This window comes from Paraburkholderia sp. NMBU_R16 (genome assembly GCF_013282575.1).
GTDB lineage: Bacteria > Pseudomonadota > Gammaproteobacteria > Burkholderiales > Burkholderiaceae > Trinickia.
The window spans coordinates 1-57,671 of sequence record NZ_JAAAYE010000008.1; the positions used below are offsets into that span (position 1 = coordinate 1).

51 protein-coding genes and 1 pseudogene are annotated in these 57,671 nt (G+C 62.2%); 34 read left to right on the forward strand and 18 right to left on the reverse strand.

Going from position 1 to position 57,671, the window contains the following annotated elements; translation table 11 throughout:
* Nucleotides 1-318: 318 nt before the first annotated feature.
* Together GWC77_RS05550 and GWC77_RS05555 are read right to left on the reverse strand one after the other, a co-directional pair.
* On the reverse strand, nt 319-1,728 hold the full coding sequence (locus tag GWC77_RS05550) for a four-carbon acid sugar kinase family protein (protein WP_173255877.1): 1,410 nt from the start codon (nt 1,726-1,728) through the stop codon (nt 319-321).
* A gap of 6 nt (nt 1,729-1,734) precedes the next feature.
* Nucleotides 1,735-3,012: a ribulose-bisphosphate carboxylase large subunit family protein gene (locus GWC77_RS05555; RefSeq protein ID WP_173255878.1), complete on the reverse strand. Its 1,278-nt coding sequence runs from the start codon at nt 3,010-3,012 to the stop codon at nt 1,735-1,737.
* A gap of 215 nt (nt 3,013-3,227) precedes the next feature.
* On the opposite strand from GWC77_RS05555, the gene GWC77_RS05560 reads away from it, so the two are divergent.
* Together GWC77_RS05560 and GWC77_RS05565 are read left to right on the forward strand one after the other, a co-directional pair.
* Nucleotides 3,228-4,091 carry a LysR substrate-binding domain-containing protein gene (locus tag GWC77_RS05560; protein WP_217283175.1) on the forward strand — a complete coding sequence of 288 codons (864 nt, stop codon included), beginning with the start codon at nt 3,228-3,230 and terminating at the stop codon, nt 4,089-4,091.
* A 209-nt stretch (nt 4,092-4,300) separates the two neighbouring features.
* Nucleotides 4,301-5,080 carry an SDR family oxidoreductase gene (locus tag GWC77_RS05565; RefSeq protein ID WP_173255879.1) on the forward strand — a complete coding sequence of 260 codons (780 nt, stop codon included), beginning with the start codon at nt 4,301-4,303 and terminating at the stop codon, nt 5,078-5,080.
* 49 nt (nt 5,081-5,129) lie between these two features.
* On the opposite strand, the gene vapC is transcribed toward GWC77_RS05565, so the two are convergent.
* From vapC to GWC77_RS05580, 3 genes are all read right to left on the reverse strand, one after another.
* Nucleotides 5,130-5,540: a tRNA(fMet)-specific endonuclease VapC gene (gene vapC, locus GWC77_RS05570; protein WP_173255880.1), complete on the reverse strand. Its 411-nt coding sequence runs from the start codon at nt 5,538-5,540 to the stop codon at nt 5,130-5,132.
* Complete coding sequence (gene vapB / locus GWC77_RS05575; protein WP_173255881.1) at nt 5,540-5,770, reverse strand: antitoxin; 231 nt, start codon at nt 5,768-5,770, stop codon at nt 5,540-5,542. Before vapB ends, vapC begins: the two co-directional genes overlap by 1 nt.
* A 190-nt stretch (nt 5,771-5,960) precedes the next feature.
* Nucleotides 5,961-6,893, reverse strand: a complete 933-nt coding sequence (locus tag GWC77_RS05580; protein ID WP_173255882.1) for a LysR family transcriptional regulator — start codon at nt 6,891-6,893, stop codon at nt 5,961-5,963.
* A gap of 133 nt (nt 6,894-7,026) precedes the next feature.
* On the opposite strand from GWC77_RS05580, the gene GWC77_RS05585 reads away from it, so the two are divergent.
* From GWC77_RS05585 to GWC77_RS30080, 3 genes are read left to right on the forward strand one after another with little or no spacing between them, the layout of a single operon-like run.
* The gene (locus tag GWC77_RS05585; protein ID WP_173255883.1) at nt 7,027-7,800 is read left to right on the forward strand and encodes an SDR family NAD(P)-dependent oxidoreductase; all 774 of its coding nucleotides are present in this window, start codon (nt 7,027-7,029) and stop codon (nt 7,798-7,800) included.
* Between the two features lie 13 nt (nt 7,801-7,813).
* Nucleotides 7,814-8,800, forward strand: coding sequence for an aldo/keto reductase (locus GWC77_RS05590; RefSeq protein ID WP_173255884.1), 987 nt, complete (start codon nt 7,814-7,816; stop codon nt 8,798-8,800).
* A 20-nt stretch (nt 8,801-8,820) separates the two neighbouring features.
* The gene (locus tag GWC77_RS30080) at nt 8,821-9,192 is read left to right on the forward strand and encodes a DUF3592 domain-containing protein (protein WP_173255885.1); all 372 of its coding nucleotides are present in this window, start codon (nt 8,821-8,823) and stop codon (nt 9,190-9,192) included.
* 8 nt (nt 9,193-9,200) lie between these two features.
* Here GWC77_RS30080 and tssF read toward each other — a convergent pair whose 3' ends face one another.
* On the reverse strand, nt 9,201-11,069 hold the full coding sequence (tssF, locus tag GWC77_RS05600) for a type VI secretion system baseplate subunit TssF (protein ID WP_173255886.1): 1,869 nt from the start codon (nt 11,067-11,069) through the stop codon (nt 9,201-9,203).
* Nucleotides 11,070-11,226: 157 nt separating this feature from the next.
* Here tssF and GWC77_RS05605 point away from each other — a divergent pair, with 157 nt between their 5' ends.
* From GWC77_RS05605 to GWC77_RS05640, 7 genes are all read left to right on the forward strand, one after another.
* A complete protein-coding gene (locus tag GWC77_RS05605) occupies nt 11,227-13,338 on the forward strand; it encodes a type VI secretion system Vgr family protein (RefSeq protein WP_173255887.1) in 2,112 nt (703 codons plus the stop codon).
* A gap of 9 nt (nt 13,339-13,347) precedes the next feature.
* The gene (locus GWC77_RS05610) at nt 13,348-14,766 is read left to right on the forward strand and encodes a DUF2169 domain-containing protein (protein ID WP_173255888.1); all 1,419 of its coding nucleotides are present in this window, start codon (nt 13,348-13,350) and stop codon (nt 14,764-14,766) included.
* Nucleotides 14,759-16,324, forward strand: coding sequence for a DUF4150 domain-containing protein (locus GWC77_RS05615; protein WP_173255889.1), 1,566 nt, complete (start codon nt 14,759-14,761; stop codon nt 16,322-16,324). Before GWC77_RS05610 ends, GWC77_RS05615 begins: the two co-directional genes overlap by 8 nt.
* Nucleotides 16,325-16,348: 24 nt before the next feature.
* Complete coding sequence (locus GWC77_RS05620; protein WP_173255890.1) at nt 16,349-17,308, forward strand: hypothetical protein; 960 nt, start codon at nt 16,349-16,351, stop codon at nt 17,306-17,308.
* Between the two features lie 11 nt (nt 17,309-17,319).
* The gene (locus GWC77_RS05625) at nt 17,320-17,862 is read left to right on the forward strand and encodes a hypothetical protein (RefSeq protein WP_173255891.1); all 543 of its coding nucleotides are present in this window, start codon (nt 17,320-17,322) and stop codon (nt 17,860-17,862) included.
* A gap of 81 nt (nt 17,863-17,943) precedes the next feature.
* Nucleotides 17,944-18,978 carry a hypothetical protein gene (locus GWC77_RS05635; protein WP_254366826.1) on the forward strand — a complete coding sequence of 345 codons (1,035 nt, stop codon included), beginning with the start codon at nt 17,944-17,946 and terminating at the stop codon, nt 18,976-18,978.
* A 182-nt stretch (nt 18,979-19,160) separates the two neighbouring features.
* Nucleotides 19,161-19,610, forward strand: a complete 450-nt coding sequence (locus GWC77_RS05640) for a hypothetical protein (protein WP_173255893.1) — start codon at nt 19,161-19,163, stop codon at nt 19,608-19,610.
* A gap of 143 nt (nt 19,611-19,753) precedes the next feature.
* On the opposite strand, the gene GWC77_RS05645 is transcribed toward GWC77_RS05640, so the two are convergent.
* The 5 genes from GWC77_RS05645 to GWC77_RS05665 all read right to left on the reverse strand — a co-directional run bounded on the left by GWC77_RS05645 (nt 19,754) and on the right by GWC77_RS05665 (nt 25,119).
* Entirely contained in the window at nt 19,754-21,478 is a 1,725-nt protein-coding gene (locus tag GWC77_RS05645) for a carboxylesterase/lipase family protein (protein WP_173255894.1), read from the reverse strand.
* Nucleotides 21,479-21,713: 235 nt separating this feature from the next.
* Entirely contained in the window at nt 21,714-21,905 is a 192-nt protein-coding gene (locus GWC77_RS05650; RefSeq protein WP_173255895.1) for a hypothetical protein, read from the reverse strand.
* A gap of 69 nt (nt 21,906-21,974) precedes the next feature.
* On the reverse strand, nt 21,975-22,784 hold the full coding sequence (locus GWC77_RS05655; RefSeq protein WP_173255896.1) for a sulfotransferase: 810 nt from the start codon (nt 22,782-22,784) through the stop codon (nt 21,975-21,977).
* A complete protein-coding gene (locus GWC77_RS05660; protein WP_173255897.1) occupies nt 22,784-24,955 on the reverse strand; it encodes a peptidase domain-containing ABC transporter in 2,172 nt (723 codons plus the stop codon). The genes GWC77_RS05655 and GWC77_RS05660 overlap by 1 nt, the downstream gene beginning before the upstream one ends.
* Nucleotides 24,952-25,119: a hypothetical protein gene (locus GWC77_RS05665; protein ID WP_173255898.1), complete on the reverse strand. Its 168-nt coding sequence runs from the start codon at nt 25,117-25,119 to the stop codon at nt 24,952-24,954. The genes GWC77_RS05660 and GWC77_RS05665 overlap by 4 nt, the downstream gene beginning before the upstream one ends.
* Before the next feature lie 556 nt (nt 25,120-25,675).
* On the opposite strand from GWC77_RS05665, the gene motA (GWC77_RS05670) reads away from it, so the two are divergent.
* From motA (GWC77_RS05670) to GWC77_RS05725, 12 genes are all read left to right on the forward strand, one after another.
* The gene (gene motA, locus GWC77_RS05670) at nt 25,676-26,551 is read left to right on the forward strand and encodes a flagellar motor stator protein MotA (RefSeq protein ID WP_173255899.1); all 876 of its coding nucleotides are present in this window, start codon (nt 25,676-25,678) and stop codon (nt 26,549-26,551) included.
* Nucleotides 26,552-26,561: 10 nt separating this feature from the next.
* Nucleotides 26,562-27,545, forward strand: a complete 984-nt coding sequence (gene motB / locus GWC77_RS05675) for a flagellar motor protein MotB (RefSeq protein WP_173255900.1) — start codon at nt 26,562-26,564, stop codon at nt 27,543-27,545.
* Between the two features lie 348 nt (nt 27,546-27,893).
* Entirely contained in the window at nt 27,894-29,642 is a 1,749-nt protein-coding gene (locus GWC77_RS05680; RefSeq protein ID WP_173255901.1) for a glycosyltransferase, read from the forward strand.
* A gap of 48 nt (nt 29,643-29,690) precedes the next feature.
* Entirely contained in the window at nt 29,691-30,932 is a 1,242-nt protein-coding gene (locus tag GWC77_RS05685) for a DegT/DnrJ/EryC1/StrS aminotransferase family protein (RefSeq protein WP_254366827.1), read from the forward strand.
* Nucleotides 30,933-30,967: 35 nt separating this feature from the next.
* Nucleotides 30,968-31,720, forward strand: a complete 753-nt coding sequence (locus GWC77_RS05690; protein ID WP_173255902.1) for a class I SAM-dependent methyltransferase — start codon at nt 30,968-30,970, stop codon at nt 31,718-31,720.
* Nucleotides 31,717-32,943, forward strand: a complete 1,227-nt coding sequence (locus GWC77_RS05695) for a DegT/DnrJ/EryC1/StrS aminotransferase family protein (RefSeq protein WP_173255903.1) — start codon at nt 31,717-31,719, stop codon at nt 32,941-32,943. The genes GWC77_RS05690 and GWC77_RS05695 overlap by 4 nt, the downstream gene beginning before the upstream one ends.
* The gene (locus tag GWC77_RS05700; protein WP_173255904.1) at nt 32,940-34,049 is read left to right on the forward strand and encodes a DegT/DnrJ/EryC1/StrS family aminotransferase; all 1,110 of its coding nucleotides are present in this window, start codon (nt 32,940-32,942) and stop codon (nt 34,047-34,049) included. Before GWC77_RS05695 ends, GWC77_RS05700 begins: the two co-directional genes overlap by 4 nt.
* On the forward strand, nt 34,046-34,765 hold the full coding sequence (locus GWC77_RS05705) for a WbqC family protein (RefSeq protein WP_217283179.1): 720 nt from the start codon (nt 34,046-34,048) through the stop codon (nt 34,763-34,765). Before GWC77_RS05700 ends, GWC77_RS05705 begins: the two co-directional genes overlap by 4 nt.
* 39 nt (nt 34,766-34,804) lie before the next feature.
* Nucleotides 34,805-35,488, forward strand: coding sequence for a glycosyltransferase (locus GWC77_RS05710; protein WP_173255905.1), 684 nt, complete (start codon nt 34,805-34,807; stop codon nt 35,486-35,488).
* 4 nt (nt 35,489-35,492) lie between these two features.
* Nucleotides 35,493-37,289, forward strand: a complete 1,797-nt coding sequence (locus GWC77_RS05715; protein WP_173255906.1) for a tetratricopeptide repeat protein — start codon at nt 35,493-35,495, stop codon at nt 37,287-37,289.
* Nucleotides 37,286-39,619, forward strand: a complete 2,334-nt coding sequence (locus GWC77_RS05720) for a glycosyltransferase family 41 protein (protein ID WP_173255907.1) — start codon at nt 37,286-37,288, stop codon at nt 39,617-39,619. Before GWC77_RS05715 ends, GWC77_RS05720 begins: the two co-directional genes overlap by 4 nt.
* Complete coding sequence (locus GWC77_RS05725; protein WP_173255908.1) at nt 39,616-41,628, forward strand: glycosyltransferase family 41 protein; 2,013 nt, start codon at nt 39,616-39,618, stop codon at nt 41,626-41,628. The genes GWC77_RS05720 and GWC77_RS05725 overlap by 4 nt, the downstream gene beginning before the upstream one ends.
* Before the next feature lie 59 nt (nt 41,629-41,687).
* Here GWC77_RS05725 and GWC77_RS05730 read toward each other — a convergent pair whose 3' ends face one another.
* The 4 genes from GWC77_RS05730 to GWC77_RS05745 all read right to left on the reverse strand — a co-directional run bounded on the left by GWC77_RS05730 (nt 41,688) and on the right by GWC77_RS05745 (nt 45,604).
* The gene (locus GWC77_RS05730; protein WP_173255909.1) at nt 41,688-42,548 is read right to left on the reverse strand and encodes a hypothetical protein; all 861 of its coding nucleotides are present in this window, start codon (nt 42,546-42,548) and stop codon (nt 41,688-41,690) included.
* 263 nt (nt 42,549-42,811) lie between these two features.
* Nucleotides 42,812-43,111 (reverse strand): flagellar protein FliT, encoded by a 300-nt coding sequence (locus GWC77_RS05735; RefSeq protein WP_173255910.1) that lies wholly within the window; start codon nt 43,109-43,111, stop codon nt 42,812-42,814.
* Between the two features lie 31 nt (nt 43,112-43,142).
* Nucleotides 43,143-44,561, reverse strand: a complete 1,419-nt coding sequence (gene fliD, locus GWC77_RS05740; RefSeq protein WP_173255911.1) for a flagellar filament capping protein FliD — start codon at nt 44,559-44,561, stop codon at nt 43,143-43,145.
* 224 nt (nt 44,562-44,785) lie between these two features.
* Entirely contained in the window at nt 44,786-45,604 is an 819-nt protein-coding gene (locus tag GWC77_RS05745) for a flagellin domain-containing protein (protein ID WP_173255912.1), read from the reverse strand.
* A gap of 446 nt (nt 45,605-46,050) precedes the next feature.
* On the opposite strand from GWC77_RS05745, the gene rpsU reads away from it, so the two are divergent.
* Nucleotides 46,051-46,263, forward strand: a complete 213-nt coding sequence (rpsU, locus tag GWC77_RS05750; protein WP_173256018.1) for a 30S ribosomal protein S21 — start codon at nt 46,051-46,053, stop codon at nt 46,261-46,263.
* Between the two features lie 192 nt (nt 46,264-46,455).
* Here the strand turns inward: rpsU and GWC77_RS05755 are convergent, their stop codons facing one another.
* Nucleotides 46,456-46,884, reverse strand: a complete 429-nt coding sequence (locus GWC77_RS05755) for a hypothetical protein (protein WP_173255913.1) — start codon at nt 46,882-46,884, stop codon at nt 46,456-46,458.
* 165 nt (nt 46,885-47,049) lie between these two features.
* The gene (locus tag GWC77_RS05760; protein WP_173255914.1) at nt 47,050-47,652 is read right to left on the reverse strand and encodes a DNA-3-methyladenine glycosylase I; all 603 of its coding nucleotides are present in this window, start codon (nt 47,650-47,652) and stop codon (nt 47,050-47,052) included.
* Between the two features lie 190 nt (nt 47,653-47,842).
* Here GWC77_RS05760 and GWC77_RS05765 point away from each other — a divergent pair, with 190 nt between their 5' ends.
* The 3 genes from GWC77_RS05765 to GWC77_RS05775 all read left to right on the forward strand — a co-directional run bounded on the left by GWC77_RS05765 (nt 47,843) and on the right by GWC77_RS05775 (nt 50,063).
* Nucleotides 47,843-48,739, forward strand: a complete 897-nt coding sequence (locus GWC77_RS05765) for a BadF/BadG/BcrA/BcrD ATPase family protein (protein ID WP_173255916.1) — start codon at nt 47,843-47,845, stop codon at nt 48,737-48,739.
* Between the two features lie 36 nt (nt 48,740-48,775).
* Nucleotides 48,776-49,597 carry a Cof-type HAD-IIB family hydrolase gene (locus tag GWC77_RS05770; protein ID WP_173255918.1) on the forward strand — a complete coding sequence of 274 codons (822 nt, stop codon included), beginning with the start codon at nt 48,776-48,778 and terminating at the stop codon, nt 49,595-49,597.
* 166 nt (nt 49,598-49,763) lie between these two features.
* Nucleotides 49,764-50,063, forward strand: a complete 300-nt coding sequence (locus tag GWC77_RS05775; RefSeq protein ID WP_173255920.1) for an H-NS histone family protein — start codon at nt 49,764-49,766, stop codon at nt 50,061-50,063.
* Nucleotides 50,064-50,338: 275 nt separating this feature from the next.
* On the opposite strand, the gene GWC77_RS05780 is transcribed toward GWC77_RS05775, so the two are convergent.
* Complete coding sequence (locus GWC77_RS05780) at nt 50,339-51,406, reverse strand: glycosyltransferase family 4 protein (RefSeq protein ID WP_173255922.1); 1,068 nt, start codon at nt 51,404-51,406, stop codon at nt 50,339-50,341.
* A 551-nt stretch (nt 51,407-51,957) separates the two neighbouring features.
* On the opposite strand from GWC77_RS05780, the gene flhD reads away from it, so the two are divergent.
* From flhD to cheA, 6 genes and pseudogenes are all read left to right on the forward strand, one after another.
* Nucleotides 51,958-52,278, forward strand: coding sequence for a flagellar transcriptional regulator FlhD (gene flhD / locus GWC77_RS29515; protein ID WP_254366837.1), 321 nt, complete (start codon nt 51,958-51,960; stop codon nt 52,276-52,278).
* Nucleotides 52,279-52,283: 5 nt separating this feature from the next.
* Nucleotides 52,284-52,787: pseudogene (gene flhC / locus GWC77_RS29520) on the forward strand (flagellar transcriptional regulator FlhC); the annotation flags it as partial.
* Nucleotides 52,788-53,036: 249 nt separating this feature from the next.
* On the forward strand, nt 53,037-53,897 hold the full coding sequence (gene motA / locus GWC77_RS29525; RefSeq protein WP_173256020.1) for a flagellar motor stator protein MotA: 861 nt from the start codon (nt 53,037-53,039) through the stop codon (nt 53,895-53,897).
* 28 nt (nt 53,898-53,925) lie between these two features.
* Nucleotides 53,926-54,924 carry a flagellar motor protein MotB gene (motB, locus tag GWC77_RS05800; RefSeq protein ID WP_173255924.1) on the forward strand — a complete coding sequence of 333 codons (999 nt, stop codon included), beginning with the start codon at nt 53,926-53,928 and terminating at the stop codon, nt 54,922-54,924.
* 63 nt (nt 54,925-54,987) lie between these two features.
* On the forward strand, nt 54,988-55,353 hold the full coding sequence (locus tag GWC77_RS05805) for a response regulator (RefSeq protein WP_173256021.1): 366 nt from the start codon (nt 54,988-54,990) through the stop codon (nt 55,351-55,353).
* An 80-nt stretch (nt 55,354-55,433) separates the two neighbouring features.
* Nucleotides 55,434-57,662, forward strand: a complete 2,229-nt coding sequence (gene cheA, locus GWC77_RS05810) for a chemotaxis protein CheA (RefSeq protein WP_173255926.1) — start codon at nt 55,434-55,436, stop codon at nt 57,660-57,662.
* Nucleotides 57,663-57,671: the final 9 nt, after the last annotated feature.

Genomic DNA, 57,671 nt, shown 5'->3' on the forward strand with positions numbered 1-57,671 from the left:
ATGGAACCGCTCGGCTATATCCCACCCGCTGAAGCTGAGGCAAACTATTACCGGCAACTCAGCAACGGAGTTGCGATGCCGGCATCAACTTAAACCAACCAGCCTCCACGATTCCCGGGGCGATTCAACGCATGTCCAGCTTTTTCGTTTGGAAACCGCTTCAGGCGATCGTTGGCGACGTTGAAGCATCTGTTCGATAGCGCCGGTCCGTGCCGGGGGACAGGCGCCCCAAGTCAACGTAATTCGATGGTCAACGGCTTCATTAGGAGTGAACGACAGGATCGGGGAGGCGCGAGGCTGCGCGGTGCGACGCGGCGATCATCTCGAGAGGCCATCCCGTGCGACGACAAAGAAGTTCTCATCGCCCATCTGGCCGCCTTTCAGGGCAAGCTGCAGGTTCTGCAAATGCGGCTTATCGGAAAGCACATGGCACAGCGGCGCGCCCGCGGCGAGGCGGCCTTCAATCTCGAGCGCATCGGGACCGAGGACTTGTGTCACCTGACTCGACGTATCGCCGCCCGAGAGAACCAAGCGGCGCACATGAGTGGCCTCGAGGACAGCATTCGCAACCGCGCCAAGCCGTTGGCCCAGCAATCGACCGCCTCGATGCCGAGCGTCGTCCTGGGTCAGTCCTTCGGCGGTGAAGCACTCGAGCATTTCGGCGATGCGCGTATCGCGCGGGCCGCGGGCTGTATGCATGATGACACTGCGCCCTTCGCTGATCAGCGCAATCGTACGCCCGACGATATCTTCAGTTGCTTGCTGCCAAGAGTCTTCCCGTACAAGCGCTTTTGCGTCGATGGCAATCTCTGTGAAGCCTGCTGCGATCGCCGTGTCAATCTGAGCGGAAGAGAGCGGTGACGCACTCCCGGAGATGGCAAGAATTTGGCTGGTGGGCGCAATACGCTCGTAAGATCGCTGCGTATCTGGAAGATTGCCGAGCTCCCGCCACCATTGGGTCAGCGCATATTCGACGCCGGACGAGCCAATGGCGAAGATCGGGCCGGCGGTTTTAGCGTAGCTGTCAAGAATGCGACCGACTTCGGTTAGCTGACGTGGAGTCACTGTATCGAGCAAGATTCCCGCGTCGCCCGTTGAAGTTGCTTCCGACCACGCCCGGTCTACTTCTTTGCGAGCGCCTTCCAGACTGGGCAGGAACATGCCAGAGAGAGGCAAGTCTGTCTGCAGCGCCAGATGACGCAGAAGATCGCCTTCCATCATCGGTGTAACCGGATGGACACTCATAATCGGATGGCGATCGATGCGATAAGTCTTGTGATCGGTCGCGGATCGGGCAAACAAGTTGCCGAAGGCGCAGTAGCGTTTCAATGCTGGCGTACCGGCAACAATCGGAACGGGTGTGCGGGTGATTCGAGCGCGGGCTATCTCCAACGCTTTTCCGATGCTTCCTATCGCCGGCCCACTATCGAAGGTCGAACACACTTTGTAGTGAATGATGGGAGCGTTTAGGGCGCGTAGAGCCCCGAATACCGACGGAAGCGACTCGTCCATTTCGGACGGACTCATCCCTCGACTGTCACCTGCGACACCGATAGCGTCAAATCCGCCGAGTTGCGATAGCCGTTCGGACGAAGGCACTTTCAAGAAAAGGGCGCACCGCAGCCCCGCGAAAGCCAAAACTTCCAGAGCATCAGTCGAGCCGGTAAAGTCGTCGCCATAGAAAGCCAGACGCAATGCCACGTCGGATCGTTCAGCTTTTGCACTCATCTTGGATTACGCCGATTGAAAGTGAGACAGAGCAGCGCGCAGCGCAGGTCGGGACTCCGCGAAGGTTTTCAGATCGACTCCTTCAACTGCTGCTTCCCAACCTTCTCGCATACTGGCCACACCTGCGGCGATTCCGTGCGGATGTCCGATGATTCCGCCGCCGGCCAGATGCATCAGGTCAACGGAGCCCAGCTGAGCGTACAGGTCAGGCGCTTGAGACGCCCATTGGCCCGATGAAAAAACCGGCATCAACGGTTGCACACCCGCGAACGGTGTCAGGCAGGCACGGGCCGAATCGATGACCGATGCATCGGGCTCCCAGAACTTGCTGCGAATGCCGTTGACGTGCAAATGGTCGACTCCAGCAAGTCGCCACAATTTCTGGTACGCGTCAAAGGAGAACCCGAGTTGCGGACAGCGCGTGAACGCACCCCACCCGTTGCGGTGGCCGTGGATAGGCAATTGGGCATGCCTGCGAAGATGCTCGACGCCAGCAAAACCAACCCAATTAATGCAAACCATCACGCACGTACCACCGGCCTTCAGAACCGCATCGTGTCGCTGGAGCATTTCATCGATTGTGCCCGAGATATTGATCGCGTACATCGGCATGCGGCCGATGCGGTCTGCGTGTCGGTGCAAGACGGGCATGACGGCTGCAAGGCGCTCGTCAAAGCGTGCGTATGAGGGGTCGGCGAGCAGCTCGTCATCCTTGATGAAGTCGATGTCTGCGGCGCACAGACTATCGACGATTTCAGCCGTCTGTTCGGGAAGCAAGCCGATACTTGGCTTGATGATCGTCCCGATCATTGGTCTGTCGTAGACCTTAGCGAACTTGCGCGTTCCGCCAATACCGTACTGAGGGCCGGGGAATCGTGCCGCGTATGTTGCCGGTAGATCGATGTCAAGCAGGCGCAGCCCTGTCACTTCCCCTAATTCAAACAGGTTGCCTGCAACAGTGGATAAAAGGGTGGGCAGATTGGGGCCGACGTTGTCCCCCGGAAAGGCGATCTCGATCTCTCCTCGGTAATAGACACTCGGCGAACCCTTGCGTTCGACATGAGCACTGCGCAGCGACGGCTCGAGAACGGGAGGATGCGAATCCACCTTGACCACACGGGCCCGGGCACGGTTTTTTAGGGCATCGGTTTCCCCCGGGAGCGCCAGAAAGGTTCCGCTGGACTGTTCTCCTGCGATGACTTCTGCGGCTTTGGCAATCGGCACTGAGCTTTCGACGAAATAGCGCGCAGTGAATTCCGCTCTTTGATGGGAGATTTCGACCATGTTTGACTCTTCGTCCTAGGTATTCGAGCTGAACCGGGGCGCATGGACTTACCGTGGGAAGCATGCGCTTGAGCCGGGGATGAGGAGAATATAGATTTGACGACTTTCGACATCAAACGATATGATTTCTCGACTCCGAGCGAAAAACTCACAATAGGCCACTTTCATAAGCAGTGGGCCGCGGGCCCATAGGAGCCCATGTGCCTCGCCTCTCATTGAATGCGCTGCGCGCCTTTGAAGCCACAGCTCGCCTGCGCAGCTTCGGTGCCGCCGCCGAAGAGCTCTGCGTGACTCATGGTGCGGTCAGCAGACATATCCGTGCACTCGAAGAGCAGCTGGGCGTTCTACTGTTGTCGCGCAATGCGCATTTGACGGAGCCGACGCCTGAAGGCGCGCGATTGGCCGAAGGCCTGAGCGTGGCGTTCAACCTTATACAAAAGACCGTCGATCAGCTAAAGCCGGGGCCGTTGACGCTCTCATGCTCGGCGTCGATCATGATGTACTGGCTGCTGCCGCGCCTCTCAAAGCTGAAAAATGCGATCCCATCGCTCGAGCTGAGTTTCAACACAGGTCATGGCGAAGTCGACTTCACCCGGGACAAGATAACGGTGGCGATACGGCTTTCGTCCATTCCGGTACCTAAAGGTGTCACGCCGGTTCCGTTGATTGAGGAATGGATCGGCGCAGTATGCTCGCCGGAGTACATGCGCACAAACCGGATCGAAAAGCCGAGCGACCTCGAACGTGTGCGGCTTCTAGCAACGAATACGCGACCGTCCGCGTGGGCCGACTGGTACAGGGCGAGCTCGACCGTGCTCGAAAACCCGCCCGAAATCGCTGAATCGTTCGATCATTTCTATCTTCAGATTCAGGCCGCCAAGTGCGGATTGGGCGTTGCCGCAGTGCCGAGAATGCTCGTGCGAGACGAACTGGACTCAGCCGGTCTTGTCGCGCCGTTCGGCTTTGTCCCAGGCCCTGCGAGCCTCGTGTTGTGGGTTGCTCCTCATGCCGAGAGTCAGCCGAAGACCGTCGCCTTGGTGGAATGGCTGAGGAACGAGTTGCGTGAAATGGAGACATGAAGCATGCGTCTGCTTGCTTGCCCGAATGTGGGATCCATTTCTCCGGTGTGTGACTTTTTCTCACCGTCTTCAGCTTTATTATCCTTTGACCTTGCCAGCTAAGGCTCCAATAATCTGCACACGAGATGGCGCGCACAGTGCCGTCATTTGATCCGCTTCCAGGCATCGCACGCGACGCCGCAGAGCGGTCTTGGATTGAAGGGGACAACGTGGAGCAGACGAAGCAAAACGGCGCAGATCGCCTAGCCGTGGTGACGGGCGGCGCTATGGGCATCGGTGCGGATTCGGCGGAACAGCTTGCAAGACGTGGCTATCATGTCGTTCTCGCCGATATCAATGAGAGCGCGGCGGAAGAAACGGCGTCCGGTTTCCGGCGCGCGGGCCTGTCGGTTTCGGCTACCCAGATGGACGTTTCTAACGCCGAATCGATTGCCGCTGCGTTCGATGCGATCGACAAGGCCTATGGGCGTTGCGACGTGTTGGTGAACGGCGCCGGCATTGCCAAGCTGGTGCCGTTCATAGACTATCCCCTCGACACGTTTCTCAAAACGATGCAGGTCAATGTAACTGGCGCGTTTTTATGCTCTCAACGTGCCGCGCGTCTGATGGTCAAGAACCGCTGGGGCCGCATAATCAACATAGCTTCGGTGGCAGGCATGCGAGCGGTCGGTAAAGGGCGCACGGCCTACGGCACGTCGAAAGGGGCCGTCATTGCGTTGACGCGCCAGATGGCGGTGGAACTCTGTGACTACGGCATCACCGCTAACGCAATCGCTCCGGGTCCAGTTGATACGCCGATGACCAAGGCGCTCCATAGCGAAGCGTTTCGCGCTGAATACTCGAATGCAATTCCAATGAAGCGCTACGGCACGACATCGGAAATCGCTGCAGCGGTTTGCTACTTGGCGTCGGAGGAGGCAGGATATACAAACGGGATCGTGCTTCCGGTGGACGGTGGCTTTCTCGCATGGGGAGCAGGCGCGGTTTGACAGGGCTGCGACAATTCTTCCGCGACGCGCGAATAAGTCGTGAAAGCGCTTACTGTTCGGCGTGCACCCAGTCTTCCACTCTCAAACCGGGCACTCGTTCGAATTCCCGAACATTATTCGTCACTAGGATCATGCCGTGTGGTCGTGCATGTCCGGCAATCATCTGGTCGTAAGGGCCGATCGGTTTGCCGATCTTTTGCAACTCGGCTCTGAGTTGGCCGCTATGCATGGCAGCTTCGTGGTTATATGCCAAGACATCTAGCCGGGCGGCGAAGCCTTCGACGACAGCCAGGTTTTTTTCCGGAGCTGCGGACTTTTCCGCGCCATAAATCAGCTCCATCAATGTGACCGTGCTGATACAGAGTTGGCCCTGGTGGCGATTGAACGCGTCGCGAACTTCGGGGGGTTTCTTCTTGATGGTCAAGATACAAATCTTCGTATCGAGCATGTACTTGAGCATCAAAAGCCCTCGCGCTCCTGATCGCTTGGTTGGTCGCGCGCGGACATAAAGTCCGGGCTCACCCCTTCGCCATCAAACCAGCTATCCCACGACTCGCCAGCCGGGGTGAGTAAGCGCGCGCGGCCGATGGCGACCACGTCGACTCGCTTCACATCGTCGGGAAGCGCCACGGATTTCGGCAAACGCACGGCTTGGCTGCGGTTGCTTTTAAAGACTGCACCTTGCTCCACAAGCAACTCCCTTGTATATGGCCATCGTATATCCAATTATAGGCAGATCGCAGTGTATGTCAGTGGGATATACCCGCCAGGACATACACGGCTGGCGAAAGCGGCCGGGCCCAGGGTAAAGTCTGCTTGCTGGCTTTTAGTCGCTCGCCCATCGAACGAAAAACGCCGATGGCTGGCGCAGCGCTGTGCATCACCGCGAAAAGCCCCTGACAAGCTTCGGAAGCGACTGCTGTCGGCGTACGATATCGATCAATGTCATCAGCGCGGGGTGCTTGTAACGGCGGCTGCTGTAGTAAATGTGAAACGGGTCTTCGTCGAACGCGTGCTTCTTCAACACGGTTTGCAATTCGCCTCGCGCCAACTCCTCGGCGACACGGGCCTCGAGCACATACGCGATACCCAGCCCGGCCTTGCATGCGCTGATCGTCGTGGCCGTGTCGTTGATCGTCAGCAAGCCGGGGACTCGAAGGCGCCGCGCCTCGCCACCATCGTTGACCTCCCATCGATAGCTCGAGTTGTCCCCGAGCAGCAGTTGAAGGCAGGTGTGATCGGACAGATCCTTGAGACTGCGCGGCGAGCCGTGGCGCTCGAGATAGTCCGGCGAGGCCGCCATGACCCATCGCTGGGGCCCCGTCAGCGGGACCGCCACCATATCTTCCGGGACGTAGTGTCCGTAGCGAATGCCTGCGTCGTAACCCTCGGCCACGATGTCGATCGGCCTGTTTTCGACGACGACCGTCAGCCGCACGTCGGGACACATGCGCGCGAACTCCGGCAACGCCGGTGCGACGAGTAAATGCGCGGCATCCGCGAACACGTTCAAGCGGATTTCTCCGAGCCGTGCCGTGCCGGGGGCCTCGAAGGTTTCGAGCGCCGAGCCAATCTGGTTGAAACCGTCCTCCAACCGCGCCGCAAGGTCGCGTCCGGCCGCGGTCGTCGAAACGGATCGGCTGCTGCGGTTGAGCAACTTCGCGCCGAGGCGATCTTCGAGCCGGCGCATGGCATGGCTGACGGCCGACGGCGTTTGCCCCAGTTCGATCGCGGCGAGCTTGAAGCTGCGGCACCTCACGATCGCTAAGAACGACTTCAAATCCGCGAAGTCGATTCGGTCTGATTTGCTCATGATGAATGGCATTCAATAGCGCAATGAACCCAGTTCATTCTACGCCGTGCAATCATTGCCTCCGAACCGATGCAACGGCAGAAACAGGCGACGCTTGCCAAGGCTGCGAACGAATCTTTTCGAGGGAAAACGTATGCCGAATTTCGAACACATACGGATTGGCGATTTGGACGGCACGAAGGTTCTGGTCACCGGAGCGTCGACCGGGATCGGAGCCGCGGTGGCCCGCGCATTCGCGGCACAGGGCGCACACGTCGTCGCCCATTTCAACCGTAGCAAGGCGGCTGCTGAAGCACTGCGCGCCGAATGGCCGGACCATATCGAGCTGATTCAAGGTGAGCTGGGCGAACCGGACGCTGCATCGCGGGTGGTGCAGGCCGCGGCGAACATGCTGGGTGGGCTCGACGGTCTCATCAACAACGCGGGCGGCATGTTGGGGCGCATTGCCTCGACGGACATGCCGCCCGGTCATTTCGATGAGGTCGTGAATCTGAACGCCCGCTCGGTCTGGGAGGCGACGGTGGCGGCCCATCCGTTTCTGAAGGCGGCCGGCGGCTACGTCATCAACACTTCGTCCGTGGCCGCGCGCACCGGCGGTGGTGCGGGCGCAGTGCTTTACGCCGCCACGAAAAGCTTTGTCAGCAGCTTGACGCGCGGCCATGCGAAGGAATTCGTCCGCGACGGCATACGCGTCAACGCGGTGGCGCCCGGTCTCATCCAGACGCCGTTTCACGACAAATACACGCCGCCGGAACTGCTTGCTCAGCAAACTGCGTCGGTGCCGATGGGGCGGGAAGGCACGCCCGAGGAATGCGTAGGCGCCTTTTTGTTTCTCGCTTCTCCCGCGCTGTCCGGATACATCACCGGCCAGATCATCGAAGTGAATGGCGGACAACTGATGCCTTGAAAGAGGAAAGACAATGAATCAACGGCCATTTGGCAATATCGGGCAAGTCGTTTCGGAAATCGGCTTCGGCGCGTGGGCGATCGGCGGCTCATGGGGCGACGTGTCGGAAAGCGATGCGAAGGCGGCGCTGCACGCGGCGCTCGATAGCGGCACGACGTTTATCGACACGGCCGATGTCTACGGCGATGGCCGCTCCGAGCGCATCATCGCGGCCGTGCTGAGGGAGCGCGGCGGGCCGAGACCCTTCGTCGCGACAAAAGCGGGCCGCCGGCTCGACCCTCATGTGGCGCAGGGCTATACGGCGGCCAATTTGAATGCGTTCGTCGAGCGGTCGCTCAAGAACCTCGAGACCGAATGTCTCGACCTCGTGCAGCTGCATTGTCCGCCGACCGAGGTCTACTACCGGCCGGAGGTTTTCGATGCCATGGACGCCATGGTCGCAGCGGGAAAGATCCGCCACTACGGCGTCTCGGTGGAAAAAGTCGAGGAAGGTCTGAAGGCGATCGAATACCCCGGCGTCAAGTCGGTGCAGATCATCTTCAACGTGTTCAGGCAACGTCCCGCCGATTGGTTTCTGCAGGAAGCGCGCGAAAGAGGCATTGCCGTGATTGTCCGTGTCCCGCTCGCGTCTGGTCTGCTGACCGGCAAGATGACGGCGGATACGGCGTTTGCGGCCGACGATCATCGCCACTTCAATCGGGAGGGGCAGGCGTTCGATAAAGGCGAAACATTCGCGGGGGTGCCGTTCGATGTGGCGCTCGAAGCCGTCGACGAAATCCGGCCGCTCGTTCCGCCTGGCGTCACCATGGCGCAATTCGCGCTGCGCTGGATCTTGATGAACGAGGGCGTGACGACCGTGATCCCCGGGGCCAAGAATGCCGAGCAAGCCAAGGCCAATAACGTGGCAAGCGACTTGCCGCCGCTGACCGACGCGGCAATGGCCGCGCTGCGAAAGTTGTATTTGGACAAAATCGCGCCGTATGTCCATCAACGGTGGTGATGATCTCCGTGAGGTGGGTGGTGACCAAAGCACTTATTGCCGTCGGCAGCGGCTGTCTGATCGCGGCGATTTTTACGCTCCATTCGACGCGCGGCTTTCTTCATTCATCGATCGTCGTTCCGGGCCGTGTAGTCGCGCTCAATGCGGGCGGCAGTCACCCGCAGATCGCATTTGTCACGCAATCGGGCGAAGCCATTGCCTATCCGCAAGGTGGCATGATTTTCGGAATGAAGGTCGGCGATGCCGTGCAAGTCCGCTATCTCCCCGAAACGCCCCGGCATAGTGCGACGCTCGATCGGTTCGGCGCGCTGTGGGATACGACGCTGTTCTTCGCGGTACTGGGCAGCGCTGCGATCCTCTGTGGCTTGTTGAACCTGCCGTCGCGCCAATGAAGCCAATCTCAAACCAACGGCCGCGCCCCTCGCCGAGCGGGACACCGGATCAGTACCACGCCAGTCCCCGCCGATCGCACAACCAACCGCACGAAATTATTTGTCGACGCATACGATTCGAAAAAGCGCGCCAAGATAGCCGCGAAAACGCTGAGGCTGATATCGACCAACGCCGCTTCATCGAATCCGACTGTGATTTCCATACCCCGCACGAAAGAAGGAAACGAATCATCGAGCGACATCCATTCGATGGCCGGTTTCCAGCCGAGGCTAGCGAGCGCATCGGTGCAACGGCGCGCGGCGGGAGCGGAGCGGGCGGCATGTTGCTCGAACAGCGCCTTCAGTGAAGGCAGCCCCGCTTGCGTGAGCTCGATCGCATGCGGTGTCAGCGCTGACAACAACCGCCATAACGCACCATCGCCGCGCGGCAATTCGGCGGGGCGGCTGGGAGGCGCCAATAGCCTGATCGGGCATGAAAGCGCCGTTTGCTCGTTCGAGAGATCGCCATCGGGCGAACCGATCGGCAAGCCCGACGGCAGATCGCCGTTGGTCGCGGTCGTCTCCACGTCGAGTTGAGGTTGCGCGGCGCGAGCCGGCTTACCATCCAGCCCGACGAGCGATAGCAGCAAGTCGCCATTGCTGCCGACGAGCGCGGCGTCGCGGTCTCGCGCGGCGATCCAGTAGACCGCCGAACCCGTGGCGCTCGGGCGATGTCCGAACGCACGAAACGGTTGCACGTCGATGCGCGTGCCGCGCTCGGCCTGCGGTGCCGTTTTTTCGGTGCCCGCGAGCTCCCCGAGCCAAACACCGTCGATCGAAAAGACTTCGGTCACGGACTCGGCGGCAAGCGGCACCGGCCGCACGGGATAGCGGGTGTCCGTCGGCGTGAGCACGATCGGCGCCGCTGGCCGTTTGAACAGGTTGATGACCGGCGTACAGCCGAGTTTCAGGGCGGAAGCGTTGAGCGTACCCAGCGCTCGGCCGGCCCCCGAATCCGCTTGTGCTCCGGATACCGCGACATGCAGCGTAATCCTCGCTGCCGGTCCTGCGGCACGGCGCACTCGCCCCATGTCGATATCGACGAAATCGAACAGCTCGGGAAACGCAAAGTATTCGAGCAGACATTGAAAAGGCGTTGAAGCGCCGGGCGCCTCGCGCGGCAATAGCCGATCGTTGTCGTCGAAGCCGACCTGCTCGAATGGCACCACCGGCAACGCTTTCCAACGCCCACTATCGTCCGCTTCGACGAATGCGGCGCGCGCGTGCAGCAACACCGTGTCGAGGAGGGCGCAAACGAGCGCACGCGTGCCGGCAAGATGAACGCGCACACGCGACGATGGAACCGAATCGTCGAAGCGCTGCGTCGGTGTGGTGGCTGAAAACGCGATCGAGAGCAGTCCCGAAGCATCGGGCGGGAACTGTACGCTCGATGGCGCATAAATCGCCGGGGAGAAGCGCGCCGCTTCGATGCGCAGCGTCGAAAGCGTCACGTCGTAGACGGTCGTGAAGCGGCAATGCGCGGCGAGCGCATCGAGTTCGGTACCGCGCTCCACGCGCTGGGGCTCGGTCAATAGATCGATAACGGGAGACGGATCGAACTGCGCGATCGCGCACGAGGGTACCGTGCGCAAGTAACCCGGATACAGCAGCTCGAGCAGTGGCTCGGTGAATTCCGGGTAATCGTCGCCAAGCTTCACGCCGATGCGCGCCGCCAGAAACGCGAACGCCTGGCTCAGGCGGTCGACATGCGGCTCGTCGGAATGCCCGTTCGACAAGCCGAGCCGTGCCGCGATCCGCGGATAGCGCTTGCCGAACTCGGCCAACGCGTCGGCAATGAGACCGAGTTCGTATTCGTAGTGCGCAAGCAAGTCTTCCATCTACGCTCCATCGAATGCGGCATTGAAAGCCGTCAGCCGCTGCCTCGTTCCTTGTACCTGTTCGACCGTCACGGTTTTTTCAACTAAAAAACGTTTCATTTGGCATTCGTCCGACGGTAATATCTCGATTCCCTCGTGCGACGTTTCGAGGTTTCCCATGCAAATGTCCGAGATTGCGAGTTTCTTCCGGCTCCAGGGTAATCGCCTGCTCACGATAAAAACGCCGTTGGCAGGGCCCTCCGAATTGGTGGTGGTCGATTTCCAATGCACGGAAGGTTTGTCTCAGCTTTTCGAAATCCACGTGCGATTGGCCTCGCAGGATCGAAAGATCGAGTTGAAGCAAATGATCGGGCAGCCCGTGACGGTCACGTTGCAGGTGACGTCGGCGCTGGCCAGCTCTGAAGAGCGCTTCTTTCATGGCTATGTGGCCGCTTTCACGCACCTCGATACCGATGGCGGCTTCGCACTCTATAGTGCCGCCATTCGGCCCTGGGTATGGATGCTTTCGCGGCGGCAAGACATCCGGATATTCCAGGAGCAACCGGTTCAGGCGATTCTGGAGAAAGTGTTTCAGGAATATGGCGCATTGGCTTCCCATGCGTTCAGATTGACGAAACCTACTAAAAATCGTAGTTACTGCACGCAATACAAAGAGAGCGACCTCGACTTCGTTTTGCGATTGATGCAGGAAGAGGGCCTCTTTTTCTTTTTCGAACACACAAAAGACGGTCACAAGCTGATCGTTACCGACAGCTCGGTGACGGCGAAGCCGATCGACGGCCGCAGTCCGTCGATTCCCTACCTGCAGGGCGAGGCGCTCGACGACCGCGACGTCGTGACCTCGTTCCAAGCTTCGCGGCAACTCGAATCCGACAAAGTCGCCCTCAAGACGTTCGACTACAAGGCGCCCGGCGCGCGGCGTTCCGTGTCCAACGGCACGCAAGTCGACCAGGGCGATGTCGCCTCGTACGAGGTCTATGACTATCTGGGCGCTCACGGTTTTGCCGACAGCGATCGCGGCGAGGAACTCGCGCGGTTCAGGACCGAGGCGCTCGCCGCCCACAGCAAGGTCTTCACGGGTGCGACGACGAGCCGGCGGCTGATGCCGGCGCGATACTTCGAACTCGACGAACACTACGATCATGCGGGCGCGCCGGCTGAAGATCGGCAGTTTCTGTTGACGACGGTCACGCACAGCGGCCAAAACAACTACCAGGCCGGCGACGGCGCGGCGTCCTATTCGTGCAGCTTTACTTGCATTCGCAAGAAGATCCCATACCGTCCCGCGCTCGCGGCTGAACGGCCCACGATCGCGGGGCCCCAAACCGCCACCGTGGTCGGCCCTCAGGGAGAAGAAATCTACACGGATGAGCTGGGGCGCGTAAAGGTTCAGTTTCATTGGGACCGTCTCGGCAAGCGCAATCAAGCTAGTTCCTGCTGGGTGCGTGTCGCGCAGCCCTGGGCCGGGCGCGGTTTCGGGATGATCCAGATCCCCCGCATCGGCGATGAAGTGGTGGTCTCCTTTCTCGATGGCGATCCCGACCGGCCGCTCATTACCTCGCGCGTCTACAACGCGCAAAACATGCCGCCGTGGGCGCTGCCGGCCAATGCTACACAAAGCGGCTTTCTGACGCGATCGAGCAAAGGCGCTACGCGCGAAAACGCCAATGCGATCCGTTTCGAAGACAAGCTCGGTCAGGAGGAACTCTGGATTCATGCGGAGAAGGATCAGCGGATCGAAGTCGAGCATGACGAATCGCATTCGGTCGGCAACGATCGGGTGAAGACGGTCGTGCATGACGAAACCGTGAACGTCAATCATGACCGTACCGAGACAGTCGGTAACAACGAGACGATTACGGTTGGGGTGAACCGGTCCGAGCGAGTCGGCGGTAATGAGACGCTGACAGTGGTCGGAAACCGCAGCGAGACGATCGACGGCGCACAGAATCTTTTGATCGCGTTGGCATCCGCGGAGACGGTGGGGCTGGCCAAGGCGCTGACGATCGGCGGCGCCTACACGGTAACGGTCGCGGGCGCGATGAATACGGCGGTCGGGTTGGCGAGTGCCGAGGAGGTCGGGCTCACGAAAACGACGATGGTCGGGAAAACGTACACCGTGACGGCAGGCGATCGGATCGAATTGAGGGCGGGGAAGTCCGTTCTGATTCTCGAAAGCAATGGAAACATCACGCTGCAAGGCGCACAGCTGCTGATCGAAGGATCGGGGCCCGTGCAGATCAACGGAAAAGACGTCGATATCAATTGAGCGCGGGCCATGGAGTTTCGCAACCATACGCCGTTTCCGGCGCTCGCGTTCGAGGGAATCGATCAGCACGACCAGCCATTTCACGTCGTCGTGCTGCGGCAGACACTCGATCTCACCGACGATGGCCCTGTCTATGCCGACGAGCAGCGGCCGCTATGCGAGGAGGACGCCTATTTCGGTGAGGTGGGTCGCAGCGGCGTGCGCGAGGAGAGCGATCTTTGCCACTTCAAGCCCAAATGCGATGTCATCGTTTACGGCACCGCGCATGCGCCGGGTGGCCGGGCAACGCCGCGTTTCAGCGTGCGGCTGCACGTCCGCAAACCGGATGGCCCACCGCTTGCCTTGCCTGAGCCTCCCCAGGGACTGAATCCGCTCATGTCCGCTGCACCCGAAGCCGTGAAACGATGGGAGCGCGAATGCGAGGTACTGCTGCGTCGCGGCGAGCGAGGGCAGACGCTTATCGACAAGTCACTTGTCGTCACGGGAAAGCGCTTTCTTCGAAAGTCATCGTTTGCAACATCCTGGATGGCTCGCGTTTGCCGCTGGCTGACGCTGGGCCTGGTGCATCCCGTTCCTTGGACGATGTCGGCACCGGACCCTGCATTGAGCGTTGCGCTTCGTCCGGAGTTGGCATTCGGCGGTGAATGTCTCGTGCTTGCCGATTCACCCGCCGCGCGATGCGTGCCTGAGCGCTATCGGCTTCCCCGGGCGAACGGCGCTGTGGCGGCGGTGGCGCATACGGCGTTTGGCGCTAATCCCATTGGCGTCGGGTGGTCGGAGCACTGGTATCTGAAGGCGGCCGGTGTCACGCGTTTGCCGGCGCCCCAAATCGAGTTTTCCGATGCGCCGTTCGATCTTTCGGTGTTCGAGCGGGCGGCTTCGGGCGAGGCGTTGCCCAAACAACAGCAGGTGGCTGGCTTTGGCGTTCGCCATAAAGGGCATCCGGACCGGGCATCACTGGTCGGCACAATCGATGAAGCGTTCATTGCGCGCGATAGGTGCTTGCCTGAGGACTTCGATTTCGCGGTTTGGAATGCGGCATACCCCGATCAACAGATCGAGTACCCGAGCGGCGGAGAGATCGTCGAGCTGACGAACCTGTTTCCGTCCGATGCGCCGGGCGTGCATGTCGACTCTCGAGGCGATACCGTCATGAGATTCGCGTTGCCGAAGCATCTCGCGTTCGTCCGTGTTCGCCTCGAAAGCGGGGCTTACTTCAGATCGCCGATGCATCTGGACACGGTTTCGATCGATACCGATCGTCGGCAACTATCGATGGTTTGGCGGCGAATCATAGGTAAAACCGCTGAGGCGCCGGTTCGTGTGCTCGAAGCAGGCGTGCTCTCGGAGGATCAGCGGCGTGAGCGCGAACGGCTGTTCGCGGAGTTGGATCGGCAGGCGGCCGGCATGGAGGCGCGAGATGCCTAAGCTCGGCACGCACAAGGCCAGCGAATTCAAGGCCGTATCCACCGCACCATCCATCAACAAGACCCAGGTGGGCAGCAGCGTCGTTCCTTTGCCGTATCCGACGACCCAGGATTTGGGGAGCAGCGTCGGCGTGGTGCCCACCGTGCGCTTTCGCGGGACACCCGTGTATGTGCTCGATCAGAGCACCCAACCGAGCTGTACCGGCGATAGTGCGGGCTCGCTCAAAGGCGTCAAGTCCGGGACGGTGAATGGGGAGGTGAAGCCCACCAGCGCTAGCGGCTCGGTGCGCGCGGGCGGGAAGTACGTGGTGCGCGTTGGCGACACCAACACGATGAACGGCGGCAATAATCCGGGGCTGTACGTTGCCGCCCCGGCACCCTCCGGAATGTCGGCCAAAGCGGCCTCGGCGGGGGCCGACCAGCCACCGGATCAGAACGCTACGCCGGCCGAACAGACCTTCACGGACAAGGTCAAACGAGTCGCGAAAGACTTGGCGCAGGGCTACAAGGACAACGTGTCGCCCTCGTTGCATGACGCCGCCGGCAAGGCGATGGATGTCGGGGGGAAGGTCGCGGGAGCGGGCGGCGTGACGATGCTGGCCGGAACAGGAGTCGCCGCCACGGGTGTGGGGCTTCCCGTCGCGGCGGGCATGGAAGCCGTCGGAGGCGCCGGTGTGACGGTGGGTGGCGCGGTCGGCGCAGTCGGCGGTGCGACCGATGCCGGGGCGAGCACGATGGATGCCGCCGCGGACTGGATACTCACGGGCAAGGCGCCTGACTTCGTCAGCACCGCGGTCGGCATCGTCGAGAACGCGGTCATCAATCGCATTACTTCGATGATCCCGGGCAGCAAGGCTGTGGTTGCGGAAGCGAAGGCATTGAAGACGGAAGCAAAAGCCGAAGCGCACGCCGTCAAAAACGAGGTGAAGCAGGAAGAGAAGCAGATCGAGCAATCGACAAAACGCGCCGAAAGCTCGGGGAGCGGGAAGGACAACGTCAATGTGCCGGGTAGCGGTAACGACGCCGGACGTTGTAGATTGCGCCCATACCGCGAAGGCTGCCCTGGTGGTGCCACTCCGCACCATGTGATTCCGGATCATTGTTTCAAGCAGCCGGGCGAGAACGGTGCATATTACCCGGGCGCCATTCAGCATGCCGACGGGCTTTCTGTTTGTGTGGACGGCAAGACGAAATCGAGTGCGCAAAACGGTGGCACGATCAGGCAAAGCGGCAGGCGGCTCGTTCAGTACTATCGCGAGCTTGCCCAGCACGGTCAGATTCATGCGCGCTTCGACATCATCGAAGCGGGACTGGGAAGAATCGGAACGCCGCGAGGTACCGCATCGCTCGGGCAACTGGAGGACGTCGGGGCCGGTGTGGTTTCCCAGGTGACAGGATGCAGCAAGGACGATCTAAAACGTCAGTTGCGTCAGTATCACCAGTCCAAAGGGTTGCCTGCGACTACGAAGCTACGTGCCGATCCCTTTGGCAGAGTAAAGAGTCTCGATCCATCGAGCATGGGCGTGCCGAAGCAGAACGGTGGTGGATTCGGTTTTTAAATGATTCGTATGGGAGCAGCAACAATGCTTGGTACAGAGGTCTATTTCATCTCGGGTTGTGCGGTCGAAAGCGACATTGTCTATCTCGCCACTCAGCTTGAAGAGGTGGACTCGTCCGAATACGCGCATACGAGGATGAGCGCGTACGTTGGGCGCTTGGAGCCGGGCCGGCAATGGTTCTATCACGACGTCAATGCGAACGTCGTGTCTGTCTGTGAAAAGCGGCAAACGAGCACGGAACCCAGGCAACTGGTCGCGCTTTCGAAGGAAGGCGAGGTCGAATTATGGACGAGCAAGGACGGCTCTTCCGTCACCGAGAAGATTCCGGACGCTGGCGTGCGTCTCGGCAATCTTGGCTACCTGCGGTCGATTCGTGAGATCGGTAACACGCTGTTTGCATGTGGGTTCAACAGCCAGGTCTACGCGCGAAACAATGGTACGTGGAAATCGCTGGTCTCGGCACCTTTGGCGTTTCATCATGCAGCATCGGACGAGTATGTCGTGTTCAACGGAATCGATGGGTTTTCGGAAGAAGACGTGTACGCCGCGGGCTCCAACGGCTCCCTTTACCACTGGAACGGCAGCGCATGGCGGCAAATCGAGCTCAAGACCGACGAGAATCTTGAGTGCGTTCGTTGCTATGGGCAGGATGATGTGTGGATCGGCGGAGCGAACGGCACATTATTGAACGGCAATGTCGTCAGGGGCTTCCGAGATGTCAGCGATATTGCGGACAACGATACATTCTGGTCGATCGCGAAGTTCAAGGAAAAAGTCTATCTCGGCACGACAAAAGGCCTGTTCGCTTATGACGGGCATGTAATCGCGCCGGTCGTAACCGGGCTGAACCCCGAAGTCGAAACCTATACTGTCGATTCGACCGATGATGCGCTTTGGTCGATCGGAGCCAAGGATCTGGTCAGGTTCGACGGCAACTTATGGACTCGGATCGATCATCCCGACAATCCGCCGATCAAGCCATGAGGACACGTCGGATGGACATCGATGATATTGCGGATCAGCTTCTCGCCCGCATCGGCTGCTTCGATATCGCGCAATGGTTGGGTGAGCTGGCTCGGACGCTGGAGCTCGAGCTTATCGAATTGATGCCTGTCCCGGTCGTCGAATCCAAGGTCGTTACCGTTGCCGACCGAGGCCTCGCACTCACTCTTCATCATCCGCATGCGGGATACGTCGAGCAGGGAGATCCGGCGCGCTGGGTGCTGACGGATGCGGAGTTTGCGTTGGCCGCAGGTAGTCAGCCGGGTTGGCCGGGTGCTTTGCCATTAGGTATGGATAAGCGCAACAGTACTCGGGAAAGCATCAAAGCGCTTTTGGGGGAAGCGACGACACCCATAACGCCGTCGGACATCGCGGCAGGTGAGCGGCGGGAGACATACGTCATGAATGACGGCCGTGCGCTCGAGGTTACGTGGAGCCGCACATTGACCGGTATCGACCGGTTGCACCTTGCGAGATTGGGGCGGCCCATGCGATTTGCTCCGACGCGCATTGAAGGAGGCAGCGACGAACTGTGACGTTTCGATTCACTTCCATGCGACCGCGGGCCTGGGCGAAAGCCACACAACGACGGCACTGCGGAGAGCACCGGGGCGCTAATGGCGACAAACGTTACATTCACGGTCGCGAAAGTCATCGAAGACGATTGGCTGCTGATCGCCGGGTCTCCCGACGGGGATGAGCCGTACACTCCATTTACTCGTTGGTTCCAATACATCGAGGGCGACGCTGAGCCCTGGACTAGTCACGAAACGAAGTGGTGGGCTCGCAGCGCTACGACTTACTTTTGGCCGGGCGTCGATACGCCGGGCGTCGATACGCCGGGCGTCGATACGCCGGGCGTCGATACGCCGGGCGACTGGGCGTTGGTCGGCATGTCGCACGAAGGCCACGTCGAGTTCAGCTTCGCAGAGACGATCGTCGAAGAGAAAATTCCGGGTGCCGGTGTATTCGTCCCGGACGCTGGCGGCTGGGGCTATGTCAGTTCAATCCGCCAGATCGGACGTTTTCTATTTGTGTGCGGAGCCGGCGGGCAGGTATACAAACGTCTAGCCTCCAACAGTTGGCAGCATATGGACGACGGTCTCTTGCAGGCCTTGCCGATCGATCAGCGATTATTACTGAGCGACATGGGTGGTCCTGACGAAGGCGATATATATGTTTGCGGGAGCTATCCCGGTCCCGCAGGCATCGAAGGACGATTGTTCCACTTCGACGGAAGGACGTGGAGCAGGTTGAGGATTCCGGAGATGGGACATTTGAACTGCATCTTGATCGAATCTCCCGATAGCGTTTGGGTCTGTGGTCATAATGGGGCACTTCTGAACGGTAATGCGCGAGATGGCTTCAGAGACGTATCGAGCGTAGAGCACGATCCGTTGTTCTACTCAATGGCGCTTTTCGGCGGGAACTTGTACCTTGGCTCGCACTTGGGGCTTTACTCGTACAAGCTTAACGATGCTCACGCGAAAATCGATGAGGTTGTCACCGGGTTGACTCCGCCTGTGAGCGACGCTGTCACGGTCGACTCGGTTGGCAAAGTGCTCTGGTCCGTGGGAGAAAAAGATATCGTGCGCTTCGATGGCTCGTCTTGGGGGCGCATCGATCACCCGGACAACGCCTCTACTCGCTAACGAATCGACGAGCGCCATGAAGGAAGCAGGGCAAGTGGCCTGCAATGCTCAAGGAAATGCGCGACGTGCGTCGAATCGCCAATCAAATCGAAGACAAAGAAGCTACGATGAAGCGATGCATTGAGATGCCGGAGTACTTTAAATGCCTTCAGAAGAACGGCTCTTTGCCGATGGGTTGACCTATGGATCGCAATAGAAACTACGCTGTATTCCCGCAAAGCGGCGTCGCCGAGATCGAGTTTGGCATGCGGGCGAGCGAAGTCGAATCGCTGTGGGGTCCTCCGACGCGCAGGTCGAAAAACATGCTCGGTGACGACACTGAGGTGCGCGACGCGAGCCTGATTACCTATGACCGTGCGGACGGCGGTGTCGCTGAGATCGCGTTTCCATCCACCTATCCGAATGTGACTGTCAAAGGGATACGGGTCTTTCAGCAACCGCACGCTAAAACCATTGAGCAGTTGAAGCAGCTCGATGCGCAGTCATATGTGGGGCAAGGATTCATCGTCTTCAGGAATTTGGCAATCAGCCTGTCCGGCTTTGGAGCGGACGACTTCGAAGCGTTGACCTTTACCGCCTTCAAAGCGGGATGGTGGGATGACGACCTTGCCGATATGGCGAAGCTATCTTAGGCGACGACCGCAGGCATGGGCTGTTCGTCACGTATCGATCATCCGGAAATTTTCCGCATTCGCGCATAAGAAGGGGCGTTCCGAATCATCACCTTTTCAGCGCCAAGGCGCGGATACCTTTCGACACCCGCGCCCGACGCCAATCAGGGTTTCATGCCCGCCACATTCGGAAACGCGGTCTTGTAAAGCACATGCAAGAGGCGATACCGCTCCGAATCGGTGTCGAGAATCGAGCGCGTGTCACTGCCGATCGACTGGCGCACGAGTCCGCCTCGCTCTTCCCGCGCGGGCGGCCAGAGCGGCAGTCCGTCGCGTGCGAAGCTCGGGCGCTCCTTCGGCGAACCGATCTTCTCGAGCCCTTCGCTGTTCGGGTCGCCTGTTTTGACGAACCGCGCAACGTAGTCGGAAAACACGCGCGCGATCTTGCGATCTTCATCCGTCCAGGCGTATTGAGGCTGCTGCCGGAAATTGTCGAAAATATATTCGACCTCCGCGCCATGTTCGGCGCCCATGACCGGCTCGGGCCGCGGGTCGGCTTTCTCGCCGGTCACCGGGCGCGCCAGCGGCGGACGCGGCTGCGTGAAGAAGTAGTAGTAGACGGGCGCTGCGCCCGTTTCCCGATGCAAGTCAGCCCAAAGGCGCGTGCTGATGCCGAACATCATGTCGCTTGCGAGCGCCGTGCCCGAGCGCATGACTTCCTGCTCGTCGCCACCGGGGTACAGCGCCATGACTTCGGCGGGGTAGTTGTGCGGGAAAATCTCCTCGAGCGTTAGACGCCAGTTTTCGGGTGTGGGAGCACGACCTTCCAGCACGCGACTGAAGTGCGCCTCCTGAGAGTTGGATCCGACCAACAGCGGCACGCGCGCTTGCCCGCCGGCAGCGAAGACGGCCCCGGGCCGCTCGGTCAGAAAATAACCGTCGACGGTAGGCCAGAATCCGAACGGCGTTTCGTCCTCCGGGTCTTTTACATCGAGCAGAGCCTCGGCCGGGCGGGAGCGAAGCGCTTCGAGGGAGGACGCACCGAGCCGGTTCGAAAATGCTTTCGATACGTCTTCGGCGTGCTCCTTCGTCCAGAAGTTGATCGGTGTGAAAGCGCCGGCGCTTTGTCCAATGGCACGCGCAAAGAGTCCCCGCGAGAGCGGCGACGCCATGTGCGCGCTGACTGACACCGCACCCGCGCCCTGGCCCCCGATCGTGACCTGTTCGCGGTCCCCGCCGAACTGCGCGATGTTCTCGCGCACCCATTTGAGCGCAGCGAGCTGGTCGAGCAGACCGTAGTTTCCGGCCGCACCATATCCGGACTCCTGCGCGGTATCGGGGTGCGCGAAAAAGCCGAACACATCGAGGCGATAGTTCACCGTGACGACGATCATGCCTTTGGCCGCGAGATTCGCGCCGTCAATGCGTGCGTCGGATCCGTCGCCGCCTTCGAAATCCCCGGCGTGGAAATAAACGAGGACCGGCAGCTTGGCTGCATGCGGATCGGGCGGTGCCCAGATATTCAGGTAAAGACAGTCCTCGCTCATCTGCGTGGAGCGAGAGGTCTTTGCGAATCCGTCCGACTGCATGCAGCGCGGCCCGAATTCGGTTGCGCGCCGCACGCCGGCCCATCGCGCCACGGGTTGGGGAGCTCGCCAGCGAAATGGGCCGACCGGCGCGGCGGCATACGGTACACCGGTAAACGCGTGTACCCGCGTCTGTCCCGTGCCGATACTGACGCCTTCGATCACGCCGTAAGACAATTGCGCGCGCGGTGCCGACAGGGCCGGCGCGGCATGGACCACGGCTGGACAGAACAGTGCGGCGAACAACGCCGCGGCGGTGAGCGCCCGGTATCGGCCGGCACTGGCAATACGCATCGATTTCATGAATGGCCTCTTCTGACCCGAACCTGTTGAGCAGGACGGGCGGGGTGGAAGGGCCGTCGATGATGTTGCGGCAGCGAGCAATCGTTCCGCGTTCGTCGAGAAACCGGACCGAATGAGGGGCGCCAACGGCGAAAAGCGACGCTTCGTTGGCCGCTATGCTTTTGCGCCGTAGATCAGCTCCATCAAGGTCAACTGCATGACGCGCGCCTTGCGGCGCGCGTCATCTCACCGCTATTTAGCAGCCGTATCCCCAGCGGTTGCAGTTCGGGCCCGGGTCGCTATACCCACCGCGCACACCTTGGATTTCCTCGGCGGTCAGCGTCCGCAGCGACGACGAGCGACCTTCGCGGAGCGTCATCGGCGTGCGGATTTTTTCGCGCGTGAGCGATTCAGCTGCCTGGCGCTCGACCTGGTTCCTTTCATTCATGGTGAATATCCTCGTAAATCCCGCAATTAAAGGCTTCAGTGCCTTCGATCGTGCGGGTATCGATCGAAGTCATACAATCGCGATGCCGTGCGCCTCCACATCGGGACGTTCCCAGAAATTGAACGACTCCAGATGAGCAAACATATCGGGCGGCAAGACCGTGTCGCGCGGCTCGAACGACACGCCGCGCCGCACCCGATGCAGCCCCGGCGTATTCACGGCGAGGTCGAACCGGTCTGCCTCGTATTGAACGTTTGCGGTGTCGTGTTCGAACGGGGCTTCGTCAAGATGCGCATAAATGCGAGCGAGCACGCGGGCGGGGTCGCGGCACAATGTTTCATAGCGCACCACGAGCACGCGTCCGGCTTCGGCGCCATAGCAAGCCTGCTTCAGTGCATCTAGCGCGTAGCCCACCATGCCGTTGCTCGCGCAAAGCGCCTCGACACGCTCGTACACCGTCGCGTCCGCCCGGTTGCCGAACAATGCGGACAATCGATGGGGATGCTTGCGGGCAAGCCGTTCGAGGCTGTCGATCACCCAGCCGACATTCCGGACGCAGCAAATCGCCCGTGTCGCCGGAAACAGATCGACCAATCCCGGCAGCATGCAAGTCCATGAGCGATGCGTATCGATCACGATCGGCCGTACGTCCGCATCGCCGTAGTAGGCATCGAAAACCGCCCGCAACAGCCGTCGCCGCCGCGCCGTATCGAAATGATGGTGCATCTCGACCGATGCATTCATCGCCTGTAACTGCGCAATGTAGAGCTGGGCGACGGGGCTCGTCATATCCGCGTGGACAAGTGGATTCTGCCGAAGCAGCGCCGCCAGCAGCGTCGAGCCCGAGCGCGGCAATCCCGACAGAACGTGATAGGTCATCAGGCGGTCTCCTTATGAGCGTGGTCGGTGCCGGCCGCGCCGGCATCCTGGCTTCGGTGTGCCTCGTCATCGTCGACGGGATCTACGCGGCCGTGCTCGAGCCGGAAGACGCGTTCGACCGACGCAATCGTCTGCGGCCGATGGGCAATGACGATGCGAGTCAGTTGCATCGCGCGCACGGCCGCATTGATGGTGGTTTCATTCGCGGTATCCAGATGGCTCGTGGCTTCGTCGAGCAGCAGCAGGCGGGGTTGCTTGTAAAGCGCACGCGCCAGCAGGAGGCGCTGTTTCTGGCCTCCCGACAGCAGACATCCGCCGGCGCCCACGAGGCTGTCGTAACCCATCGGCATGCGATCGATTTCCGCGTGGAGCCCGGCGAGCGCGGCACAGGCGTGGATGCGCGCGACATCGATGTCCGCGGCAAAGAAGCTGATGTTCTCGGCAATCGTGCCGCCGAACACGGTGTCGTCCTGCATCACGGTCCCGACGAGACGACGAAAATGTGTCAATCCGATCTCGTCGATACGCCGGCCGCCAAACAGCACTTCTCCCTCCACGGGTTCGAGCAGCCCTAACAAGATTTTTGCCAACGTCGATTTACCGCCCCCGGACGGGCCGGTAATGGCGACGCTTTCGCCGGGCTCGATGCGTAGATCGACGCGCTTCAATACCCACGGCTCGGACGGCGCATATCGAAAACTGACGCCGCGCAGCTCGACGCTCGCCTCGAGACGATCGCGGTCAGTCGGCGACAAGCATCCCGCCACTGCTTCGTTGCGTTCGGGCGCCTGATCGGTAATATCGGCTACCCGTTCCACGTGCACGGCAAGCATTCTCAAATCGATGACGCAATCGATCAGCCCGGCAACACGGGATGAGAATTGCTCCCGGTAGGCGATGAGGGCGAACAGCATTCCCACGGTCAAGCGGCTATCGATGACCGCGAGCGCGCCGATCCAGACGGCCGCAATGCGCTCCAGCCCGAACAGCAATGTGCTGATCGCGCGTTGAACGGCGACGATGCGTTCGCCACGCAGACCGGCGTTGAACTGGTTAATCAGCAGATTCAGCCAATGCATTGTCCGCAGCGGCACTTGGCCATACAAGCGCACGGTCTGAATGCCGCGTAGCGTTTCGAGAAAATGATTGTTCTGTTTGCTGCCGAACGCGATCTCTTCCGCCTTGACGTCGCGCATTGCACGAAACGACAGCCATCGGGACGCGAGGTACAGCGACGCGGCACCGACCGATACGACGCTGACGGCAGTGCTATACGACAGCATCATGGCCACCGTACCGACGACCATGACGCCATCGACGATCGTTTGGGCAAATCGCGTACTCAGCATGTGCTGGATTTGCTCGACCGATCCGAAGTTGGACTGAACGGCGCCCGGGTGACGCCGTTCGAACCACGCGAGCGGCAGCCGCATCAAATGCGAAAAGACGTTCGATAGCCAGCGGAAATTCAGATGCGCGCTGATCGCGGCGACTAGCCATCCGCGAACCGCGGAGATCGCCGACTGCACGACGACCAGCAGCGCGAATCCCATCGATAGCACCGCCAGCGTACGCGCGTGAGACGACGACACGAGCCCCCGGTCGATTGCCCATCGCAGGTGAAACGGCATGGCAATGGACAACGCCTCGAGCGCGAACGCCGATAGCAAAATCCAGCCAAGTTCGGATTTCGCATCGAGACAATATTTGGCGATCGGTGCGAAGCGCGACAGACCTCGCTTTTCGCTGTGGCACACGAATTCGCTCGATGGCCACAATTCAAGCGCCACGCCGGTGAAATGCCCATCGAATTCGCGCCACGAAATGTGCCGTAGGCCCGCGGCCGGGTCGTGTATCGTGACGCCGCTTTGGCGCAGCGATTTAAGCACGACAAAATGATTCATGTTCCAGTGCAGAATGCACGGCAGCCGTAGCTCGCTGAGATCCTCGATCTCGATGCGTAACGCTCGCGACGACAACGCCAAAGCGGAGGCAATATCGATGAGATCCGCGAGCGTTGCACCTTTGCTGGACAACACGATCTGCTGTCTGGCTTCGCGCATCGAAATCGGTTTTCCGTGGAAGGCGGCCATCATGGCCACGCACGCGAGACCGCATTCGGTCAGCTCGGCCTGGAGCAAAACGGGGAGTTTCCCGCGTAGCCGAATCATCGCATCTGCGCCATGTACGCGAAGATCGTCGCGGCGGCCGCGAGCGAGCCTGCGAGTGCCCACGACGCCCACGCAGGCCATGCCCGGCGGATCAGAACCGTGCCGGCCATCGTGCGTTGCCGGTAATTCAGTGCCGCCGTCCGAAAGATCCGGTTTTGCGCCATAAGAGAATCATTTTCAGATGCGTCGTCTCAATGAGAAAGCTGCAGTGCACCGTATCGATTTACCTTGAAAGTGGATCGATCGGCGAGCACTTACAGTCTTCCATAGTTATCGATAGGCAAATGTAAGGGATTCGTTGAATTTAGCGTCAGATAATCCTTATTGATTCGCTAGTGCGCCCTTGAATTCGCACTGCTCCGGTGATACCGCGCCGACGCTGAAAATCAGCGAGCCATCGTCGAATAAGACTGAACGTGACGATTCAGCGGACCGGTCATTCATACCGAGCCGCGTAATTGGGGCTCAACCGGTCGAGCAATTTCGTATGAGCCCGCTCTTCAGACTGGCGTCTGTCGAGCCGTTAGCAAGTCAGAAGGAAACGAAGCCGTGCCGCCGCGGCTATCGAATCGGTCATTGGCCCCATGCCGCTCGCTCGGCTCGGCGTCAGGCGCGGGCACGTGCATTCGCATTGCGCTAAGCGGATGAAAGGCGCCCTCATTGACCTCATCGCGCGGCAAGGCACGCGAGTGAATGCACTCGCGGCTACAGGGAGAGAACATGTTTGTCGCAATTGGATGGATCGTCGTACTCGGTTCGGTGATCGGGAGTTTCGTCGGTGTAGGCGGGCATTTGCCGGCGCTCCTGCAGCCGTTCGAACTTCTTTGTATCTTCGGTGCCGCGTTCGGTGCGTTCGTTGTCAGCAATCCCATCACGACGCTCAAGAAGACGATCAGAAGCCTGCCTACCGTCTTTCATGGCCGCGGCTATGACAAGGCGAAGTACCTCGAGCTCATCGCACTGCTCTACGAACTGCTGCAAAAGGCCCGCAAGGAAGGAATGATGGCGCTCGAGTCGGATGTCGATGCGCCCGAACAAAGCCCGCTCTTCCAGAAATATCCGCACATCGTCGCCGATCACCATCTGCTCGATTTCATCCTCGACTACCTGCGCATGATGTCGACGGGCAACATCAATGTGCTCGAAATGCAGGACCTGATGGACGAAGAGCTCGTCACGCATCACGCGGAAGAATCGATCGTCGCCAACGCGATTCAAAAAATGGCGGACGGTCTACCGGCGTTCGGCATCGTCGCGGCCGTCATGGGTGTGGTGCATACGATGGGCTCGGTCGGCGAAGCGCCGGCCGTGCTCGGCAAGATGATCGCGGGCGCGCTCGTGGGCACGTTCCTCGGCATCCTGCTTTCCTACGGATTCGTCGGCCCGCTCGCCGATCTGCTCAACGCCAAGGGGCGCGCTGCGGCGAAGCCCTATCACTGCGTGAAGGCGGTGCTGCTCGCCTCGCTGAGCGGCTACGCACCCTCGATCGCGGCGGAGTTCGGTCGCAAGGTGCTCTTCACGTCCGACCGTCCGACGTTCCAGGAACTCGACGACGCCGTGCGCGCCACGAAGGGCACCGCGAAGGCGCAGGCGTAAGGGGCGCGGCATGGGTGACAGGCTTTCACGCGACGCCGCCGAAAAGCGGCCGATGAGCGTTGTCGTACGACGCAAGAAGAGCGAGGAACACGGTGGCCACCATGGCGGTGCCTGGAAGATCGCTTATGCCGACTTCGTGACGGCGATGATGGCGTTCTTCCTGCTCATGTGGTTGCTCGGTTCGACGTCGAAGTACGACAAGCAAGGCATCGCGGACTATTTCAACACGCCGCTCTCGGCGATGCTCGAAGGCAAGGAAAGCGCCGACGCCGTGCGGCCCAGCATCGTGCAAGGCGGCGGGCAGAACATCATCGATACGCGGCCCGGCGTGGGCGCGCAGACCCAGACCGAGCCGGCGAGTGCCAGAATGGCGCCCTCGCCCGAGCAGGCCGACATGCAGCGTTTGCAGCAGCTCAAGGCCAAACTCACGGCGCTGATCGAACATACGCCGGCGCTCAACGCCTATCGCGATCAGATCCGCATCTCGATCACGGCGGAAGGCCTGCGCATCGAGATCGTCGATTCGCAAAAGCGGCCGATGTTCGCGCTGGGCAGCGTCAGGCTCGAAACCTACGCGGTCAATATCCTTCAGCAGATCGGCGCAACGCTCAACGATGTGGACAACCATATCTCGATCGCCGGTCACACGGACGACGTCCGCTACGCGGGCGGCCCCGTCGGGTACACGAACTGGGAGCTTTCCGCCGAACGGGCCAATGCGGCGCGCCGGGCGCTCGTTGCGGGCGGCCTGCACGACGAGAAGGTGCTGCAGGTGCGCGGTCTTGCCGATGTGCTGCCGCTCGCGGGCAACGGCGCGGCGGAGCCGACGAACCGCCGCATCAGCGTTCTCGTCATGAACAAGGCGGCCGAACAGGCGTTTTTCCGCGACGGCGGCCGTACCTCGATCGACGAATCGCAGCCGGCCGGCGATACGGTTCGACAAGCCATCCGGCCCCTGGCGGCGCGGCCACCCCAGAGCGCAGCGCGTTCCTGAGCGCTCCAAACCGCTCGCTGGTTCGCCAAGACGGCGCGGGCTCGGGAACGCTCTTCGGGGCTCCGACGCGGGCCCGAGCGCCGCAAAGCATCCGTCCCGGGCGGCGGCTCAGGCGCCCGACACCGCCGTCTTGGCGCATCATCGTCCATCCGTACAAGCCTCCGAGCCCCGCTCCCACGGGCTCAAGCGCCAATATAGCGGCCAAATCGGCGTCTGTTTGGCCGATTGAAGCACGATCGCCGCCGCTAATCTTCCAGCATCGCAAAAACCGCTTGGCGCCGCAGCTTCGTTACCGCTGACGCCGCGCCCCGGTCGCCGCGCCGGCTCAATCACCGAAGGACCGCTTCAATGCCAACAGTCAGCATTCTCATTCCCGCCTACAAGGCCGAGTTTCTGGGACGCGCGATCCTGAGCGCGCTCAACCAGACGTTCGAGGACACCGAAATCCTCGTCGGCGACGACACGCCCCAGGGCGTGCTGCGGGAAATCGTCGAGCGGTTCGACGATCCACGCGTGCGGTATTTCCATCACGGTTTCCAAAAAGGCACGCGCAATTCGCGCGCATTGTGGGACAAGGCGAGCGGCCAGTACGTCAAGTGGCTCTTCGACGACGACATGCTCATGCCCGAGTCGGTCGAGACGCTCGTGAACGCGCTGCGCGTCAATCCCGGCGTCGCGCTTGCTTTTCATGCACGCGTCATCATCGACGAGAACGATGCGATCATCGCGACGCCGCCGTCGCTACTGCCGTCCGGGCAGGCCGCGCTCATCGACCGGGCGTCGCTCGTCGAGAACATGGTCGGCAGGATCAACAACTTCATCGGCGAGCCGAGCAACGTCATGCTCGTGCGAGACCGCGTCGATATTTCGCGCGCTTTCGATTACCGGACCTGGGTGCTCGATTTCCTCGGTGACGTGGCGCTCTATCTGAACTGCGCCGCGGAGGCCCCGTTGCTCGCCGTAGGCGGCTATCTGAGCGCATTCCGTCAGCATTCGTCGCAAGCGTCGGCGGCCGCGGGCGCGAACTACAGCGCGGGCCTCTACGAGTGGGAACTGATGGTGCGTGGGGAAGCGGCTGCCGGGAACTTGCGAGGGGCCACGCTCGAAGGGGCGCAACGCGCGCTTCGCGGGCTCTATGGGCGCTGGGCGCCGGCTTTGCCCGAAATCGCGCGTCTGTTGGCCAATCTCGGCGAACTCACCGAGCTTGCGCCGCATCAGCTTTATACGTCGGAGCGCTTTGTGGCCGATCTCGCGCATGCGCGCGCGGCGGTGGCCGAGCGTGTGGGCGCTCGCAACAAGCGCGCGCAGGCCGCGGGGGCGGTAGCGGCCGCACCGTCCGCAACCGCCGAGGCGGCCCCGCAGCAACCGTTTTGCGTGGTCTGCGAGCAGGCTGTGTCCGGCTGGTTGCCTCATCCCGAAGCGGGCAAACTCGATCGCAGCTTCATGCAGCAGGTGGAATCGGTGGGTTCGACGCTCGAACACTATCAGTGCCCCAACTGCGGCTGCAACGATCGCGACCGGCATCTGTGGCTTTACCTCGCTTTTTCGCGCTTGCTCGAAGACGCTCCGCAAAAGCGGATCCTTCACATCGCGCCGGAGGCGCGTATCGAGCCGCGGATTCGCGCACTCGCGCCGCTCGAATATGTCGTCGGCGATCTGCACCCGCGTGGGCAGGATCACCGTCACCTCAACGTGGAACAGCTCGACTTCCCGGATGGCTATTTCGATGTGGTCATCTGTAATCACGTGCTCGAGCACGTCGCCAATCCGGACCGCGCAATGGCCGAGCTGACCCGCTGCCTCGCGTCGAACGGCCATCTGATCGCTCAGACGCCGTATTCCCCGGTGCTGCGCAATACGTTCGAGCTCAACAAGCCGGTGAGCGGCCCATTCGCGACGCACTACTTCGGACAGAGCGATCACGTGCGGCTGTTCGGGGCCGATATCGTCGACCGGTTCCGCGCGGCCGGTCTCTCGGGCGAGCTCTACTCGCATACGACGGTGCTCGCCGAGGTCGATCCGCAGACGTTCGGCTGCAACGGACGCGAACCGTTTTTCCTGTTCTCGAAGGGGCGCACGCCGGAATTCGCGCGTTGATGCACGCGCATCCGGTTCGCCTGACGATTGATAAGGACTGCTTTCCCGATGAAGCCTAACGAATTGCCGAGCGCCGTTCCCCTCGACGATCGGTTTGCGATGCAAGAATCGGCGGGCGCGCTGCACCCGATCAACACGCGTGTATCGACGCTCGCGGATCCGAAACAGGGCTTCGTGCCGGTGACGCAGCCCTATCTGCCGCCGCTCGCCGAGTTCACGCCCTATCTCGAGGAAATCTGGCAGCGCAAGTGGGTCACCAACAATGGCGTGTTTCACCAGCGGCTCGAAGCGGCCCTGTGCGACTACCTCGGCGTCGAGCACTTATCGCTTTTCGCCAACGGCACGCTCGCGCTGATCACGGCGCTGCAGGCGCTGAAGATCGCGGGCGAAGTCATCACGACGCCGTTCAGTTTCGTCGCGACCACGCACGCGCTGCATTGGAACGGCATTCGGCCCGTGTTCGCCGATATCGATCCGGTCAGCATGAATCTCGATCCGGCCAGAATCGAAGCGGCCATTACGCCGCTTACCACCGCGATCATGCCTGTGCATGTCTACGGTCATCCCTGCGACGTGGAGCGCATCGACGCGCTCGCCGACACGTACGGACTGCGCGTGATCTATGACGCAGCCCATGCGTTCGGTGTACGCGTGCGCGAACGCTCGGTGCTCGAGTATGGCGATCTTTCCGTCTTGAGCTTTCATGGCACGAAGGTGTTCAACACGTTCGAAGGCGGCGCGATCGTCTGCCGCGACGCCAAGATGAAACGCCGCATCGACAACCTCAAGAACTTCGGATTCATCGACGAGACGACCGTCGTCGCGCCCGGCATCAACGGGAAGATGAACGAAGTCCAGGCGGCGTTCGGCCTGCTGCAGCTCGAACATATGGATCACGTGATCGCAGCGCGCGCGCAAATCGACCGGCGCTATCGCGAAGCGTTCGCGGGCGTGCCGGGCATCGTGCTGCACGAGACGGCCGCCCATTGCACGCGCAACTACGCCTACTTCCCGGTACGGATCACGCGCGAATTCGGGCTGAGCCGAGACGGCCTGTATCAGACGCTGCGCGAGCATCAGATCGCGGCGCGTCGCTACTTCTTTCCGCTCATCAGCGAGTTCCCGACCTATCGCGGATTGCCGTCGTCCGATTCGCGCAACTTGCCGGTCGCGAACGAAGTGTCGCGCGAAGTACTGTGCCTGCCGCTTTACCCGGATCTCGATCGCGACGATCAGCAGCGCATCGTCGACGTCGTCCTTTCCTGCGCGGCGCGCGGCCGTTCGAATTGAAACGGCGAGCGAACCCTTTATACGCCACATCGATCATGTCAAACGCCAACGCCACCGAGCGAGACTATCCCACCGTCGATTACGATGCGCATGCGCGCACCTGCCCGCCCGATGCTTTCTGGGCGCAGGTCAAACGAACGGTGCACGGCAAGCCCGTACCGGACGAGCAGATCGATCTGATCGTCGAGGAGATCAAGCAGCAACTGTCGCTGACGCCGGCCGACGTCGTGCTCGATCTCGCGTGCGGCAACGGTGCGCTGTCGCATCGGCTCGTCGATGGTTGCGCCGCGCTCGTAGGCGTCGATCTTTCGCCGTATCTGATCGAAATTGCCAATCAGCACTTCGCGCAAGCGCCGCGCGTGAGCTTTTTCGCCGATGGCGCCGCGCAATATCTGCGCGCCGAACCGGCGCCGGAACGCTTCACGAAGGTGCTCTGCTACGGCAGCTTCGCCTACTTTTCCGACGAGGATGCGCGTGCGACGCTCGCGCTGCTGAACACGCGCTTCGTCAACGTCGAATCGGTCTTCATCGGCAATCTGCCCGATCGCGCCCGCGCCGCCGCCTTTTATGCACCGCGCGAGCCGCTGCCGGGCGAACTCGACGATCATCAGGCGCAAATCGGACTCTGGCGCACCCGCGAAGCGTTCGCCGACATGGCGGCCGCCGCGGGTTGGGAAGCCAGCTTCTCGACGATGCCGGGCGGATTCTTCTCGGTTCACTATCGCTACGACGTGATGCTGCGTCGCCGTGGTGCGACGGCAAACGGTGTGGCAGGGAAGGCGAGATGAACGCACGCCACGAGCAATCCGGGCTCGTCGATCTCGCGCTCTTCGGTGGGCGCAAACGCTTCACCGTGCCGAAGTCTACGTCGAATCTCGTTCAGCCGTCGATCGAGCGTTTTCTCGACTATGCGCGGCCGATGTTCGACCCGCCCGGCAATGCGTCCGGCGGTACGAGCGTCGTCGCCGCCCGTCTCGAAACGCGCCTCGCCCAGTTTCATGAAGTCGCGCGCTGCGTCACGTTCTGCAGCGGTTTTTGGGCATTGGCTACGTCGATCGTCGAACTCGCGCGCCCCGGGCGGCGCGAAGTCGTGATGCCTTCGCTGACCTATCGGCGCATGGCCGATGTCGTGGCCTGGACGCGGCTCGTGCCGCGCTTTTGCGAGGTCGATCCGGCCACGCTCGCGATCAGTGCCGAGACGGCGGCCGCATGCGTCGGTCCAGATACGGCACTGCTGCTAGCCGTTCATCCGATCGTCAACTGCTGCGATGCGAGCGGACTCGTCGAGCTCGCGGCGGACAGCGGCCTGCCGTTGCTGTTCGACGGCGTGGAGTCGGTCTACGAGCGCTGCCCCGACGGGCGAGGCGTCTCGCGCAAGGTCGGCGCATTCGGCGACGCGGAATGTTTTTCGCTTCACGCGAGCAAGCTCGTCAACGGCTTCGAAGGCGGATACGTCACGACCGATAACGAGGCGCTCGCCGATCGGCTCGTGGCGCTGCGCGACGGCGGCAGCAACGCGCCTGGCGCGCTCGATGCGCGCTTGAGCGACGTCCATGCCGCCATGGCGCTGGCGAACCTCGACGAGCTCGACGCGCAGGTCGAGCGCAATCGCAGCCGCTACGCGCGGTATCGGCGCGCGCTGTCGGATCTGGCCGGCATCCGACTCGTCGCCTTCGACGAATCGCAGCCGACGAGCTACAAGAACATCGTCGTCGAGCTGCTCGATGACTGGCCGCTCCCGCGCGCGCTGACGATCGAGATCCTCAATGCGGAGAACGTGCTTGCGCGCGCTTACTATGCGCCGCCGCTGCACAGCAAGCCGATGTCCTATCCGCATGTGTCGGCCGTGCTGCCGGTGACGGATCGGCTCGCAAAGCGGTTCATGCTCCTGCCGTGCGGCGAGTTCGTCACGCTCGACGACATCGATGCCGTAGTCGATTTGCTCGCTTTCACGCGGGCGCACGCGCATTCCATTCTCGACGCGGATGCCGCGCGAAGGGCGATGCGATGAGCAGCTCGTTGGACAACAAAGGCACCGTGACGCCCGCGTTCGCGGCACCGCTGCGGCTCGGCCAGCACAACATGCCCTCTTGGGACCGCTTCGAAGCGGCCATGCGCGACATCTTCGAGCGGCGCTATTACACGAACCAGGGACCGCTCGCACGCGCTCTCGAAGAGCGCTTGCAGGCGCGGCTCGACGCGCGTCATGTCGTCTGCGTGACCAATGTCACGATCGGGCTCATGATGGCCAGCGAGGCGCTCGGCATGGCTTCGCCTGTACTGGTGCCGCGCATTTGCACGAGCGCGTTGACGCATGCGCTGAACTGGTGCGGCGTATCGACGCTCAGTGTCGAGCCCGACGCCGCGAGCGGCCAGCTCGATATGAGCGCCTGTGCCAAGCGGGTTGGCCGTGTCGGAGGCGTCGGCGCGATCGTGGGCGCGAACTTGTGGGGCGGCGCGTGCGATGCGGTCGCGCTCGCATCGCTTGCGCGTGCGCACGATGTCCCGCTGATGTTCGATTCGTCGGAAGGGTTCGGCATCACTGTGGCGGGCCGCCGGGTCGGTCACGGCGGTGCCCTCGAGGTGTTTTCGTTCGATGCCGCCGATATCGTGAATGCCGGCGGCGGCGCCTGCGTGGCCACGGATGACGACGAACTCGCCGCACGCCTGCGCAACATTCGCAGCAGCTACGGCGCGGGCCGCCCCGTGTCCGTCGTCAAGACATCGAACGGGCGCATGTCCGAAGCGCAGGCCGCGCTCGGCCTGATGTCGCTCGACGATTTCGACGCCAATCGCGAGCGCAACCGCGCCTGTTTCGAGGCCTACCGCGCCGGGCTCAGCGGCTTGGCCGGCCTGCGCCTCGTCGTACCGTCCGGCATCGACGCATCGAATCATCAAACGGTGGTCTGCGCGTTCGACGAGGACGCAGCGGGCCTCCCGTGCGACGCGTTGATCGCGGCACTCGCAAGCCACAATATCGAGGCGCGCGGCATCGCCTCGTCGTGGTTACGGCTGCCGATCGGCGCGCATGTCGATGTCGCTGCCGTGGGCCGCGTATGCGAGGCAATCGGCGCGGCGCTCGCTGCCGGTGCGACGCATGAAGGAGCGCTCGCGTGAAGCTCGGCATCATGCAACCGTACTTCTTTCCATACTTCGGTCATTTCGCGTTGATCGCGGCCGTCGACGAATGGATTGTCTTCGACGTGACGCAGTACACGCCGAAGACGTGGATGAACCGCAATCGCATCTTGCACCCGAAGCAGGGGTGGCAATACCTGAACGTGCCGCTCACGAACAGCTCGATCTCGATTCGCACGCATGAGGCGCGCGTGCTCGATCCGACCGGCGCGCAGGCGAGCATCCTCGGCAAACTCACCGCGTTTCGCCGGCACGCGCCGTTCCATGCGCGCGTGAGCGAACTCGTGCGCGCGGCGTTTGCGGGCGCGGCCGACGATTCGCTTTGTGCGCTCAACGTGAGTAGCTTGCGTACCGTTTGCGACTATCTCGGCGTGCCGTTTTCGTATCGAATCTGCTCGCAGCTCGGCCTCGAGTTCCCCGAGCAGATGGAGGCGGGCGATTGGGCGCCGTTCGTTTGCAACGCGCTCGGTGCGACCGGCTATGTCAATCCGGCCGGCGGCCGCACGCTATTCGATCCCGACGCGTTTGCGCGCATCGGCGTCGCGCTCGAATTCGCCGATGTAGCCGAATTCGCCTACGATCCCGCGCCGTTTCGCTATGAACCCCATCTGTCGATCGTCGACGTCCTGCTCTGGAACGCGCCCGAGCGCGTCGCCGCTGCGCTACGCAGCAATCTGACGCTCGAAGCGGCGTAAGCGCGCCCAATGGCCTTAACCGACACTCTCCCGATTCCGATGAAGCCGATCCGCCTCGTATGTGGCACCCGATACTCCGAAGCGCAGTTCGTCGAAAACACGGCGCTCGCCCGGTCGCTCAAACTCTACGATCATCCTCCCGTGCAGCAGTTGCTGCTGTTCGACAACAACACGACGGGTCTTTCGACGATCTACAACCGCGCGATCGAGCACGCGAAAGAGCATCCGGCCGTGCTCGTGTTCATTCACGATGACGTTTCGCTGTGCGACTTCTTTTGGGCCGAACGCATACGGGAAGCACTCGAACGCTTCGATATCGTCGGTCTGGCGGGCAACACGCGGCGCATGCCGCGACAGCCGTCGTGGGCATTCTCGCCCGATCTCAAGTGGGACGAGCCGGAGTATCTGAGCGGCACGGTGGGGCACGGCAAAGGTTTCCCCTGCGATATCGTTTCGCAGTTCGGCCCCTCGGGCCAGGCGTGCAAGCTGCTCGACGGGCTCCTGCTCGCCGCGGACAGCGAGCGGCTCGTCGCGAGCGGGCTGCGTTTCGACGAGCAGTTCGATTTCCATTTCTACGACCTCGATTTTTGCCGTCAAGCCGAGCTCCAGGGCATGACGATGGGCACGTGGCCGATCAGCGTGGTGCATGAAAGCGGCGGCGCCTATGGCAAGCCCGCCTGGCGCGCAGCTTACGAGCGCTATTTGCGCAAATACGGCGAGTGAGACGATGGCGACCGAAGCTTTGTCCGCGCCGCCGATCGAAACAGGACTTGCACTGCAGCAAGCCGGGCGGCTAGCCGAGGCGGCAGCCGTGTACCGCCAGATACTCGCGATCGAGCCCCGGCATGCCGACGCACTGCATCTGCTGGGTCTCGTTGCCTATCATCAGGGCGATTACACCGCATCGACCGAACTCATCATGGCTGCGCTCAGCCATCGCGAGAGCGAGATCTACTACGGCAACCTCGGCAATGCGTTGACGGCGCGCGGCATGCACGCAGCCGCCATCGAAAGCTTTCGCCATGCCATCGCGCTGCGCCCGGACTATGTGCCGGCGCACAACAATCTCGGCAATCTGCTGCGCGACCAGGGCAAGCTGGCCGAATCCGCGCAGTGCTTCGAGACGCTCATTGCGCTGAAGCCCGATTACGCCGAAGCCCATAACAACCTCGCGAACGTGCTCGTCGATATGGGCGAGCTCGAAGTGGCGATCGAACACTACCGAAACGCGATTCGCCTGCGGCCCGAGTTGCTCGAGGCACGCAGCAATCTGTTGTTCATCCTCAGTTATCGCGAGCGTTTCGATGCGGCCGAGTACATGCGCGAGGCGCGCGAATTCGGGCGCGTGGCGGCCGAGCGGGCCCAACCGTGGCACGACTGGCCTGTCTCGCTCAGTCCCGGGCGCAGTGGACCATTGCGCGTCGGCTTTGTCTCGGGCGATCTCAAGGTGCATCCGACGGGGCACTTTCTCGAGAGCCTGCTCGCGCATCTCGATCCGCGGCGCATCGAACTCGTCGCCTACCCGACGCGCCGCTTCGAAGACGCGCTCAGCGCGCGCATCAAACCTCGTTTCGCGCAGTGGACGCCGATTGCGGGAATGACCGACGAAGCCGCCGCCGAGCGTATTCGAAACGACCGCATCGACATCCTCGTCGATATGTCGGGGCATATGAATTTCAACCGCCTCGCGCTGTTCGCCTGGCGGCCGGCGCCCTGCCAGGTCAGCTGGCTCGGCTATTTCGCGAGTACGGGCGTGGCGGCCGTCGATTATCTGCTCGGCGACCCGCACGTGCTTCCGGCCGGCGCCGAGGATCAGTATGTCGAACGCCTCTGGCGGCTGCCCGACAGTTATTTGTGCTTCACGCCGCCGTCCGAAGACGTGGGAGTCGGCGCATTGCCGATGCTCACGCGCCGGCACGTCACCTTCGGCTGCTTCAACCATCTGATGAAGATGAACGATGGTGTGGTCGACGTATGGGCGCGCATCCTTCACGCAGTCCCGGGCTCGCGGCTTTTCCTGAAAGCCAAGCAGCTCGACGTGCGCGAAATGCGCGAGGCGACGTTTGCACGCTTCGCTGCGCGCGGCATCGATGCACGCCGCCTCATCCTCGAGGGCCGTTCACCGCGCACCGAGTACTTCGCCGCGTACCGCAACGTCGACATCGCGTTGAGTCCGTTCCCGTATCCCGGCGGAACGACGAGCGTCGAGGGCTTATGGATGGGCGTGCCGGTGTTGTGTCGCCGAGGCGATCGGTTCCTCTCGAGCATTTGCGCGAGCATGCTGCACTCGGCCGGCCTCGAAGACTGGATTGCCGATGACGACGATGACTACGTCGAAAAAGCCGTGGCGTTCGCGAACGAGCCGCTGCGCCTTGCGATGCTGCGCGACGGTTTGCGCGATGCCCTCATTGCGTCGCCGCTCGTCGACGCTTCGCGTTTCGCCCGTCATCTCGAAGCGGCGTTCGAGGGCATGTGGCGCGAGCGCGTTGCCGGCATCGAGAAGCATTCCGGGTCAATGCGATGAAGACACGCCAGGGAACGTTGCCGCACCGCGCGGGTGAGCCGCCGAGGCTCGGCGCCTGGTTGAACGAGGCGCTCGCCCATCATCAGGCGGGCAGGCTCGGCGAAGCCAAGACGCTCTATTCGCGCATTCTCGAGGTTGATCCGCGGCATGCCGATGCATTGCATTTCATGGGCCTGCTTGCGTGTCAGATCAAGCAGCATGCGCCCGGGCTCGCATTGATTCGCGAATCGATCGCCCTTCATCCGAATGCGATCTACTACAACAACCTCGGCAACATGCTGCGGGAATCGGGTGCTCGCGACGAGGCCGTTCACGCTTACCGCAGCGCGATCGCGCTCAAGGCGGATTATGCGGAGGCGTACAGCAACCTCGGGAATGCGTTGCGCGAAAGCGGCGACACGAAGGGCGCGCTGGAGCACTGCGCCCGTGCGCTCGAACTGCACCCGGGCCATGCGCAGGCCTATAACAATCTCGCCAATGCACTGAAAGATTTGGGCGAGTTCGAGGCGGCGGCGCTCAGCTACGGCAAGGCGATCGCCGCCAACCCGGGCTTCGTCGAAGCCCATCTGAATCTGGGGCACGTGCGCAAGGCGCAAGGCGATCTCGATGCCGCGGCGGCGAGCTACCGCAGCGCGGTCGCGCTGGCCCCGCAGTTGGCTGCCGCGCACGACGGCCTCGGCGGGTTGGCCCTTTTTCGCGGCGAGGTGGACACGGCAATCGAGCACTATCGGCGCGTGGTCGCGCTCGAGCCGCAATCGGCGCACGCGTGCAATACGCTGGGCAACGCGCTCAATGCGGCAGGCCGCGTCGGTGAAGCCATCCCCGTCTACGAGCAGGCCATCGCGCTCGACCCCGACTTCCCGGATGCCTGGCACAACCTTGCCAATGCGTTGCGGCGTCAGGGCATGCCGACGCGCGCGGTCGTCTGCGCCCGGCGTGCGATCGAGCTGCGCGGCGACACACCCTCGTTCCACAACAATCTCGGCGCGATCCTGGCCGATCTGAGCCAGTTCGACGCGGCGCTCGAGTGCTATCGCGCGGCGCGCGCACTCGATCCCGATTTCGGCGAATCGCACACCTGCGTACTGTTCGGGCAATCGTACGTCACCGAATGGTCGGCCGACACCCACCTGGCCGATGCGCGATACTTCGGCGAGCGGATGGCGGCGCGGGCCAAACCCTACCGGCATTGGCCCGTGCTCGACGCGGTACGCGGCAGCGCGCGTGCGCTGAGAGTCGGATTCGTGTCGGCCGATTTCAGAAAACATCCGGTCGGCTACTTTTTCGAGTGCGTGCTGAGCCATCTCGATCGCTCGCGTATCGAGCCGATCGCCTATTCGAACGGTCTGCAAAACGACGAACTCACGGCACGCATCAAGCCGCGTTTCGACGCGTGGCACCACGTCGCCGATACGAGCGACGCGGCGCTCGCGCGGGCGATTCATGAGGATGGCATCGATATCCTCGTCGATCTGTCGGGCCATACCGGCCGTAACCGGCTGCCGATGTTCGCATGGCGGCCGGCACCCGTGCAGGTGAGCTGGCTCGGTTACTTCGCGACGACGGGCCTCGCTGAAATCGACTATGTGCTGGCCGATCCACATGTGGTTCCGCCCGACGAGGCCTCGCAATACGTCGAGCAAATCTGGCGGTTGCCCGATTGCTATCTCTGCTTCACGTTGCCTGACCTACGTATGCCGGTCGCGCCGCTGCCGGCGCTGACCAACGGCTACATCACGTTCGGTTGCTTCAACAACCACAAGAAGCTGAACGACGGCGTCGTTGCACTGTGGTCGCGACTGCTGCGCGCGATACCCGACGCGCGCCTGATGCTGAAGAATCACCAACTGAGCGAGGCCGTCATCCGCAGCGAGACGATCTCGCGCTTTGCGGCCCACGGTGTCCCGGCCGATCGGCTCGTGCTCGAAGGGCCGTCATCGCGCGAGGCGTATTTCGACGCCTATCGTCATGTCGATATCGCGCTCGATCCGTTTCCTTATCCGGGCGGCACGACGAGCGTCGAAGGACTCTGGATGGGCGTGCCGGTGCTGGCCCGGCGCGGCGACCGCTTTCTCGCGCACCTCGGTGAAATGGTGGTGCGCACGGTAGGACTCGACGAATGGATTGCGGCCGACGATGAAGACTACCTGGCGCGCGCGATCGCCTTCGCCCGGGACTTGCCGGCGCTCGATCGATTGCGCGCGAGCTTGCGCGAGCGTGTCGAACGTTCGCCGCTTGCGGACGCCGAGCGTTTCGCGGGCCACCTCGCGACGGCCTTCGAGCAGATGTGGCAGGCGCGCGTGAGTCGCCCCCTGGAGCTGACGCAATGACGACCGCAACGGTGGCGCAGCCGGCGCTGGCGGTGGCCCAGTTGATCGACGAAGGGCTGGCCCTGCATCGCGCGGGCCGTCTCGATGCCGCGCGTGCCGCCTATGAACGCGCGCTGGCGCTCGTGCCGCGTCACGCGGATGCGCTGCATCTGTCGGGCGTCGTCGCCATGCAGCAGCAGCGGTTTGCCGATGCCTTCGATCTGATCGGACGCGCCATCGAGATCAGCCCGCAAGCCTCGTTCTTCGATAATCTCGGTTGTGCGCTATTCGGATGGGGCAAGCTCGCCGCGGCGGCCGAATGCCATCGGCAGGCAATCGCGCTCGATGCGTCGAGCTTTCGCGCGCACAACAATCTGGGCAACGTATTGCACCGGATGCGGGTACCGGCTGCCGCCGCGGCCAGTTTTCGCGCCGCCGTTGCGCTGAACCCCTCGTTTGCCGAGGCCCATTGCAATCTCGGTAACGTGCTGCGCGAACTCGGTGAGGCGGCGCTCGCGGTCGAACATTGCCGACACGCGATTGCGCTGAATCCGTCGTTCGGCGAGGCGCACAACAATCTCGGCAACGCGCTGAAGACGCAGGGCAGGCTCGATGAAGCCGCGCAATCCTATCGCGCTGCGGCACGGTTGATGCCGCACGAAGCGCAGGTACCGCTCAATCTCGGCATCGTGTGCCGGGAGACGGGCCAGCACGAAGACGCCATCGTCTGTTTCCGGCAGGCGTTGACGTTGCGGCCCACGTGGCACGAAGCCTGGAGCAATCTGCTTTTCACGCTGAGCTTTGCGCAAGGAGTCAGCGTGGCGGCCTATCTCGACGAGGCGCGCCGCTATGGCGAGCTCATTCGCGCGCACGTGTCGCCGTATACCGATTGGCGCGCCGATACGACGGACGACGCGCCGTTGCGTATTGGCTTCGTTTCGGCCGATTTGCGCGTCCATCCGGTCGGATTCTTCATCGAGAACGTCGTAGCGCACCTGGACCCGCAGCGTGTGCAGCTCTATGCGTATGTCACGCGGCCCCATGAAGATGCACTGAGCGCGCGGATCAAGCCGCGTTTCGCGGCATGGCGCAGCATCGTCGATCTCGATGACGAATCGGCTGCGCGAACGATTCGCGATGACGGCATTCATGTGCTCGTCGATTTGTCGGGTCATACCGACTGCAACCGGCTGCCGGTTTTCGCGTGGAAACCGGCGCCGGTGCAAACGAGCTGGATCGCGTACTTCGCGTCGACCGGGCTGGATGCGATCGATTATGTCCTCGGCGATCGATGGGTGCTGCCACCTGACGAGGCCGATCACTTCGTCGAACGCGCATGGCGGTTGCCGCACGGATATCTATGCTTTACGCCGCCCGATACGACGGCCGAAGCCGACGCGGCCTTGCATGCCGAGCGACAAGCGAACGCGCTGACCACCGAACGCGCGCCGACCTTCGGTTATTTTGGCGACCTAGTCAAATTGAACGATCAAGTGCTCTCGGTGTGGGCGCGGATTCTTCGCTCGGTACCCGAGGCCAAGCTCTTCGTGAAGGCGCAGCAGCTTGGCGACGAAGTGCAGCGCGAACGCTTGTCCGCGCGCTTTTCGTCGCTCGGCATCGAACGCTCGCGACTGATCATGGAAGGCGCTTCGCCGCGCGTGGAATATCTCGCGGCCTATGGCCGCGTCGACATCACGCTGAGTCCGTTTCCCTATCCGGGCGGCACGACGAGCGCCGAAAGCCTCTGGATGGGCGTCCCGGTGCTATGCCGCCGCGCCGATCGCTTCCTCGGTCACCTCTGCGAAAGCGTGCTGCAGAGCATCGAACTCGGCGATTGGATCGCGGCGGACGACGCGCAATACGTCGAGAAGGCCGTGGCGTTCATGCGCGATCGCGCATCGTTGAGCGCGCTTGCCGCGGGATTGCGCGAGCGCATGCTGGGCTCGTCGCTTTGCGATGCAAAACGTTTTGCTCGTTCGCTGGAAAGCGCGTTTGCTGCGATGTGGCAGGCGCACCTGCAAGCGCGGTGACGCAGCTACCGTAGTGAACCGCTCAGGAGCGGCAGAGCGGGCAACCGGCCGAGCTCTGCTTATGCCTGCATGCCCGCCGCTTTGCGCGCGTTTTGCATGAGCGTCACACGAATCTGATGGAACACGTCGAGGTAATGTGCGCGGCGCGTTTCGATGGCCGCGGTCTTGAGGGCATCGAGCACGAGCAGATCGGCGGGATAGCCTCGCACGATCGAAGGAGACATCGGCAGACGCAGCGGATCGAAGTGGTGGACCCGCCAGCGCGGATCGGCGGCGAGCACGAGTGCGACGATGCGCTCGATGATGAACACCTTCGACGGCGCGTCGCCCGGACCGTAGGCGATCGGTGCATTCAACAGTTGCGCGAGCTCGCTCGTGCCCGCTTCGGCGATGGCGAACAAGCGCTCGGTGACACCGAGCCACGTGCGCCAGAACGCCGGCTTCGCGACGAAATAATTGCAGAAGATGCTGTGGCGCGAGTCCATCGGAATGGTGTGCGGATCGATTCCGGGCGCCACGACTTCGATCACGGCCTCGAAGATCGGCCAGATGCCCGGGTGGTTCGTCGCGGCCTGCTCGAAGACGTTCAGATGAGCGGCACCTTGGTCGAAGAACGGTGAAAAGCCTGTGACGTCGGCGTCGGCAGGCGCGGCTGCGATGAATGCGTTGACGGTCGCCGAGTCGAGCGTCGTCTTGTGCCGGAACTTCGGCGAGAAAAAGCCGTAAAGCGTGCCCTCGTCGAGCGAATGCCCGAGCAGGTAGGTCCGCATGGGCCAATACTCGCGCCAGTCGGGGCGCTGCCCGCAGTTGTCGAGGGCAATGAAGCCCGGGTCGAGCTGCAGCCGCGTTTGCTCGGAATAGTAGATCTGTCGGATTTCGACAGACCGGGCGCCGCGCGCAGTAGACGGCGATTCGATCATGGCCTCGGTTCCGGTTCTGGGTTTGCGGCTAACGAGCCGCGCGGGCTTCACGCTCGCGGGACCCAGACGATATTTTAAGCGGCACGTCGTTTCGCTCGATTGGCGGAAATGAGCGGAGATTCGGCCTCAGTTCGTCCTGACGAAGCGGCCGTGCCAATAAAAAAGCCGCGTTGCCGCGGCTTCGAGAGTGACACACCGCGCCAGTTTCACGCGGTTGTTCTTCTTGGTTCGATACTGCCTGCGCTGCAGGCGGCCGACGAGCATCAGCGCAGCTGTTCCGTAGCGAGGTATTGACCCGCGGCCGCGACGCGCCGCTGGGCATCGTTGTACCGCGACGAGATCGCGTTGCGGGCTGCGGCCGCTTTGTCCATGATGGCCGCGTTCATCGCCATGATCTCGCGGATCATGGCGAGCCCCGTATCGGACTGTTCGCGTCCCAGCGACATCAGAAGCGGCGAACGCTCGTCGGCAAGCTCCGCGGCGACGCAATAGTCGCCGGCATCGAGCGCGGCGACGAGCGTGCGCGTCAACTCATAGGCGCGCGTCAAGGTTTCATTCGGCATGCTTGCTCACTCCTGCTCGGATGGGACTGCGTCAGGCCGACTTGTTCAGCGTGCCGGCACTGCCGTTGCCGCCGAACAGCTGGTTCAGGTACGACGTGTTGTTCGCCATCTGCGTCATGAGCGTGTTGAGCGCGGTGAACTGCGCGTTGTACTGCGCGGCCAACGTGTTTTGATAGTCGGTCAGCGCCGTCTGCTGATCGGTCAGGCTGGTCAGATCGGAATTGATCGTAGCGGTGCGCTGATCGATCTGGCCGGTGGTCGACTCGGTGTACGCGTTGATGAACGAATTGAGTTGCTGCCCGATGCCGTTCGTTCCGTTGAAGAGCGCCTGAACGGAAGTGGGGCTGGAGGCGAGCGCCGACGACAACGTGTCGCTGTTGACGACGATCGTCCCGTTGTCCTGCAGATCGAGGCCGATCTGCGCAAGGCTGTAGGTCGTACCGTTCGACGTCACACCGTTACTGACGATCGAGGCCAGGCCGTTGACGACCGAATTGAGCATGGCGTCGCCAAGCAGCGGCCCTGCCGTCGACGTGCTCGTGTTGAACGAAGACAGCGACTGTTCGTTCGTGACCCACGAGTTATACGCCGCCGCGAAGTTCGTGATGGTCTGCTGGATCGTATTGTTGTTCGTCGCCACGCTGAGCGTCTGCGTGGTACCGACCGCGGCGGACGTGAGCTGCAGCGTGACGCCTGAGAGCGCACCGGTCACGGTATTGGTCGCGCTCGTGACGGTGTTGCCGCTGATGGTCAGCTTCGCGTCCTGCGCGGCCGTGACCTGCGTGAAGCTTGCGGTTTGAAGGCCGGCGTCCACGCCGGCGCCGCCGCTGATCGTTACCGTATTGGCCGCGCCCGTGCTCGTCGACGTCAGTATCAGGTGTTGGCCGTCGGCCGCCGTGACGACCGAAGCGGTCACGCCGGGATTGGTGGAGGCGCTGTTGATCGCCGAAGCCAGACCGGACAGCGTATTGTTCGTCGAATCGAGCGTGATCGACATCGACTTCGCGCCCACGCCGACCGTTACCGTACCGGTGCCGAGGGTCGCATTACTCGCATAGGCCGCCGACGAAATCTGATTGGCCTGTGCAAGCTGCTGCACGTTGATCGAATAGCCGCCCGCAACGGCGCCCGTCGTCGTGCTCGCTGTGATACCCGTGCCGCTCATCGTCGCGGTGAGGGCAGTGAAAGCGGTGCCGTCGGACAGGCCGGCGAGCGCCGATTGCAGTGCGGAAAGCGAGGACTTCATCGTGCCCAGCGCCGACAATGTCGTGTTGTCGGTGCTTTGCGCAGTGCTGATCGCAGCGGCTTGGCCCGCTGTCTTGGCGGTGACGAGCGCGGAGACCAGCGAGTTGACGTCGAGTGTCGATTTCGTCGCGCCGCTCAGAATGGACTGTGCGGCCTGCTGTAGCAGACTGTTGGTCGAAGAGGTCGTCGAAGATGCTGTCGTCATTCCAGGCTCCGTGCGGCGCTGCCGTGACAGTCCGCGTCGCTGTGCCGCTCGTGCGGTCGTTATTCCGGTCGATCAGCAATGCGCAACGGGAGGCATGCCTCCCGCGTACGCTTCGCTTGTACTGCGATGTTGCCGGCCAGGCTGCGATGCGCAATATACCTTTCGCGTACCGCAGCCTGGCGGCATGACAGGCGACGTGCCGTCCGTCATGCCGGATGTGAGTCTTACTGCAGGAGCTTGAGCACTTGCTGCGGCAGCGAGTTCGCTTGTGCGAGCACCGAGATACCGGCTTGCTGCAGCACTTGCGCCTTCGACAGGTTGGCCGTTTCTTGCGCGAAGTCGGCGTCTTCGATTTGCGAACGGGCGGCCGACATGTTCGTCGACGTCGTTTGCGAGTTCGAGACTGCAGCCTGGAACGTGTTCTGCGTTGCACCGAGCGTTGCTTGGAAGTTGTTCACTTGCGCCAGAGCAGCGTCGATTGCCGTGATCGCGTTTTGCGCGCCCGAGGTCGTCGAGATGTCGACAGCCGACACGCCGAGACCCGTCGTGTTCCACGTCGTCGTGCCGAAGTTCGCCGTGATCGTCTGGTTGGCGCTCGCGCCGACCTGGAAGTTCACGCTGCCCAGGCCGCCCAGCACGCTTTGGCCGTTGAACGTCGTTTGCGTTTCGACGCGGTTGATTTCAGTCAAGCGCGTGGAGACTTCGGTCTGCAGGTTCGCTTGTGCGGCCGTGCCGAGCGAGCCGTCGCCCGATTCGACTGCGAGCTGGCGGATACGCTGCAGGTTGGCAACGGTCGACGAGATGGCGCCCGAAGCGGTTTGCACCATCGAGATACCGTTGTTCGCGTTCATCACGCCTTGGTTCAGCGCGTTGATCGTTGCGGTTTGCGTCGTGGCGATGGCAAGACCCGCGGCGTCATCGGCAGCGGTGTTGATCCGCTTGCCCGAGGACAGGCGGTTGATAGCCTGCGACAGCGCGCTTTGCGAACCCGACAGGTTCGATTGCGTCGAGAGCGACAGGATGTTGGTGTTGATGTTGAGCATTTCTTTCCTCGTGTGGAAAACGTCCAGGAACTAGGCCGTACGGGGTTCGGCGTCGCGCTTTCGCGAATGGCGCTGCCCGCCTGTCCTGGTTGTCGGCGAGGCGCGAGCGAAACTTTAGGGAGCGATTGGCAAATTCACCGACGAATGCGGTGCGTTTCGTCTCGGAGCCCCGTGTGGCGGGGCTCGGCGGCTCGTGCAACGTTTGCGCGGGCAGCCGGCGAACGGGTGGTTTTGCGACTCCGTGCCGCGGTTTTTTGGCGGGTTCAGCGCCGATTCGGGCACCCGACGGAGCGAAAGAGCGAGCGCGGCCGTCGCAAAAACTAGGCAGCGGGAGGTTTACCTGTTATCATCGCCGGTCCAACTAACATCGCCGCTGGCCTCCAATGAGGGGCGAGCCGCGCGTGAGCCCCTGCCGCCACGCATTTGACCGTAACCTTGGAAGTGACATGACCACCATTGTTCTGAAGGAAAACGAGCCGTTCGAAGTAGCGATCCGCCGCTTCCGTCGCGCGATCGAAAAGAATGGCCTGATTGCCGAGCTGCGCGAGCGCCAGTGCTACGAAAAGCCGACGGCAGTTCGCAAGCGCAAGAAGGCTGCCGCAGTGAAGCGCTTGCACAAGCGCCTGCGCAGCCAGATGTTGCCGAAGAAGCTCCACTGAGTACCGGGGTCAGACCGGGCCTCGCTGCCGCCAGGGCGTGCAGCGAGTTGGAGTGGGCAGGAGCTTGACGCGTAGGGCACGGCCGGACAGGTCGCGCCGAACGGCGGCGGTGCTTTCAAAGCACGCCGCCGTTTGCGTTTGGTGTTCAGGAGCCGCCTTCGCGGCGTTGCTGTGGGCGCCGCGCCGCCTTTCTCAAGCGGCGTACTTTTCGAGTCGCGCGGTCGATAACCCGTATTCGCGGGCAATCGATTCGAGCCGTTCGCGCCATTCCCATGTGCCGAACGCATCGTGAACGTTTTGCAGACAGCTCAGCAGGTTGACGGTGCCGGGATCGAAGACGTTGATGCGTGAGCGCAGCAGCGCGCGCTTGAGTGCCGCGACGCCGGCGTCCATATAGGCCGGCACCCGGTTCGGCGCAAAGCCGATATACCGGACGGGCACCCCCTCCATCGCCGTCAGGTAATCGCGCGGCGCGATCAGACTGCCGACGGGGCAGCCGCCGCGATAGCCGCGGTAAGCGCCGCCGCCACGCGGTAACAATGCGGCATGGCCTTGATCGAAAAGATGATCGACGGCGCGATCGAAAAGGTCCTGATGCGTCAGGAAATGCAGGTTTTTCATCGTTCGAGGGCCCGCTTGGTCCAGGCAGTGCGTGAGTCTGTTCAATACGGATAACGGCCGCATCGGCTTGAACTGGAGCCAATTCGGGATATTCCCAGGGTCAGCGCAAGCTTGTAATCGGCCTGAACAGGCCGAGGGTTCGGACCTGCGGACGTGCGAACCGCGTCATGCTTGCCGTGCCTTTGCGCGCTTGGGCTTGGCAAGCGCGGCGCATCGCTCGCGCCACGCGCAGTTCGATTGATGATCGTTGACCATGCCGACCGCCTGCATGAACGCGTAGCAGATGGTCGAACCGACGAATTTGCATCCGTAGCCCTTCAAGGCACGGCTCAGCGCATCGGACGCGGGAGTCGAGGCCGGCGCGTGTTCTTTATAGGTGGCCCAGTCGTTCTGCACGGGTTCGCCGTTCACGAACGACCAGACGAACTCCGCGAGCGAGCCATGCTCTTCGCGGATCTTCAGCACGGCTTGCGCATTCATCACGGCGGCTTCGATCTTGGCGCGATTGCGCACGATGCCGGTATCCGTCAGCAACGCTTCGATCTGTTGAGGCGTGAAGCGCGCGACGGCTTGCACATCGAAATCGGCGAACGCGCGACGATATCCCTCACGCTTGTTGAGAATCGTCGACCACGAGAGTCCGGCTTGCGCGCCCTCCAGCACGAGCATTTCGAAGAGATGGCGATCGTCGCGTGACGGCACGCCCCATTCGGTGTCGTGATAGTGCTCGTCTGCCGGCGTTCTGACCCAATTGCAGCGCTGATCCATTGATTTCTTGCCCCCGAAGATGACGCACGACGCCCACGCTTTCGTTCGCGTACGAAGCATAGCGGAACGACGACAATCGTGAACGGCTCCCCGACCATTGAACACTCGACCATCCGGCCAATTGGCGTAGCGCTCGGTTGCGGATACCCTTTCGAACGAATCGTTACGCGCGACTGAGCAAAAGGCAAATATGACGGATCGATCGAAAACAGCACGGTATTGCATCGGCATCGATGGCGGCGGTACGGGCACGCGCGTCGTGGTGACCGATGCGCAGGGCGTCGAGCTCGCACAGAGCGCGGGCGCGGCGTCGGGTCTCGGGCGGGGCATCGAAGCGGCTTGGCAGGCCATCGAGGCCGCCGTGGCGCAAGCCTTCGCTAGTGTCGCGCTCACGCTCGACTGGCGCGAGTGCGCGCTCGGTTGCGGGCTCGCCGGGGCCAACAACACCGAATGGCTCGCCGCGTTCGTGGCGAAGGCGCCGGAGTTGGCGGCGCTGGCGGTGCAAAGCGACGCCTACACGACACTGCTGGGCGCGCATGGCGGCTCGCCGGGCGTCATCGTGGCGCTGGGCACGGGCAGCATCGCGGCTGCGCTCGACGAGTACGGCCATTGCCGGACTGCGGGAGGTTACGGTTTCCCGTCGGGCGATGAAGCGAGCGGCGCCTGGCTTGGCTTGCGCGCGATTGCCCATGCTCAGCGGGCACTCGACGGCCGCGTCGTGCCCGATGCGTTTTCCGAGGAATTGCTCGCACGAACGGGAGCCACGGACCGGGCGAGCCTCGTCGTCTGGTGTTGCGAGGCGACGCAACCCGCTTATGCGGCGCTCGCGCCCACGGTCCTTGCACATCGATCGCATCCCGTTGCAGCGGCATTGCTGCGGCAGGGCGGTGCCGACATCGCGCAGCTCATTGACGCACTCGATGCCGGCGGGCGTTTGCCCGTCGCGCTCTGCGGCGGCCTCGGCGCTTCGCTGGCCGACTATGTACCGGCAGCGCACCGCACACGGCTCGCACCGCCGGCCGCCGATTCCGCGCATGGCGCGGTGCAGCTTGCGCAGCGCGCCGCACGACAGGCCGAGCAGCGCTAGAATGACGGCCGTTGGCTCTGCCGCTCTCATCCCATCATGTACCAAGTCATCGCCACCGATCTCGACGGCACATTGCTCAATAGCGAGCATCAGCTCGATCCGTTTACGATCGCCACGGTGCGTCGGTTATCCGAGAGCGGCGTGCATTTCGTCATTGCCACGGGGCGGCATTATTGCGACGTCGCGGGTATTCGCGAGGTGCTCGGCATCAAACCGTTTCTCGTGACGTCGAACGGCGCGCGCGTACATGCACCGGACGATACTGTCATTCATGCCGAGAATCTTCCCGGCGATATCGTGCGCAGGCTCGTGCGGCCCGATATCGCGGGTACGCACGGCCGCGTCATCGTCAATCTGTTCGCCGACGAGGCATGGCTGATCGACCGCGATGCCCCCCATTTGCTCGCTTTACATCAGGATTCCGGCTTCCGGTATGAAATCATCGATGTCGGTCAACATGACGGCAGCGATATCGCCAAAGTGCTCTATATCGGCGAGCCCCGCGATCTCGCAGCGGTGGCGGCCACCCTCGAGCATGAATTCGGTGCGTCGCTATATGTGACGTATTCCCTGCCGGATTGCCTCGAAGTCATGGCGCCTTCCGTTTCGAAAGGTCGCGGGCTGCTGCATGCGCTCGAGCGTCTCGGCGCACAGGCGTCAGCGTGCGTCGCATTCGGCGATAACATGAATGACATCGATTTGCTGGAGACAGCCGGTTACCCGTTCATGATGAATAATGCAAACCCCGCTCTCATGGCCCGCCTTCCGCACGTGCCGCGTATCGGCAACAACTTCGAAGCAGGCGTCGCACGCCAATTGTGCAAACTTTTTCCGATTGGTGGTGAATTGACTGTTTGACGTGCGCTATGCGCGACTATTTGATCTCCAATGTGGGTTTCCCGACGGTGTAACCGGATTTAACAAATATCATACGATTGCATGGTATACCCAGGTGAATGGAGCATTGCCAGCTCAGTGACTTCCGTCTAACCTCGGAACAAATGAATTTTTAAGGGAGACCACGATGTCCCAATACGCGGAACTGAAGGCGCAGATTGCGAAGCTGCAGGCACAGGCGGACGAGGCGAGGCGCGCTGAACTCGCCACTGTAGTCGCAGACATTCGGCAAAAGATTGCGGAGTTCGGGTTATCGGCGACCGACCTCGGCTTCCCGCAAGGTGCGCGCCGCGGCCGTCCGCCGAAGAAGACGCCTTTGCCGCCGAAGTACCGCGACCCGAAGTCGGGCGCGACCTGGAGCGGCCGTGGCAAACCGCCAAAATGGATCGCCGGCAAAAATCGCGACCGCTTCGTTATCGATCAATAACCCGTTCGAAACGCCGTCGTTATGGCGGGCGCACTGCAACGCCATTCGGCGTTTATGCGGTGTGCGTCCGATTCACGCGACATGCGTTGAATGCGCTGTTCCAGACGATAAAAATACCCGGTGCGCCGAAATCCCACCGGGTAGCCGCAATGCTCGGTCAGAACCTCCATTACAGGTTCTTACAAGAGCGCATCGATGGCAGACCCCGGGGATTTCGAATTCGCTGTGCAGCTGCGCGCATTCGCCCGATGCCTGCCTTTACCATCGTCCGCCGTTTATCCCGCCACTACGCTGCGTAGTACCGGACGACGCGAGCGCTGCTCGATCAATGTCGTATAGCGCTCGACATATTCCCGCGCCATTGCCTGAGCGGTGAAGCGTCTTTCGAACTGAGCGCGGATTTCCTCGCGCGACAGCTCGTCGAGTCGCTGCAGCGCCGCGACTGCGCCTTGCACGTCTTCGACGATATAGCCCGTGACTGCATGGTCGATGACTTCGGGCACCGAGCCGCGATTGAATGCGATGACGGGCGTGCCGCACGCCATCGCTTCGATCATCACGAGGCCGAACGGCTCGCACCAATCGATCGGGAACAGCAGCGCCTTCGCGCGCGACAGGAACTCGGGCTTGCGCGCTTCATCGATCTCGCCGATGAATTCCACGTTCGCGTGGCTCAGCAGCGGTTCGATCTCGCTCTTGAAATAGTCCTGGTCGGCCTTGTCGACTTTGGCCGCGATCTTCAGCGGCAGGCCGCTCATGGCGGCAATCCGGATAGCGGTATCGACGCGCTTTTCCGGGCAGATCCGTCCGAGGAAGGCCAGATACTCGGGTTCGCAATGGGGCTGGGGCATCAACAGCTTTTCGGGCAGGCCGTGATAGACGTTGCCGAGCCACCGCGCCTGCGGCAGTGGAATGCGCTGCGACTCCGAAATCGAAATGACGGGCGAATCGGTGAACGTATTGAAGACCGGTTGCAACTCGGGCAGGTCGAGTCGCCCGTGCAACGTCGTGACGGACGGCGTTTCGGCATCCGCGAAGAGCGAGAACGGCAGATAGTCGAGGTGAAAATGCAGCACGTCGAAATCGGCCGCCGCGCGGCGCACCTGCTCGAGCAGCAACACATGCGGCGCAAACGGATCGCGGATCGACGGGTCGAGCCGCAGCGCCCGTGGCCAAGCCGCTTCGAGCGTGGCGGACGTGACCGAGTCACCGCTTGCGAACAACGTCACATCATGGCCGAGTTCGACGAGGGCTTCCGTCAGATACGACACGACGCGCTCGGTACCACCATAGAACTTCGGCGGGACGGCCTCGTAAAGCGGCGCGATTTGGGCGATACGCATGCGTCAACCTCCTTCGTCAAAAAGTCGGCGCGACAGTGTTGCCGCGCCGCATGAGTGCCTTGGTTGCCATTATCGGGAGACGGCGCGCCCCTTATTAGCGTATTTTCAAACCTTTAAGCCTTGTTACAGCCCGATACAGCAAGGCGCTCGGTCAAAATGCGGATTCGGTAAAGATTCGGTAAAGTCAGCGCATTTTCGTTTCGATACCGGCATTTGTTGCGGCTCGATAGCTATTCTTCCTATAATCCCTGCGCCATAGGCGATAAACGCATCCGCCCATTTCCGCCGCGGTTTTCGGCCAGGCATCTTTCCTCCGACCTTCGCAGCAAGCCCCCACAACGCCGTCGCTGCGTGCTGCTGTAGGAAGAATTCCGACACGCTTAATAGACATTTCCGACAGCAGTAGCCGCGCTTCTTCCGATTTCCACTGCTTTTACATTTCGACACAATTCGCCCAAAGACCAGAACGACCTGTGCATGCCGGGCGGATTGCGCGTCGCCGGGCAAACGTTTCCGCACGAAATGACCATTTGAACGACTCGGGGGAAATGATGAGCGCCACTAGCGAAATGCTCAGCGAGATCAAGGAAATCAACCTGTCGTATCTGTTGCTTGCCCAACGTCTGCTTCGCGAGGATCGGGCGACGGGAATGTTCCGCATGGGCATCACGGCCCAGCTTGCCGATGTCCTCGCGAATCTTTCATTCGCCCAAACCATCAAGCTTGCAGCGTCGAACCAACTGCTCTGCCGCTTTCGCTTCGACGACCATGCACTGCTTTCGACACTGGCGGACAAAGGCCGCGCGGGAGAACTCGGCCATACCCATGCGGCGATCCTGATGGCGGGCCAGCCGGCCGAGACGATCGGCTAGCCGATATGGCGATCAAGAGCGTCGTGCTCGAAGTCAAGGAAATCACGCTGGCCATCGAGCTGATCGAACTGGGCGCGCGGTTGCAGTTGCTGGAAGCGGAGACGAGCTTGTCGCGCGACCGGCTGATCAAGCTCTATAAGGAGCTGAAAGGCGTTTCGCCGCCCAAGGGGATGTTGCCGTTCTCGACGGACTGGTTCATGACCTGGCAGCCGAACGTCCATTCGTCGCTGTTCTTCAACACTTACCGTTTCATAACCGCGCACGGCAACTGCGAGACGATCCAATCGCTCGTCAAAAGCTACCGGCTGTACCTCGAACATGTGTCGCTGCACGGAGACGAGCCGCTTCTGAGCCTCACCCGGGCCTGGACGCTCGTGCGGTTTTTCGACTCGGGCATGCTTCAGATGACGGCCTGCGTACGTTGCAGCGGACATTTCGTCGCCCACGCGCACGACCCGCACCAAGGTTTCGTCTGTGGGCTGTGCCAGCCGCCCTCGCGCGCCGGCAAAACCCGAAAGGCGGCCGAGCGGGCCAGTGACGGGGCTTTGCAGAGCTCGCTGCTTGAAAGCCTGAAACGCCTGCCGAACGCCTCTCAAACGCCTGTTCGTGCCCTGCCACCGGCGCAAACGGGGCGGCAACCCTCCCTCTGCGGGTTTGCACGACACGTAACCGTTTGCTCTCGTCCTCAAAGTTTCGATTTGGCTGCCGTAAACCTGACTAACGGCGGTCTGTCCGCCGACCACTATGAGGACCCGGCAGTGCTGATTTTCGTTGGAACACTCGTGACCGTGCTGTCCGTTTTCGGCGGCTACGCGTTGGCGGGCGGCCATCTGGGCGCGCTCGTGCAGCCTGTCGAGATCCTGATGATCGCCGGCGCGGGCTTGGGCGCGTTCATCCTGGGCAACGGACTGAAGACGATCAAGGCGACTTTCCGGCTTTTGCCGACGCTCTTCAAAGGCTCGAAGTATACGAAAGAGGTCTACATGGAGCTGATGGCCCTGCTTTACGTTTTGCTTGCAAAGGCACGTAAGGAAGGGACGCTGACGCTCGAGGCCGATATCGACGATCCGGAAAAAAGCCCGATCTTTACCCAATACCCGCGGATTCTCGCCGACAAGCACATCGTCGAATTCCTGACGGACTATCTGCGGCTCATGGTCGGCGGCAACATGAACGCCTTCGAGATCGAAAGCCTCATGGACGAGGAGATCGAGACGCACCATGCCGAGGGCGAAGGTCCCGCGCACGCGCTCATGCGTGTCGGCGATGCGATGCCGGCTTTCGGCATCGTCGCGGCCGTGATGGGCGTCGTTCATACGATGGCCTCGGCCGACCAGCCGCCCGCGGTGCTCGGCGCGATGATCGCGAAGGCCCTCGTGGGCACGTTCCTCGGTATTTTGCTTTCGTACGGACTGATCGGTCCGCTTTCGAGCCTCGCCGAACAGCGCGTGGCCGAGTCCACCAAGATGTTCCAGTGCATCAAGGTCACGATTCTCGCGAGCCTGAACGGCTACGCACCGGCGATTGCCGTCGAATTCGGCCGCAAGGTGTTGTTCTCGACCGAGCGTCCGTCGTTCACGGAACTCGAGGAACACGTGCGCCGCGTGAAGGCGAAGTGAACGGGCCGGATGAAGCGAGGATGACGCAATGAGCAAGCCGAAGGACAAGGCAATCGTCGTCAAGCGCGTGGCGCCCGCAAAGAAGGGGCACCACGGCGGCGCGTGGAAGCTCGCCTATGCGGACTTCATGACCGCGATGATGGCTTTCTTCCTGCTGATGTGGCTGCTGAGCGCGGTGACGCCCGTCCAATTGAAGGGCATTGCCGAGTATTTCAGCCAGCCGCTGAAGGCGGCGCTGTTCGGCGGCGATCGCAGTGCCGACGCTTCGAGCATCCTGAAGGGCGGCGGCCGCGATATTTCGACGGATATGGCGGGCGTCACGCGGCAGACCGACGGCGCCAGCCAGAAGGGCGCGCACACGGCCAAGGCCGCCGAGGACGCGCTCGATGCGCTATCCGGCGCGCTGGAGCGACGCGAGCAGGCCCGCTTGCACGACCTGCAGGTCAAGCTGATGGCGGCCATCGAGGCGAACCCGGTGCTGCGGCAGTTCCGACAGCAGATCCGTATCGATTCGACGCTGCAGGGCTTGCGCATCGAGATCGTCGATACGCAAAAGCGGCCGATGTTCGCGACGGCGAGCGATGACGTCGAGCCGTACATGCGCGACATCCTGCGTGCGATCGGCAAGACGCTGAACGACGTGCCCAATCGGATCGTCGTGCAGGGACATACCGACGCGGTGCCGTACGCGGGCAACGGCACGGGCTATAGCAACTGGGAGTTGTCGGCGGACCGCGCGAACGCATCGCGCCGCGAGCTGATCGCGGGCGGCATGGACGAGGGCAAGGTGTTGCGCGTGCTCGGCCTTGCTTCGACGCAAAACCTCGACAAGGCCGATCCGTTGAATCCGGAGAATCGCCGCATCAGCATCATCGTGCTCAACCGGAAATCGGAGGAGGCGATGACGCGTGACGATTCGACATCGACGACGTTGTCGAACGACGCCGCGGGCGCGAACCCGCTCGCGGACAAAATTGCGCCGGGGCCGGCCATTGCGCCGGCGGCCGGCTCGGGCAGCAAGCAATGAACGCGGCAGGCGCACGATTCGCCGATGCGGTTCGGCGCGGTGACGAAGGGCAATGAGGCATTCATGATCAAGGACATTCTGGCGATCGACGATTCGGCCGCGATGCGCGAAATTCTCGCCGCGACGCTGCGGGCGGCGGGCTATCGCGTCACGGTCGCGTCCGATGGCGACGAAGGACTCGCGAGCGCGCTCGCGCAGCCGTTCGATCTCGTCTTGACGGATCAGTACATGCCCAAGCGCAGCGGTCTCGACGTCATCGCGGCGCTGCGTCTGGAACCGAGCTACGAGGCGACGCCGATCTTCGTGTTGACGACGGAGGATGGCGATGCGTTCAAGGATGCGGCGCGGGCGGCGGGTGCGACGGGTTGGATTGCCAAGCCGCTCGATCTCGACACGCTGACCGACTTGATCGCGGCGCTGCACGCGTGACGCGAGCGGCGGATAGGGCACGAACGGATATAGGCGTAGCTCGCGGGCAAGCAGGCACAGATTCTTTGCGGTGACTCAGCATGACACTCGACATCACACAGTTTTATCAGACGTTCTTCGACGAGGCCGACGAGCTGCTCGCACAGATGGAGCAGCTGCTTTTGAACCTCGACGTCGGCACGCCGGACCCAGAGGATCTGGCGGCTATCTTCCGCGCGGCCCATTCGATCAAAGGCGGCGCGGCGACGTTCGGGTTCACCGCGCTCACCGAAACGACGCACATTCTCGAATCGCTGCTCGATCGCGCACGCAACAATGAATTGACGTTGCGCAAGGACATGATCGATACGTTCCTCGAGACGAAGGACGTGCTAGCCGATCAGCTTGCGGCCTACCGCGCCAGCGAGGAGCCCGACGCGGCGGCCGCGGCAACGATCTGCGCGAAGCTCGAGCGCTTGAAAGGCGGCGATGCGCCAGCACCGTCCGAGGCGGCGCCTGCTGCTGCCGCCGAGCCGGCGGCAACCCCGGTCGTCGAAGCGAGCGCCAACGTGAACGCGAATGCGGACGGTGCCCCCGAGCATGTCGTCTCGCAAGCCGTCGAAGCGACGCATGGCGGCGCGGCCGGTACCGCGGACGCCGCAACCGATGCAGGACCTCACCTGAAAATTACGCTACGGGGGGTGGGGGAGAAGGACCAGGGGCTGCTGACCGAAGAGTTGGGTAACCTGGGCAACATCGTCGGGCGGGTGAAGACGGACAACGATCTCGTTGTCTATCTTCAAACGGATGTGCCGTCCGATGACATCACGGCCGTGTGCTGCTTCGTCATCGACGAAAGCCAGATCACGATCGCGCGTGGGACGGCGCCGGACGAGGGTACGCAAGCCAGTACTCCCGCGCCGGCGGACGTCGCAGTGCAGGTTCCGCGGGCGAGCGCGCCCGCGGTGTCTGCGCCCGCCGCTGCGGCGCAGCCCGCGGGCGAGCCGAAAGCGGAACCGAAGGACGAATCGCCGACTCCGACCGCGAATGTGCCGGCACCGGCCGCCGCCGCGTCGAATGCCGCGGCATCGAACGCCGCGGAAGAAAAGAAAGCGCGTCCGGCCGCCGCCGCGGCAGCGGGCGAGGGCAGTTCGATCCGCGTCGGCGTGGAGAAGGTCGATCAGTTGATCAATCTCGTCGGCGAGTTGGTCATCACGCAGGCGATGTTGGCGGAGACGACGAGCACGTTCGATCCGGCGCTGCACGACCGGCTCTTCAACGGCATGGCGCAGCTCGAGCGCAACGCGCGCGATCTGCAAGAGGCCGTGATGTCGATCCGCATGATGCCGATGGACTACGTTTTCTCGCGCTTCCCGCGTCTCGTGCGCGACCTGGCGGCGAAGCTCGGCAAGGAAGTCGAGCTCGTCACGTTCGGCCAAGCCACCGAGCTCGACAAGAGCCTCATCGAACGCATCATCGATCCGCTGACGCACCTCGTGCGCAACAGCCTCGATCACGGCATCGAAACCGTCGAAGCGCGGCGCGCGGCGGGCAAGGACGGCACGGGCCAACTGATTCTCTCGGCGGCGCACCACGGCGGCAACATCGTCATCGAGGTGAGCGACGACGGCGCGGGATTGCGTCGCGACAAGATTCTCGCCAAGGCGATGAAGCAGGGCATGCAGGTCAGCGAATCGATGACCGACGAAGAGGTCTGGAACCTGATCTTCATGCCGGGCTTTTCGACGGCGGAACAGGTGACCGACGTATCGGGCCGCGGCGTCGGCATGGACGTCGTCAAACGCAACATTCAGGCGATGGGCGGCCATGTCGAGATCACCTCGCATGCGGGCAAGGGCACGACCACGCGCATCGTCCTGCCGCTGACGCTGGCGATTCTCGACGGGATGTCCGTGAAGGTCGGCAGCGAAATCTTCATCCTGCCGCTGAACTTCGTCATGGAGTCGCTGCAACCGAGAGCCGAGGACATTTACACGGTCGCCAACGGCGAGCGTGTCGTGCGCGTGCGCGGCGAATATTTGCCGCTCGTCGCGCTGCACGAAGTGTTCTCCGTGGAAGGCGCGCGTACCGAACCGACGCAGGGCATCGTCACGATCATGCAGACAGAAGGCCGCCGCTTTGCGATGTTGATCGACGAGCTCGTCGGCCAGCAGCAGGTGGTCGTGAAGAATCTCGAGACCAATTACCGCAAAGTGCGCGGGATCTCGGCGGCAACGATTCTCGGCGACGGCAGCGTCGCACTGATCGTCGACGTGGCAGCACTGAACCGTGAGTCCCGTGCCTCGCACGGTGCTCTGAACTTTTCGTAATACCCAACC

Coding starts and splice junctions, on each gene's coding strand:
- GWC77_RS05780 (WP_173255922.1), bottom strand. CDS start 51,406: ATGCGTATCGCCCAAATCGCGCCGCTTTACGAGGCCGTCCCGCCGAAG.
- GWC77_RS05690 (WP_173255902.1), top strand. CDS start 30,968: ATGTCAAACGCCAACGCCACCGAGCGAGACTATCCCACCGTCGATTAC.
- GWC77_RS05645 (WP_173255894.1), bottom strand. CDS start 21,478: ATGAAATCGATGCGTATTGCCAGTGCCGGCCGATACCGGGCGCTCACC.
- cheA (WP_173255926.1), top strand. CDS start 55,434: ATGACACTCGACATCACACAGTTTTATCAGACGTTCTTCGACGAGGCC.
- GWC77_RS05735 (WP_173255910.1), bottom strand. CDS start 43,111: ATGCCGAATGAAACCTTGACGCGCGCCTATGAGTTGACGCGCACGCTC.
- motB (WP_173255900.1), top strand. CDS start 26,562: ATGGGTGACAGGCTTTCACGCGACGCCGCCGAAAAGCGGCCGATGAGC.
- GWC77_RS05720 (WP_173255907.1), top strand. CDS start 37,286: ATGAAGACACGCCAGGGAACGTTGCCGCACCGCGCGGGTGAGCCGCCG.
- GWC77_RS05585 (WP_173255883.1), top strand. CDS start 7,027: ATGCCGAATTTCGAACACATACGGATTGGCGATTTGGACGGCACGAAG.
- GWC77_RS05590 (WP_173255884.1), top strand. CDS start 7,814: ATGAATCAACGGCCATTTGGCAATATCGGGCAAGTCGTTTCGGAAATC.
- GWC77_RS05625 (WP_173255891.1), top strand. CDS start 17,320: ATGGACATCGATGATATTGCGGATCAGCTTCTCGCCCGCATCGGCTGC.
- GWC77_RS05805 (WP_173256021.1), top strand. CDS start 54,988: ATGATCAAGGACATTCTGGCGATCGACGATTCGGCCGCGATGCGCGAA.
- GWC77_RS05685 (WP_254366827.1), top strand. CDS start 29,691: ATGAAGCCTAACGAATTGCCGAGCGCCGTTCCCCTCGACGATCGGTTT.
- GWC77_RS05715 (WP_173255906.1), top strand. CDS start 35,493: ATGGCGACCGAAGCTTTGTCCGCGCCGCCGATCGAAACAGGACTTGCA.
- GWC77_RS05770 (WP_173255918.1), top strand. CDS start 48,776: ATGTACCAAGTCATCGCCACCGATCTCGACGGCACATTGCTCAATAGC.
- GWC77_RS05635 (WP_254366826.1), top strand. CDS start 17,944: ATGGCGACAAACGTTACATTCACGGTCGCGAAAGTCATCGAAGACGAT.
- GWC77_RS05760 (WP_173255914.1), bottom strand. CDS start 47,652: ATGGATCAGCGCTGCAATTGGGTCAGAACGCCGGCAGACGAGCACTAT.
- GWC77_RS05655 (WP_173255896.1), bottom strand. CDS start 22,784: ATGACCTATCACGTTCTGTCGGGATTGCCGCGCTCGGGCTCGACGCTG.
- tssF (WP_173255886.1), bottom strand. CDS start 11,069: ATGGAAGACTTGCTTGCGCACTACGAATACGAACTCGGTCTCATTGCC.
- GWC77_RS05700 (WP_173255904.1), top strand. CDS start 32,940: ATGAGCAGCTCGTTGGACAACAAAGGCACCGTGACGCCCGCGTTCGCG.
- motB (WP_173255924.1), top strand. CDS start 53,926: ATGAGCAAGCCGAAGGACAAGGCAATCGTCGTCAAGCGCGTGGCGCCC.
- fliD (WP_173255911.1), bottom strand. CDS start 44,561: ATGACGACAGCATCTTCGACGACCTCTTCGACCAACAGTCTGCTACAG.
- motA (WP_173255899.1), top strand. CDS start 25,676: ATGTTTGTCGCAATTGGATGGATCGTCGTACTCGGTTCGGTGATCGGG.
- vapC (WP_173255880.1), bottom strand. CDS start 5,540: ATGCTCAAGTACATGCTCGATACGAAGATTTGTATCTTGACCATCAAG.
- GWC77_RS05650 (WP_173255895.1), bottom strand. CDS start 21,905: ATGAATGAAAGGAACCAGGTCGAGCGCCAGGCAGCTGAATCGCTCACG.
- GWC77_RS05755 (WP_173255913.1), bottom strand. CDS start 46,884: ATGAAAAACCTGCATTTCCTGACGCATCAGGACCTTTTCGATCGCGCC.
- GWC77_RS05775 (WP_173255920.1), top strand. CDS start 49,764: ATGTCCCAATACGCGGAACTGAAGGCGCAGATTGCGAAGCTGCAGGCA.
- GWC77_RS05725 (WP_173255908.1), top strand. CDS start 39,616: ATGACGACCGCAACGGTGGCGCAGCCGGCGCTGGCGGTGGCCCAGTTG.
- GWC77_RS05665 (WP_173255898.1), bottom strand. CDS start 25,119: ATGGCGCAAAACCGGATCTTTCGGACGGCGGCACTGAATTACCGGCAA.
- GWC77_RS05765 (WP_173255916.1), top strand. CDS start 47,843: ATGACGGATCGATCGAAAACAGCACGGTATTGCATCGGCATCGATGGC.
- GWC77_RS05745 (WP_173255912.1), bottom strand. CDS start 45,604: ATGCTCAACATCAACACCAACATCCTGTCGCTCTCGACGCAATCGAAC.
- GWC77_RS05550 (WP_173255877.1), bottom strand. CDS start 1,728: ATGAGTGCAAAAGCTGAACGATCCGACGTGGCATTGCGTCTGGCTTTC.
- rpsU (WP_173256018.1), top strand. CDS start 46,051: ATGACCACCATTGTTCTGAAGGAAAACGAGCCGTTCGAAGTAGCGATC.
- GWC77_RS05615 (WP_173255889.1), top strand. CDS start 14,759: ATGCCTAAGCTCGGCACGCACAAGGCCAGCGAATTCAAGGCCGTATCC.
- GWC77_RS05555 (WP_173255878.1), bottom strand. CDS start 3,012: ATGGTCGAAATCTCCCATCAAAGAGCGGAATTCACTGCGCGCTATTTC.
- flhD (WP_254366837.1), top strand. CDS start 51,958: ATGAGCGCCACTAGCGAAATGCTCAGCGAGATCAAGGAAATCAACCTG.
- GWC77_RS05610 (WP_173255888.1), top strand. CDS start 13,348: ATGGAGTTTCGCAACCATACGCCGTTTCCGGCGCTCGCGTTCGAGGGA.
- GWC77_RS05620 (WP_173255890.1), top strand. CDS start 16,349: ATGCTTGGTACAGAGGTCTATTTCATCTCGGGTTGTGCGGTCGAAAGC.
- GWC77_RS05605 (WP_173255887.1), top strand. CDS start 11,227: ATGCAAATGTCCGAGATTGCGAGTTTCTTCCGGCTCCAGGGTAATCGC.
- GWC77_RS05660 (WP_173255897.1), bottom strand. CDS start 24,955: ATGATTCGGCTACGCGGGAAACTCCCCGTTTTGCTCCAGGCCGAGCTG.
- GWC77_RS05640 (WP_173255893.1), top strand. CDS start 19,161: ATGGATCGCAATAGAAACTACGCTGTATTCCCGCAAAGCGGCGTCGCC.
- GWC77_RS05680 (WP_173255901.1), top strand. CDS start 27,894: ATGCCAACAGTCAGCATTCTCATTCCCGCCTACAAGGCCGAGTTTCTG.
- GWC77_RS05695 (WP_173255903.1), top strand. CDS start 31,717: ATGAACGCACGCCACGAGCAATCCGGGCTCGTCGATCTCGCGCTCTTC.
- GWC77_RS05710 (WP_173255905.1), top strand. CDS start 34,805: ATGAAGCCGATCCGCCTCGTATGTGGCACCCGATACTCCGAAGCGCAG.
- GWC77_RS05580 (WP_173255882.1), bottom strand. CDS start 6,893: ATGAGCAAATCAGACCGAATCGACTTCGCGGATTTGAAGTCGTTCTTA.
- GWC77_RS05730 (WP_173255909.1), bottom strand. CDS start 42,548: ATGATCGAATCGCCGTCTACTGCGCGCGGCGCCCGGTCTGTCGAAATC.